The organism is Brevibacillus laterosporus (genome assembly GCF_030489605.1).
GTDB lineage: Bacteria > Bacillota > Bacilli > Brevibacillales > Brevibacillaceae > Brevibacillus_B > Brevibacillus_B laterosporus_E.
Window position 1 is genome coordinate 173,014 of record NZ_JAUKFY010000007.1, and the last position, 57,671, is coordinate 230,684.

General features: G+C 43.1%; 56 protein-coding genes, 1 other RNA gene and 1 riboswitch (1 of these 58 running past the window's edge). Of the genes, 14 read left to right on the forward strand and 43 right to left on the reverse strand.

Annotated elements, in window-relative coordinates; all coding sequences use genetic code 11:
* Positions 1-24, forward strand: the final stretch of a protein-coding gene (gene ppsA / locus QZ995_RS10310) for a phosphoenolpyruvate synthase (RefSeq protein WP_301806312.1). Its footprint begins 2,607 nt before the window's first position; 24 of the gene's 2,631 nt are visible here — the last part of the coding sequence; its start codon lies off the left edge, out of view; its stop codon occupies positions 22-24.
* A 276-nt stretch (positions 25-300) separates the two neighbouring features.
* On the opposite strand, the gene QZ995_RS10315 is transcribed toward ppsA, so the two are convergent.
* From QZ995_RS10315 to QZ995_RS10385, 15 genes are all read right to left on the reverse strand, one after another.
* Complete coding sequence (locus QZ995_RS10315; RefSeq protein ID WP_301806315.1) at positions 301-1,023, reverse strand: amino acid ABC transporter ATP-binding protein; 723 nt, start codon at positions 1,021-1,023, stop codon at positions 301-303.
* On the reverse strand, positions 1,016-1,675 hold the full coding sequence (locus QZ995_RS10320) for an amino acid ABC transporter permease (protein ID WP_301806472.1): 660 nt from the start codon (positions 1,673-1,675) through the stop codon (positions 1,016-1,018). Before QZ995_RS10320 ends, QZ995_RS10315 begins: the two co-directional genes overlap by 8 nt.
* A 67-nt stretch (positions 1,676-1,742) precedes the next feature.
* Positions 1,743-2,555 (reverse strand): transporter substrate-binding domain-containing protein, encoded by an 813-nt coding sequence (locus QZ995_RS10325; protein ID WP_301806318.1) that lies wholly within the window; start codon positions 2,553-2,555, stop codon positions 1,743-1,745.
* A gap of 642 nt (positions 2,556-3,197) precedes the next feature.
* Positions 3,198-3,611, reverse strand: coding sequence for a YjdF family protein (locus tag QZ995_RS10330; RefSeq protein ID WP_301806321.1), 414 nt, complete (start codon positions 3,609-3,611; stop codon positions 3,198-3,200).
* A gap of 235 nt (positions 3,612-3,846) precedes the next feature.
* A complete protein-coding gene (gene rpe, locus QZ995_RS10335) occupies positions 3,847-4,494 on the reverse strand; it encodes a ribulose-phosphate 3-epimerase (RefSeq protein ID WP_301806324.1) in 648 nt (215 codons plus the stop codon).
* Positions 4,488-5,387: a ribosome small subunit-dependent GTPase A gene (rsgA, locus tag QZ995_RS10340; protein ID WP_301806326.1), complete on the reverse strand. Its 900-nt coding sequence runs from the start codon at positions 5,385-5,387 to the stop codon at positions 4,488-4,490. The genes rpe and rsgA overlap by 7 nt, the downstream gene beginning before the upstream one ends.
* An 18-nt stretch (positions 5,388-5,405) precedes the next feature.
* Positions 5,406-7,418 (reverse strand): Stk1 family PASTA domain-containing Ser/Thr kinase, encoded by a 2,013-nt coding sequence (gene pknB, locus QZ995_RS10345; RefSeq protein WP_301806329.1) that lies wholly within the window; start codon positions 7,416-7,418, stop codon positions 5,406-5,408.
* Positions 7,400-8,188, reverse strand: coding sequence for a Stp1/IreP family PP2C-type Ser/Thr phosphatase (locus QZ995_RS10350; protein ID WP_064018694.1), 789 nt, complete (start codon positions 8,186-8,188; stop codon positions 7,400-7,402). Before QZ995_RS10350 ends, pknB begins: the two co-directional genes overlap by 19 nt.
* Before the next feature lie 6 nt (positions 8,189-8,194).
* Positions 8,195-9,265, reverse strand: coding sequence for a 23S rRNA (adenine(2503)-C(2))-methyltransferase RlmN (rlmN, locus tag QZ995_RS10355; RefSeq protein WP_301806333.1), 1,071 nt, complete (start codon positions 9,263-9,265; stop codon positions 8,195-8,197).
* A gap of 194 nt (positions 9,266-9,459) precedes the next feature.
* Positions 9,460-10,821 (reverse strand): 16S rRNA (cytosine(967)-C(5))-methyltransferase RsmB, encoded by a 1,362-nt coding sequence (gene rsmB, locus QZ995_RS10360; protein ID WP_301806336.1) that lies wholly within the window; start codon positions 10,819-10,821, stop codon positions 9,460-9,462.
* Between the two features lie 4 nt (positions 10,822-10,825).
* Entirely contained in the window at positions 10,826-11,779 is a 954-nt protein-coding gene (gene fmt / locus QZ995_RS10365) for a methionyl-tRNA formyltransferase (RefSeq protein ID WP_301806338.1), read from the reverse strand.
* A 4-nt stretch (positions 11,780-11,783) separates the two neighbouring features.
* Positions 11,784-12,263 (reverse strand): peptide deformylase, encoded by a 480-nt coding sequence (def, locus tag QZ995_RS10370; protein WP_031413549.1) that lies wholly within the window; start codon positions 12,261-12,263, stop codon positions 11,784-11,786.
* Between the two features lie 49 nt (positions 12,264-12,312).
* Positions 12,313-14,793, reverse strand: a complete 2,481-nt coding sequence (gene priA / locus QZ995_RS10375; RefSeq protein WP_301806344.1) for a primosomal protein N' — start codon at positions 14,791-14,793, stop codon at positions 12,313-12,315.
* Positions 14,794-14,799: 6 nt separating this feature from the next.
* Positions 14,800-16,056: a bifunctional phosphopantothenoylcysteine decarboxylase/phosphopantothenate--cysteine ligase CoaBC gene (gene coaBC, locus QZ995_RS10380; protein WP_301806347.1), complete on the reverse strand. Its 1,257-nt coding sequence runs from the start codon at positions 16,054-16,056 to the stop codon at positions 14,800-14,802.
* 308 nt (positions 16,057-16,364) lie between these two features.
* Positions 16,365-17,528 carry a hypothetical protein gene (locus QZ995_RS10385; RefSeq protein WP_301806349.1) on the reverse strand — a complete coding sequence of 388 codons (1,164 nt, stop codon included), beginning with the start codon at positions 17,526-17,528 and terminating at the stop codon, positions 16,365-16,367.
* Between the two features lie 199 nt (positions 17,529-17,727).
* On the opposite strand from QZ995_RS10385, the gene QZ995_RS10390 reads away from it, so the two are divergent.
* Complete coding sequence (locus QZ995_RS10390; protein WP_301806350.1) at positions 17,728-18,144, forward strand: jacalin-like lectin; 417 nt, start codon at positions 17,728-17,730, stop codon at positions 18,142-18,144.
* 163 nt (positions 18,145-18,307) lie between these two features.
* Here the strand turns inward: QZ995_RS10390 and rpoZ are convergent, their stop codons facing one another.
* From rpoZ to QZ995_RS10410, 4 genes are read right to left on the reverse strand one after another with little or no spacing between them, the layout of a single operon-like run.
* On the reverse strand, positions 18,308-18,511 hold the full coding sequence (rpoZ, locus tag QZ995_RS10395; RefSeq protein WP_031413545.1) for a DNA-directed RNA polymerase subunit omega: 204 nt from the start codon (positions 18,509-18,511) through the stop codon (positions 18,308-18,310).
* 3 nt (positions 18,512-18,514) lie between these two features.
* Positions 18,515-19,159: a guanylate kinase gene (gmk, locus tag QZ995_RS10400; protein WP_301806355.1), complete on the reverse strand. Its 645-nt coding sequence runs from the start codon at positions 19,157-19,159 to the stop codon at positions 18,515-18,517.
* Entirely contained in the window at positions 19,152-19,412 is a 261-nt protein-coding gene (remA, locus tag QZ995_RS10405) for an extracellular matrix/biofilm regulator RemA (protein ID WP_003336768.1), read from the reverse strand. The genes gmk and remA overlap by 8 nt, the downstream gene beginning before the upstream one ends.
* Before the next feature lie 18 nt (positions 19,413-19,430).
* Entirely contained in the window at positions 19,431-20,309 is an 879-nt protein-coding gene (locus QZ995_RS10410; protein ID WP_301806359.1) for a YicC/YloC family endoribonuclease, read from the reverse strand.
* A 171-nt stretch (positions 20,310-20,480) separates the two neighbouring features.
* On the opposite strand from QZ995_RS10410, the gene QZ995_RS10415 reads away from it, so the two are divergent.
* Positions 20,481-22,211, forward strand: coding sequence for an Rqc2 family fibronectin-binding protein (locus QZ995_RS10415; RefSeq protein WP_301806475.1), 1,731 nt, complete (start codon positions 20,481-20,483; stop codon positions 22,209-22,211).
* Between the two features lie 118 nt (positions 22,212-22,329).
* On the forward strand, positions 22,330-22,809 hold the full coding sequence (locus QZ995_RS10420) for a hypothetical protein (protein WP_301806362.1): 480 nt from the start codon (positions 22,330-22,332) through the stop codon (positions 22,807-22,809).
* A 63-nt stretch (positions 22,810-22,872) separates the two neighbouring features.
* Here the strand turns inward: QZ995_RS10420 and ssrS are convergent.
* Together ssrS and QZ995_RS10430 are read right to left on the reverse strand one after the other, a co-directional pair.
* A non-coding RNA gene (gene ssrS / locus QZ995_RS10425) (6S RNA) lies at positions 22,873-23,064 on the reverse strand.
* A 252-nt stretch (positions 23,065-23,316) separates the two neighbouring features.
* Positions 23,317-23,577 carry a hypothetical protein gene (locus QZ995_RS10430; protein ID WP_301806364.1) on the reverse strand — a complete coding sequence of 87 codons (261 nt, stop codon included), beginning with the start codon at positions 23,575-23,577 and terminating at the stop codon, positions 23,317-23,319.
* A 191-nt stretch (positions 23,578-23,768) separates the two neighbouring features.
* Between QZ995_RS10430 and QZ995_RS10435 the strand changes: the two genes are divergently transcribed.
* The gene (locus tag QZ995_RS10435; protein WP_064505009.1) at positions 23,769-23,939 is read left to right on the forward strand and encodes a YjzC family protein; all 171 of its coding nucleotides are present in this window, start codon (positions 23,769-23,771) and stop codon (positions 23,937-23,939) included.
* Positions 23,940-24,026: 87 nt separating this feature from the next.
* Here QZ995_RS10435 and QZ995_RS10440 read toward each other — a convergent pair whose 3' ends face one another.
* A complete protein-coding gene (locus QZ995_RS10440) occupies positions 24,027-24,269 on the reverse strand; it encodes a hypothetical protein (protein WP_064018683.1) in 243 nt (80 codons plus the stop codon).
* Between the two features lie 101 nt (positions 24,270-24,370).
* On the opposite strand from QZ995_RS10440, the gene QZ995_RS10445 reads away from it, so the two are divergent.
* Complete coding sequence (locus QZ995_RS10445; RefSeq protein WP_301806370.1) at positions 24,371-24,895, forward strand: DUF309 domain-containing protein; 525 nt, start codon at positions 24,371-24,373, stop codon at positions 24,893-24,895.
* Between the two features lie 74 nt (positions 24,896-24,969).
* On the opposite strand, the gene QZ995_RS10450 is transcribed toward QZ995_RS10445, so the two are convergent.
* Entirely contained in the window at positions 24,970-25,686 is a 717-nt protein-coding gene (locus QZ995_RS10450; protein WP_301806371.1) for a CPBP family intramembrane glutamic endopeptidase, read from the reverse strand.
* Between the two features lie 186 nt (positions 25,687-25,872).
* On the opposite strand from QZ995_RS10450, the gene QZ995_RS10455 reads away from it, so the two are divergent.
* From QZ995_RS10455 to QZ995_RS10480, 6 genes are all read left to right on the forward strand, one after another.
* A complete protein-coding gene (locus QZ995_RS10455; protein ID WP_301806373.1) occupies positions 25,873-27,102 on the forward strand; it encodes an MFS transporter in 1,230 nt (409 codons plus the stop codon).
* Between the two features lie 140 nt (positions 27,103-27,242).
* Entirely contained in the window at positions 27,243-27,716 is a 474-nt protein-coding gene (locus tag QZ995_RS10460) for a CcdC family protein (protein WP_301806375.1), read from the forward strand.
* Positions 27,717-28,016: 300 nt separating this feature from the next.
* The gene (locus QZ995_RS10465) at positions 28,017-28,928 is read left to right on the forward strand and encodes a decaprenyl-phosphate phosphoribosyltransferase (RefSeq protein ID WP_301806376.1); all 912 of its coding nucleotides are present in this window, start codon (positions 28,017-28,019) and stop codon (positions 28,926-28,928) included.
* 27 nt (positions 28,929-28,955) lie between these two features.
* Positions 28,956-29,312, forward strand: a complete 357-nt coding sequence (locus tag QZ995_RS10470) for an EamA family transporter (RefSeq protein ID WP_301806378.1) — start codon at positions 28,956-28,958, stop codon at positions 29,310-29,312.
* Positions 29,313-29,334: 22 nt separating this feature from the next.
* The gene (locus QZ995_RS10475; protein WP_301806380.1) at positions 29,335-29,787 is read left to right on the forward strand and encodes a divergent PAP2 family protein; all 453 of its coding nucleotides are present in this window, start codon (positions 29,335-29,337) and stop codon (positions 29,785-29,787) included.
* Between the two features lie 7 nt (positions 29,788-29,794).
* Complete coding sequence (locus QZ995_RS10480; RefSeq protein ID WP_301806382.1) at positions 29,795-31,477, forward strand: hypothetical protein; 1,683 nt, start codon at positions 29,795-29,797, stop codon at positions 31,475-31,477.
* Positions 31,478-31,624: 147 nt separating this feature from the next.
* Here the strand turns inward: QZ995_RS10480 and pyrE are convergent, their stop codons facing one another.
* From pyrE to QZ995_RS10560, 16 genes are all read right to left on the reverse strand, one after another.
* Positions 31,625-32,281 carry an orotate phosphoribosyltransferase gene (gene pyrE, locus QZ995_RS10485; RefSeq protein WP_301806385.1) on the reverse strand — a complete coding sequence of 219 codons (657 nt, stop codon included), beginning with the start codon at positions 32,279-32,281 and terminating at the stop codon, positions 31,625-31,627.
* Positions 32,282-33,034 (reverse strand): orotidine-5'-phosphate decarboxylase, encoded by a 753-nt coding sequence (pyrF, locus tag QZ995_RS10490; protein ID WP_301806387.1) that lies wholly within the window; start codon positions 33,032-33,034, stop codon positions 32,282-32,284.
* Positions 33,035-33,131: 97 nt separating this feature from the next.
* Positions 33,132-36,344 (reverse strand): carbamoyl-phosphate synthase large subunit, encoded by a 3,213-nt coding sequence (carB, locus tag QZ995_RS10495; RefSeq protein ID WP_301806390.1) that lies wholly within the window; start codon positions 36,342-36,344, stop codon positions 33,132-33,134.
* Positions 36,328-37,425 carry a carbamoyl phosphate synthase small subunit gene (locus QZ995_RS10500; protein WP_301806393.1) on the reverse strand — a complete coding sequence of 366 codons (1,098 nt, stop codon included), beginning with the start codon at positions 37,423-37,425 and terminating at the stop codon, positions 36,328-36,330. The genes carB and QZ995_RS10500 overlap by 17 nt, the downstream gene beginning before the upstream one ends.
* 19 nt (positions 37,426-37,444) lie before the next feature.
* Positions 37,445-38,725, reverse strand: coding sequence for a dihydroorotase (locus QZ995_RS10505; RefSeq protein ID WP_301806395.1), 1,281 nt, complete (start codon positions 38,723-38,725; stop codon positions 37,445-37,447).
* Entirely contained in the window at positions 38,692-39,636 is a 945-nt protein-coding gene (locus QZ995_RS10510) for an aspartate carbamoyltransferase catalytic subunit (RefSeq protein WP_301806399.1), read from the reverse strand. The genes QZ995_RS10505 and QZ995_RS10510 overlap by 34 nt, the downstream gene beginning before the upstream one ends.
* Positions 39,637-39,675: 39 nt before the next feature.
* Positions 39,676-41,040 (reverse strand): solute carrier family 23 protein, encoded by a 1,365-nt coding sequence (locus QZ995_RS10515; RefSeq protein WP_301806478.1) that lies wholly within the window; start codon positions 41,038-41,040, stop codon positions 39,676-39,678.
* Between the two features lie 161 nt (positions 41,041-41,201).
* Complete coding sequence (gene pyrR, locus QZ995_RS10520) at positions 41,202-41,741, reverse strand: bifunctional pyr operon transcriptional regulator/uracil phosphoribosyltransferase PyrR (RefSeq protein ID WP_031413519.1); 540 nt, start codon at positions 41,739-41,741, stop codon at positions 41,202-41,204.
* A 271-nt stretch (positions 41,742-42,012) separates the two neighbouring features.
* Entirely contained in the window at positions 42,013-42,945 is a 933-nt protein-coding gene (locus QZ995_RS10525; protein WP_301806405.1) for an RluA family pseudouridine synthase, read from the reverse strand.
* Positions 42,946-42,987: 42 nt separating this feature from the next.
* On the reverse strand, positions 42,988-43,455 hold the full coding sequence (gene lspA / locus QZ995_RS10530; protein WP_031413516.1) for a signal peptidase II: 468 nt from the start codon (positions 43,453-43,455) through the stop codon (positions 42,988-42,990).
* A 98-nt stretch (positions 43,456-43,553) separates the two neighbouring features.
* Positions 43,554-44,243 (reverse strand): serine/threonine protein kinase, encoded by a 690-nt coding sequence (locus tag QZ995_RS10535; protein ID WP_301806409.1) that lies wholly within the window; start codon positions 44,241-44,243, stop codon positions 43,554-43,556.
* A 228-nt stretch (positions 44,244-44,471) separates the two neighbouring features.
* Complete coding sequence (locus tag QZ995_RS10540; protein WP_301806412.1) at positions 44,472-45,899, reverse strand: phosphoglucomutase/phosphomannomutase family protein; 1,428 nt, start codon at positions 45,897-45,899, stop codon at positions 44,472-44,474.
* Positions 45,900-46,089: 190 nt separating this feature from the next.
* The gene (locus QZ995_RS10545) at positions 46,090-46,749 is read right to left on the reverse strand and encodes a DUF4912 domain-containing protein (RefSeq protein ID WP_301806413.1); all 660 of its coding nucleotides are present in this window, start codon (positions 46,747-46,749) and stop codon (positions 46,090-46,092) included.
* 324 nt (positions 46,750-47,073) lie between these two features.
* Positions 47,074-48,582, reverse strand: coding sequence for an amino acid permease (locus QZ995_RS10550; protein WP_301806415.1), 1,509 nt, complete (start codon positions 48,580-48,582; stop codon positions 47,074-47,076).
* Between the two features lie 112 nt (positions 48,583-48,694).
* Positions 48,695-48,883: riboswitch (Lysine riboswitch) on the reverse strand.
* 95 nt (positions 48,884-48,978) lie between these two features.
* Complete coding sequence (locus QZ995_RS10555) at positions 48,979-50,157, reverse strand: DUF418 domain-containing protein (RefSeq protein WP_301806417.1); 1,179 nt, start codon at positions 50,155-50,157, stop codon at positions 48,979-48,981.
* A gap of 52 nt (positions 50,158-50,209) precedes the next feature.
* Positions 50,210-52,471 (reverse strand): DNA topoisomerase III, encoded by a 2,262-nt coding sequence (locus tag QZ995_RS10560; RefSeq protein ID WP_301806420.1) that lies wholly within the window; start codon positions 52,469-52,471, stop codon positions 50,210-50,212.
* Positions 52,472-52,679: 208 nt separating this feature from the next.
* Between QZ995_RS10560 and QZ995_RS10565 the strand changes: the two genes are divergently transcribed.
* Together QZ995_RS10565 and QZ995_RS10570 are read left to right on the forward strand one after the other, a co-directional pair.
* Entirely contained in the window at positions 52,680-53,600 is a 921-nt protein-coding gene (locus tag QZ995_RS10565; RefSeq protein ID WP_301806422.1) for an NAD(P)/FAD-dependent oxidoreductase, read from the forward strand.
* Position 53,601: 1 nt separating this feature from the next.
* Entirely contained in the window at positions 53,602-54,078 is a 477-nt protein-coding gene (locus QZ995_RS10570; RefSeq protein WP_301806425.1) for an NUDIX domain-containing protein, read from the forward strand.
* 203 nt (positions 54,079-54,281) lie between these two features.
* On the opposite strand, the gene QZ995_RS23830 is transcribed toward QZ995_RS10570, so the two are convergent.
* The 4 genes from QZ995_RS23830 to QZ995_RS10590 form a co-directional block, all read right to left on the reverse strand.
* The gene (locus QZ995_RS23830; protein ID WP_366919693.1) at positions 54,282-54,365 is read right to left on the reverse strand and encodes a putative holin-like toxin; all 84 of its coding nucleotides are present in this window, start codon (positions 54,363-54,365) and stop codon (positions 54,282-54,284) included.
* A 373-nt stretch (positions 54,366-54,738) separates the two neighbouring features.
* Positions 54,739-55,989, reverse strand: a complete 1,251-nt coding sequence (locus tag QZ995_RS10580) for a M20 family metallopeptidase (RefSeq protein ID WP_301806428.1) — start codon at positions 55,987-55,989, stop codon at positions 54,739-54,741.
* A 24-nt stretch (positions 55,990-56,013) separates the two neighbouring features.
* Positions 56,014-57,207, reverse strand: a complete 1,194-nt coding sequence (locus QZ995_RS10585; protein ID WP_301806431.1) for an amidohydrolase — start codon at positions 57,205-57,207, stop codon at positions 56,014-56,016.
* Between the two features lie 54 nt (positions 57,208-57,261).
* Positions 57,262-57,561 (reverse strand): DUF3899 domain-containing protein, encoded by a 300-nt coding sequence (locus QZ995_RS10590; RefSeq protein WP_301806434.1) that lies wholly within the window; start codon positions 57,559-57,561, stop codon positions 57,262-57,264.
* Positions 57,562-57,671 lie beyond the last annotated feature (110 nt).

The following is a 57,671-nucleotide window of genomic DNA, read 5'->3' on the forward strand; positions in this document are numbered from 1 at the left end:
GAAGGTTATATAGAAATACTATAATTCATTACACCTAAACCATTGAATTTTTGTAGAATCTTAAACACTACGATTTCATGCTCTTTTTCCTCGACCGCTAATTCCTCTTCATTCTATTTGTTCCTAATCATACGCATACTGACGATATCTCGGAATACAAAAAACTTTCCATCAAAAATCACTACTCTCAATACTGCCATTGCCTCAACACAGAATTGAATAAAAATGAGTTCGGACATGTAAAAAGGTGCTGTCCAATAGGGACGACACCTTTTTTACACTGCTCTTATTTTCGAATTTCTATAATACTTTTTCCAAAAACTGTCGTGCACGTTCACTTGTTGGATTTGTGAAAAACTCCTGCGGGGAGGCGTCCTCAATTAACAACCCGCCATCCAAAAACAGTACACGATCTGCCACTTCACGAGCAAAGCCCATTTCATGTGTAACAATCGCCATTGTCATACCAGAGTGCGCCAGACTTTTCATGACTTCTAATACCTCTTTGACCATTTCTGGATCAAGAGCAGACGTAGGCTCATCAAAGAGCATAATCTCTGGTTCCATTGCTAAGGCTCGCGCAATCGCAACACGTTGCTTTTGCCCACCTGATAAGCTGCTCGGATAGACACCTGCCTTATCAGCCAGCCCAACGCGTTCCAAAAGCTCCATGCCCTTTTTTTCCGCAACCGCCTTCGTTAGTTTTTTTACCTTTATTGGTGCGTAGGTCAGGTTTTGCAGCACCGTCATATGCGGGAACAAATGAAAATGCTGGAACACCATTCCCACTTTCTGCCGAATCTCTTGAATGTTTCCCTTCGAGTTGGTAATATCCATCCCGTTGATCATTACCTGTCCCTTTGTAGGCTCCTCCAGCAAATTCATGCAACGCAAGAATGTAGATTTCCCTGAACCTGATGGCCCAATAATGGCAACTACATCTCCTTTTTTAATGCTCGTACTGATTCCTTTCAGAACCTCCAGTTTCCCGTATGCTTTATGCAAATTTTCAATTTTAACCATTACGACGCAGCCTCCGTTCTAGCCATGTAGACAGTAGCGTTAAAATCATAACCAAAATATAGTACTGTAAGCCTGCAAACACTAAAGGCTCAAAATAAATATACAATTGACCCTTGACGACATCTGCACGGCGCAAAATTTCCGCCACTCCAATAACGGATACTAGGGATGAATCCTTAAGTAAGGTAATAAATTCATTCATAATGGCAGGTAAAATGTTGCGAATCGCCTGAGGAAAAATAATATCCTTCATCATTCGAGCGTAGGGAACCCCTAATGCCTTAGCTGCTTCCCACTGCCCCTTGTCTACAGCCAAAATTCCAGCGCGCATGGTCTCTGACAAATAGGCAGCAGAATTCAAGCTAAAAGCGAGAACCCCAGCAAATAGAGCTGGAATCTGATAATCCGTTAATTGCGGGATTGCATAATAAATCAGTAAGAGCTGAACCAGCAATGGTGTACCACGAAAAATGCTTGTATAAAAAGCAGCAAATACCTGTAAGAATTTGCTATTGGATATTTTGCATAGGGTTAAGATTGTGCCCAGTATAAATCCGAAAAAAACCGATAAAACCGTAAATTGTAAGGTAATCCCCATACCCTCCAGCATGTAGGGTATATGTGGTGTAAGCAATGAAAAATCGATTGGTATGCTTGTATTCATGTTTTATGTTCACCTCTGCTTCATCATCTTGCCCTGTAAAAAAAGCAGACTGGGATTATTGTCCCAGCCACTTTTTAATCAGTTTGTCCATTTCACCGTTTTCTTCCATCTTTTTCAAGATTTCATTAAACTTTTCCACATGTTCTGATCCTTTCGGGAAAGCAATTGCGTAACCTTCTGTATTATTTGTTGTCATAACCGTTGATTGCAAACCAGGGTTTTTCTCCAAGAAGCCTTGTGCGATGGTATTTTCTACAACAGCCGCCGCAGATCGGCCCGTAACTACCTCTTGAATGATTTCCCCCATTTTATTTAAGGAAACCACCTCAACCCCATTAATCTCTTTCGCAATCACTTGAGCAGCCTTTTCTTGCATTGAGCCAATTTGAACGGCTAGCCGTTTGCCTGATAGCTGTTCTGGCTTGGTAATAGGCGAGTCTTTTTTGCTCACTAATGTATTTTTTGCTTCATAATAATTATTGGAGAAATCTACATTCTTCTTACGCTCAGGTGAAGTGGACATCCCCGCCATGACGAAGTCTGCTCGTTTTGATTGAAGAGCAGGAACCAGACCATTAAAGTCTGTATCGACTACTTTTAATTCATAGCCAAGTTCCTTTGCAATATAAGTAGCAATATCGATGTCCATACCTACAATTTGATCATTGCCATCCTTTGTTTCATGGAATTCATACGGATAGTAATCCGCTGACGTGAACATCGTTAAGGTTTTAGCTGCTGCTTGATCTGTGTTTTTGTTAGCTGCATTTCCACTGTCCTGACTAGCAGAACCACAGCCTGTTAATAAGGAAACAGATAATAAAGTAGATAAGGCAAGAGCTGCAAATGATTTTGTAGATTTTCTCATAATAATACCCTCCTGTATGAAACACCGATGATCTACGATGTATGTAATCCAATTATTTACGAAACACTGAAAACTTATATTTATAATACCATACGTATAAAAATAAGAAAGTAAAATTTAATAATATTTTTTAAAACTTAATAAAAATGCAATGTGTATCTAAGCATAATCCTTGTCCTACCAGCTCGGCTTCAAACAAAATCTTTGTATAGTGTGCATCAAAACTGATCGTCTATTCACATATATTCACCTTTATAACCTGCTGAACATCAGTATTTATACATTTTTTCGGCTTTTATGCACTTTTTATGCATGAATATCTGTTCTTTATTAGGTCGCCAAAGACAAATATGATGTAAAGATAAAAATGCGCACCTTTAATCTTCAAGGTACGCATTACTAATATTGATTCACACTGTAATCAATCTTTAACTATAATTAGTATTCCGATTGAGATACTATTTAGTCTGATCCCTTATTCAGGATAAAAAAAGACCCTGTCCAAAAACAGTTCCAATTTGTATCTTGAATCCATAATTTTTTTAACTTCTTTTTCATAATAAATTGTATATACAACTATAATGCCCTTGTGCCCCTAACTCTCCTTTCACCTTTAGAATGAGTATGTTATCCTACCTTGAGTCAGTGTCCGCGATGCTTCGCTTTAGCCTTCCGTCTTGCCACCTCTCTTTTATAAGCAGCAATTTCTTCTTTTCGTTCCTTGGAGAGAACCTTTTTTTCTTTTTTCCGTTTTTCTAAATCTTGCTGAATAGCTTGTGCTGCTTTTGTTGAGACTCCTCGACTATTCATTTCTTTTCTGGCATTTCGAATTATGCGCTTTGGATTTATCCTACGTTCTTTCTTATCAAGTGCTGAAACGGAGGAAACTGAGCCTCTGTCCAATAAATCCAGTAAATTGCTTTGTACAAATTCCAATATTTCTGCATCCTTTGGTTCTGACCCAAACACATTTCTCGCTGCTTTCAATTTGCTTTTCTCTTCATACTCGGTGATACCTATCCAAAATTGGCCATCATACAATACCGTAAGCTTCATAAACAAGCCTCCTAAAAATAATGCGGATCCTCATCGGTTCGTTACTCTCATTCCTTAACCTCACTTTCCTAAAACTATAAGACGATAATCATTTATTATATAGTAATTTCATGTAATTTACATACTCTTTTCATTCTTTTTTACCTATAGTCTTAAACGAATCCAAGAACTCACAGAGATAGTCATAAAAAAAGGATGCTCTCTTTGAATTAAATGAGAGAGTCATCCTTTTTTGTTAGCCGCGAATCTCAGCAATCGCCTTTGCTCGATCTGTTTGATTATAAACAGCAGAACCTGCGACAAGTACAGTCGCTCCAGCATCTTCACACAGGCGAGCTGTTTGAGCATTTACCCCGCCATCAATTTCAATATCAATATGGGATAGGCCACGTTTATTTAATAAATCACGTAGATCACGTATTTTAGGTAATACGCTATGTATAAATTTTTGACCGCCAAAGCCTGGGTTTACCGTCATCAATAACACCAGATCCAAATCCTTAAGCACATGCTCGATCGTGCTAATTGGAGTAGCTGGATTTAAAACAACCCCTGCCTTTACACCTTGTTCTTTAATGTGATGAATAGTCCGATGTAAATGGCGGCAAGCTTCCTGATGAACCGTGATGTAATCTGCGCCACTTTTAGCAAATTGAGCGATATAGCGATCCGGTTCTTCAATCATCAGATGTACGTCCAAAGGAAGTTGCGTGACTGGACGGATTGCATCGACGATCAAGGGACCTATTGTAATATTGGGGACAAAATGGCCATCCATTACGTCTACATGAATCCAGTCAGCGCCTCCACGTTCTACATCTTTAATTTCTTCTCCTAAGCGAGCAAAATCAGCTGATAGAATAGATGGTGCGATTTTTACCATTGTTTGTTCCTCCTCAGGTATTCTCTCAACTCTTCCATGAACTGCAGATAATGTTTATAACGATGTTCAACGATTTCACCAGCTTGCAAAGCAGCTTGAACTGCACAGCTTGGTTCCGTTATATGCAAACATCCCCGGAACTTACACTCATCGCTTCGCTGCTCAAAATCACGGAATGCTTGTGCCAAATCTAGCTCGGTCATATTTATAAAATCTAATGAACTAAATCCAGGTGTATCGGCGACATAGCCACCTTCCTTCAATGGAAGCAGCTCTACGTGGCGAGTAGTGTGCCGACCACGTCCTAGCTTTTGGCTGACTTCTCCCGTTTGTAGGCTGATTCCTGGAAAAATAGCATTCAGCAGAGATGATTTCCCTACTCCTGATTGTCCGGCAAAGACCGCTAGCTTTCCAATCAGCTCTTCACGTACTTGTTCTACACCGCGCTGATCAAGAATGGAGGTGGGAATCACTCGATATCCCACCTTTTCATATTCCGCTACAAGCCTGCTGCATTCTTCCTCTTCCAATAAATCTGCCTTCGTAATTACAATAATCGCATCAATGCCAGCATGCTCCGTATGTACAAGGAATTTATCCAACAATAACGGACTCATATCAGGCTCCTTAGCAGAGAACACTAAGACAGCTAAATCAACATTGGCAATAGAAGGGCGAACCAGCTCGCTTGTTCGCTCTTCTATCTCCATCACATATCCATCTCGATCATTTGGCGCCTCAAATACGACCCAATCACCAACTAAAGGGGTAATCTTGGCCCCTTTCTTTTTAAACAAGCCACGAGCTCGACATTGGACGATTCGTTCTGGATTCGCTTGGTCGGCCACGTAATAAAATCCACTTAATGCTTTTACAATTCGCCCTTCTGGCATGCATGTACCTCCAGCGTTTTACGGATACGATTGATAATCAACATCTATGGTATTGATTGTTTCGCCATTCTTTTTAACCTCGATTTTTCCATTCGTCTCTGGCGATAAGATTACTTCCACGTTGAAATCAGCGCTTTCTGATATAGATTGATGGATGGGCTTTTGTTCCGTTTTACGAGCATCATTTACAACGATTTCAATGGTTGCGGAAGGTACTTCGACAGGATCATGCTCAACATGAACAGGAACACTTACAATCTTGGCATCAGAAGGCCATTTTCCATTGCTTATTACCATGTTAACCTTTGTACCTTCTTCGACTACAGTATTAGCAGGAGGATTTGTGGAAAGGACAATACCTCTTTCACGGTATTCATAAGAACCTTGCTGTATTAATTCTCCTTCTTTTAGCTTTACATTGTTGAGAGAAGCTTTAGCTAAATCCCAGTGATTACCTACTAAATCATTTGGTACTTTTGTCCGTTTTTTTCCTTCACTAACCGTTAAGGTCATAACAGTATCTACAAAAGCAAGATTAACATTTGGCACTGGATCTTGATTCATGACCTGTCCGGCTGGAACATCATTGCTTTCTTGTTTAACAATCTTTACTTCCTTAAAGTTAGCTAAACGGGCTTTTTGCTCTGCTTCCTGTTGAGACATACCAATGTAATCTGGAGTCGGTAGTAATTGTTTTCCTTTACTGATCATTACAATTACCGTGCTATTTTCTTTAACCCGCCTTGTTGCCGCTGGATCTTGTTCAAAAACCTTACCCTTGTCTTCGGCATTAAAGGCCTCTTCAAACGTAGCACTTAATCCTGCATTTTTCAGGGCCGTATCTGCTTGCTCTCTCGTCATTCCAATCACATTAGGTACATCTGTTTCTGGAACAGTGAGCAACTTCATAGCAAGGTTAAAACCAAAAATAGCCAAAACAACGAATAAAACAGCGATACCAGACCAAAGAAGGCTTCTCTTCCACCAGATCCCCTTTTTCTTGTTAGCCAAGTTCTCCTCCTCCTCTTCCTCCTCGTCTCTATATTGCTCCTCTGTGCTTGCCGCCTTTTGAGGAGTGCGGGTAGGATAGGTTCTCGGTTGATAGCTATCTTGTTTATTTTTCTCCAGCATATCTGGCGTGATTGCTGAAATGACCCGTGTTTCTTCATCATCTATATCACTTGCAAACGTAAGCTTTGGTTCATGACGTCTTTCTGTTGACAAGCACGTTTCCAAGTCCTCATACATTTCCCGTGCAGACTTGTAGCGCTGGAATGGATCCTTAGCCAAAGCACGAATAATAACATTCTCCAAGCTTTGTGGGATAGCTGGATTTAATTTACGCGGCTCAGGCAATGGGTCCTGTAAATGCTTAAGCGCTACAGTAATGGGAGAATCTCCTGAAAATGGCAACGTGCCAGTAACCATCTCATACAGTACAATTCCGAGAGAATAAATGTCGGATTTCTCTGCCGTGATTCCCCCGCGAGCTTGTTCAGGAGAAAAATAATGGACTGAGCCAAGTACCGAACCCGTCTGTGTAATCGTCTGTGACGTAACCGCACGGGCAATCCCAAAATCCGTTACCTTCACACGACCATTCGTTCCAATCATGATATTGTGCGGCTTAATATCCCGATGAATGATCTGGTTTTGATGGGCGTGATCTAGTGCGTCACACACCTGCATCGCGATTCGAACCGCCTCACTCATCAGCATGCCGCCTTGAGCTGTAATAATCTCCTTTAAGGTTGAGCCTTCGATATATTCCATCACCATATAATGAATATCATCGTCTTGCCCAACATCATAAACATTGACGATATTATGATGCGAAAGACTTGCTACCGCTTGCGCTTCTCTGCGAAATCTCTCTACAAAGTCTTCGTCCGTGCCAAATTGGGGTCTTAGCAATTTGACGGCAACGATTCGATTTAATACAAGATCTCTGGCTTTGTAAACAATAGCCATTCCGCCGCCACCAATCACTTCCTCAAGTTGATAGCGCCCACCTAGTCGTTGACCTTGCATTCTCCTCCCCCCTCTTTCTCACAGACTTGCGAAGGCTTCTTTTTATTACGTATGGCCACACAAGTAATATTATCTTCTCCCCCTGCATCAAGTGCATATTGAACGAGTGCGTCCACGCTTTGCTGCAAAGGTATTGGTTTAGCTAACCATTCCTCTATGATATCTTCTGGTACTTTGTTGGATAATCCGTCTGAGCAAAGCAGCACAACCTCGCCATCTGACCACTCAAACTGTCCCAGATCAATTCGAACATGATCCTCCGTACCTAGAGCTCTCATCAGGACATTGCGCTGCGGATGCAGGGACGCCTCCATTTGATTGATTTGTCCGCTTTTTAACAATTCCTGTACAAGCGAATGGTCCTCTGTATGCTGAATTAGCTCATTTTCCTTATAAATATACAAGCGACTATCACCAATGTGTGCTGTGACGCCGGCATCATTTCCTACTAGTGTAGCAACGACTGTGGTTCCCATCCCGTTACACTCTGGATGTGCCTCGGCATACTCATATACCTCTTGATTAGCAAGAAGTAAAGCATCCATCAATAATTCTCGCTCTTCTAAAGGAGCCATGTTATGTTCAACTTTTTTCATTTCTTTTAAAATGCGTTCAACCGCCATTTTGCTCGCAACATCGCCAGCTTGATGACCGCCCATGCCATCTGCGACAACTGCAAGTACACGTCCAGCCAGGTCAACTGCGCAGGCATAAAAATCCTCGTTAACTTGTCGGACGCATCCCACATGCGATTTCATCGCTATTTCCATACTTTATCACCCTGCCGTTTCTTTCGCGTGTTGCGCACGCAATTGACCGCAAGCAGCCGCAATATCACTGCCGTGCTCTCGTCGAATTGTGACGTTTATACCGCGATCGTCTAAAATGCGTTTAAAGGTGAAAATATCATTTCTAGCCGTGCGAACATAATCGCGCTCTGGCACGTAGTTCACAGGTATTAGGTTAACGTGGCAAAGCATATCACCAATTAACTCGGCTAATTCTTCCGCATGATGCGGCTGGTCGTTCTGTCCACCAAACAAACCGTACTCAAAGGAGATACGACGCCCCGTTTTAGCTATATAATGACGGCAAGCCTCCATTAATTTTTCCAATGGGAAGCCGCGATTGATCGGCATTAGCTTGGTTCTTAGCTCTGTGTTAGGGGCATGAAGGGAAATAGCCAGATTCACCTGACCTCCGCGCTCAGCAAATTCATAAATCTTAGGTACGATTCCGCTGGTGGAAACCGTAATATGTCGTTGACCAATATTTAATCCACGGTTGTCATTAATGATGTTCAAGAAGGATAATAGTGGTTCAAAATTCTCAAATGGTTCGCCAATCCCCATTACAACCACATGACTTACACGTCCTTCATCTGCATCTAGGGCACGTTGGGCCTGCAATACCTGAGCCACAATTTCACCGGCATCCAGATTTCGCTTTAAGCCACCCAGTGTCGATGCGCAGAACGTACAGCCAATGCGACAGCCTACCTGTGTTGTAACACACACGCTATTTCCGTAATTGTGGCGCATGATTACTGTTTCAATGGCGTGTCCATCTATCAATTGGAATAAAAACTTGATTGTTCCATCCGCTGATTCCTGGCGTGTAATTTCGGTTAAGGCGTTGATACGAAACTCCTCATTTAATTTATCACGCAAGGCCTTCGACAGGTTGCTCATCTCTTCAAATGCTGTTACACGTTTCACATATAACCAATCAAAAATCTGTGCAGCTCGAAATGCTTTTTCCCCGTTCTCTTCCAGCCATTGTTTCATTTCATCAAGACGCAAGCTATAGATTAAGGGTTTATTGTCTGTAAATGACGTAATGTTCATTGTAAGATTCACCTTTTTACTAGTCGTAACTACATTGGATTTGGGAGTGAGAAACAAACCCCATTCACTCATTGTACCCTTTGTGACGGAAAAGGAAAAGTGGAAAGCCGCAATTGCAGATTTCCACTTGACTTTTTTTTCACAAAGAGATCTGATTTCTGCCACCTGATACAGCCTGGTAAACCAGTTCGTTATTATTTACATACACGCTTTATTCTGGCAATAAAGAACCCATCGCTAGCAAAGTGGTGTGGCAAAATCTGCACATAGCCCTTTGAAGCATCAACCTTTTCAGTCAGGCCTATAGGCAAGTCTTCTGTCAATGATTTATCCAGCTCAAACTCTGGGTGCTGAGCAATAAAACGCTCCACAATCTCTTGATTTTCCTGAGAATCGATAGTGCATGTACTATAAACAAGGTACCCATCTGGCTTTAGTAAAGGAGCAACGCGCTCCAGCAAATCATATTGAATCTCAGAGATCGCTTTTATATCCTCTGCTGTTTTATTCCATTTCAGGTCAGGCTTACGGCGAATGACACCAAATCCGCTGCAAGGAGCATCTAGTAAAATTCGATCAAATTGACCCACGTTACGGTCTAATAAATCAGCCGCATCCGCAACCATTGTTACGATAATCGTAATGCCTAGACGTTTCGCATTTTGTTCAATCAGCTCGCGTTTATGAGGATGCACATCGCAAGCAAGAATCTCCCCCTGATTGCCCATCAACTCTGCCATATGCGTTGTTTTCCCTCCTGGTGCCGCACAAGCATCCAGAACGCGTAGGTTTGGAGTAAGGTGCAGGGCAGGGGCCACTAGCATAGAGCTTTCGTCCTGAATGGTGCAAAATCCTTCCTGAAACCAAGAAGAGCCTGCTGCATGTCCACTTTGCAGCAAAAGAGCATCTGGCGTTAGCTCAGATTTTGCAGCCTCTGGGAATGCTTCCTTCATTTGTTGCAACAACGCATCAGCAGTTGTTCGCAAACGATTTACTCGAATGCTTGGCATAGGAGGCTGATTATTGCTGTGACAGATCGCCCTGGTGGTTTCCTCACCATATTGTTTAATCCAGCGTTTGACCAGCCACTCTGGATGTGACTCTGTGACCGCAATTTGCTTTGTTATGCCTTTAGGTAGTTTGTCCCATGCCTCTGGTTGGCGAAGAATATTGCGCAAAACACCGTTGACCAATGAGGAAATCCCCTTGTGTCCGCGCTTTTTGGCAATTTCAACTGCTTCATGTACGGCTGCTCGATCGGGGACACGGTCCAAGAAACGAACCTGATACAGGCTCATCCGTAATAATTGCAGAACCCAGCCCTGAAGTTTTTTTGTACCACCCTTTACAAATTGACCAATGACTTCATCTAACGTCATTTTACGTTGAATTGTTCCATAAACAAGCTCCGTCACCAATCCTACATCTGCTTTGGAAAGCCCTGCTTCATCTAAAGCGTATTTCAATTCTAGGTTGCTGTAGGACTGATTTTCTTCTACTCGCACCAGAACATCTAGGGCTACTTCCCGCGCTGTTGTACTTCTCGTTTTTGACACGAATTTATTCTCCTACTTTCGAACCTGAAGCAATTGAAGCGCCTGCACCGCGTAAGTAATCGTACACGCTCATACGCTTTTTGCCCTCTGGTTGGATTTCTTTCAAGATAATACTTCCTGTTCCACAAGCAATGATGAGACCATCCTCGGTTCGGTCGATGATAGTTCCAGGTGCAGCCAGTTGGCCACCTAGCTCGACTACTTCGGCCCACCAAATTTTCCACACTTTGCCTTCAAAAGTAGTAAAGGCAACAGGCCATGAGTTCATACCACGCACCTGATTATATATGTCCCGAGCTGATTTATTCCAATCTAGTCGCTCATTCTCACGTTTAATATTAGGCGCAAAGGTAGCTTCCTCATGGTTTTGAGGCTCCGGTGTGATCTCGCCCTTCAATAGTTTTGGCAACGTTTCAATCAATAAGTCTGCTCCGGCTGTCGCTAACTTTTCAAACATGCTAGCCGCTGTATCGCGTTCTTCAATCGGTACAATCACCTTCGAGATCATGTCACCTGCATCCAGCGCTTGTACCATATACATAATGGTAACCCCTGTCTCTTTCTCGCCATTAATAATGCTGGCGTGAATGGGAGCGCCGCCGCGATATTTTGGCAATAAGGATGCATGTATATTAATGCACCCATGTTTAGGGGCTTCTAATAAAGAGACAGGTAAAATTTGACCGTAAGCTGCTGTTACAATCAAATCGGGACGAGTAGCATCCAACACGCTCTGAACAGCTTCACTCTCCCTAATTTTTTCCGGCTGATAAACAGGCAACTCGTAACGAAGCGCCAGCTCTTTCACCGGAGGAGGGGTCAGCACGCGTTTGCGGCCGACCGGACGATCCGGTTGTGTGACAACGCCTACAACCTGATAACCATTCGTGATCAGGGCTTCCAAGCTTTGTGTCGCAAAATCAGGGGTTCCCATAAAAAGAATACGAGTATCTTTCAAGACTCTAAACCCCTTCCTTGCCCTCTGTTGCAGGATATACTTTTTCAGCGATGTCAATAAATAAAACACCGTTCAAATGATCCAGTTCATGCTGAATGCAACGAGCTTCCAAGTCGTCTACTTCCAGCTCATAGAAATTACCGTCACGGTCTTGTGCACGCATTTTAACCACCATATGACGGCGAACATCACCATGTAGACCTGGAATACTTAGGCACCCTTCTGGATAATTGTCAAATTGCTCGCCACTAAACTCAATGATTTCAGGGTTGATCGCTTCTACATAGAAATCGCCGCAATCCATCACGAATACGCGTTTCGAAATCCCTACCTGCGGAGCCGCAATCCCCACCCCGTTTGCTGCATACATTGTATCTTTCATATCATCAAGCAATTTGTGCAGATTACTGTTAAATTTGGTTACCTGTATTGCTTTTTCTCTTAAAATAGGATCAGGATGGTTTACGATGTTGCGAATTGCCATAAAAAAGGCCTCCTTTATCTATATCCAGCATAAATTGCATTTGATCTGATTAGAGTAGCATCTGTGGGTCGACATCTATCGTGGACAACACTTTGTTTTGTTTCATCCAATCATCAAAATGTAGCGTAGTTTGCGCCAACAGATCAAATATTTTCGGTTCATCACGATATTTTAACATGATCTGAAACCTAAATCTATCTTTGATCCGGGCAATCGGTGAGGCCACAGGCCCCAGAACTACGGTTGTCTGCGCCAGCCGCGGCCGTAAATAAGCAGCATACTGTTCCGCAGCCCGAATTACCATAGGAACATCCTCATGGGAAAATGTGATCAATACTAAGCGATAAAATGGGGGATAACCCTTCTTTTTACGGTGAATCATCTCAGCTTCATAAAAGGCTTCATAATCGTGACGAGTTGCATGCTGGATGCTGTAATGCTCAGGTGTATAGGTTTGTACGACTACATTACCAGAAAGCTCATGCCGACCGGCTCGCCCCCCTACCTGGGTGAGAAGCTGAAAGGTTTTTTCTGCTGCCCGAAAATCCGGCAGATGTAAGGATGTATCGGCAGCAATTACTCCTACAAGCGTAACACGTGGAAAATCAAGACCCTTTGCTATCATTTGTGTGCCTAATAAAATATCACCCTGACCAGTCCGAAATTTGGTCAAAAGCGCCTCGTGCGCTCCTTTTTTGGAGGTAGTATCCACATCCATCCGAATAACGCGAACACCGGGAAATAATTTAGCCAACTCTTCCTCGACCTTCTGTGTCCCTGTGCCAAAAAAACGAATGTGATCACTTTGGCATTCAGGACAATGCCTTGGCTGGGAAATGGTATAACCACAATAATGACAGCGAGCCGTATGATTTGTTCGATGATAAGTAAGTGAGATATCGCAATGCGGGCAAGCTAACGTATAGCCACAGGAGCGGCACATGACAAAAGTAGAGAAGCCTCTACGATTCAAAAAAATAACAATCTGCTCCTGTTTTTGAAGCCGATCCGCAATCATTTGATGTAGGCTCCTGCTAAACATGGATCGATTTTGCTCGCGCATCTCTTCTCGCATATCCACCACATGCACTTTAGGAAGCGGTCTGTTCCCTACCCGAGACTTCATTGATAACAAATCATAACGTCCACGCGTTGCCAGCGCATAAGTTTCCAAAGCGGGTGTGGCACTACCCATGATAAACACACCTTTATTCATCTGTGCTCGCCATAACGCCACATCCCTAGCATGGTATCTTGGAGTCTCCTCCTGTTTATAAGAGCCCTCATGCTCCTCATCCATGATGATCAGGCCCAGATTACGAAACGGAGCAAAGATAGCCGAACGGGCTCCGACTACTACCTGTACCTGCTGCCGCAAAATTTTGCGCCACTCATCATAGCGCTCGCCTTGTGACAACGCACTATGTAATACAGCTACATTATCACCAAAACGCCCCTTAATCCTCTCTACCATCTGAGGCGTCAGTGAAATTTCAGGCACTAAAAAGATAGCTTCTCGGCCCTTCGCTAACGTATGTTCAATTGCTTCCATATACACTTCTGTCTTACCGCTACCCGTGACGCCATGTAGCAGGAAGGAATGATATTCTTCTTGCTCAATGGAACGCAAAATAGCCGCTAAATTATGTTGTTGCTCCCGTGTCAATATATGCTTTGGCGGAGGGGAAAAAGTACGATTGGCGTAAGGATCTCTCCCTACTTCTTTCTGCTCTATCTCTATCCAGCCTTTTTGTTGCATCGTTGTAAGTGTGGAACGAGTAATAGATAGCTTTTCGATTACATCCTTGACTGGGTATGATGCCTGCTGTCCTTGTCCCTTCTGCTGGTTCAACAAAAACTCAAGTACATGCCGCATGCGATAGGAGCGCTTTGGCATGTTCTCTATAAGCTCCCATGCTCGTACCTCATCTATTGCAAGCTGTATATGTGCTAGCTTTTTATGGGTAAGCCGATTTTTCACCTGATATTCACTAACAATTAATCCATTTTTAATCCATTTGGGTATTTGTTTGCTATCCGCAGGGAATTGCTTGTCCGCTTCTGTTTGCAGCAGGCTTCCTTGATGCAGCAAATAGCGCAGCAACGGATGTTTTTCTGCCATGTCTTCATCCACTTCATCTGCAAGCATGTACCATTTTTCTGTTTTACCTTTTAAAACAGCAGGTAACATCGCTGCAATGGACATAGTAAGCGGGGATAAATAACGATGACTCATCCATTCCGCCAATTGAATTAATTCAAGGGAGAGTGGAGGAACATCGTCTAATACCTTTTCTATTTCTTTTATTTTGATCATGCCAGGGCCATCAGGGTCATGATCGGCCTCTTGTCCTTGTATCAATCCGATGACATACCCTTGAACCTTACGAGGTCCAAACGGTACAACAACACGACTTCCTACCGCTACCAACGGCTGTAACCACAGGGGAACAGCATAGTCATACGGTCGATTGGTCCGAGTTGCTGGGACATCTACAATGACTTTTGCTCTGATTTGATGATTATTCATGCGGCATCACGCCTCTTGAACCGCTACTTGCAGATTCTGCTTAATTACATCTATAAGTCGCTCTGCTACGTCCCGCTTACTCATTTTATCGAGACGAATCGGTGCTAGATCCTGTTGATAGATGGTTACAATATTCGTATCAACACCCATACCTGCCCCTTCCTGCAACACATCATTCGCTACAATGATATCCAAATTTTTACGGCGCATTTTATCTAGTGCGTGCTTCTCAACCTCCTGCGTTTCCGCTGCGAAGCCGACTAGCATCTGGTGGGTTTTCTGTTCTCCTAACGTCCGAAGAATATCTGGAGCTTTTACTAACGAAAGCGAAAAGTCCTCACTCTGTGTTTTCTTGACCTTATGGGCATTCACTTGTTCCGGGCGATAATCAGATACAGCAGCTGACTTGATCACAACATCGGCCTGCGGATAAACCTCAAGGACTGCATCCAGCATCTCTTGGACAGACTCGACTGGTACAAAAGTCACTCCAGCAGGGATGGAAAGCGCTGTAGGTCCGCTGATTAACGTAACATCCGCTCCACGGTCACGCGCTGCTTCTGCAATCGCATAGCCCATCTTCCCGCTCGAATAATTTGAAATATAACGTACTGGATCAATTTTTTCACGAGTAGGTCCTGCTGTCACAACGATTTTTTTGCCTTGCAGGTCCTGTTGTGGTGCTGAATGTAATGATTTCGCAGCAGTCTCTTTCTGTTCAAAAAAGCGAATAGCCGCTTCTACAATTTCTTCAGGCTCGGCTAAGCGTCCTTTGCCAACCCAACCACAAGCCAGCATGCCTTCATTCGGCTCTACCATGGTTACTCCATAGGAGAGTAAACGCTGCATGTTGGCTTGTACAGCAGGATGATTATACATATTTACATTCATAGCCGGTGCTACCATTACAGGAGCAGTCGTAGCCAATAACATGGTAGATAACATATCATCAGCTATTCCGTTTGCATATTTCCCGATAATGTTAGCTGTGGCAGGGGCGAGTATGACCAAGTCAGCTCGATCCGCGACATCTATATGAGAGATGACTCCTGGGACGGGTTCTTTGAACGTGTCTGTATAAACAGGTCGATGCGATAATGCCTCAAACGTAATTGGTTGTACAAACTTACAAGCATTAGCCGTCAACACGACGTTTACTCTGGCTCCTGCCTGTGTCAATTTACTTGTTAAGGCTGCTGCTTTATAGGCGGCAATTCCACCGGACACACCCAGAACAATCTCTTTATGTTGTAAGATACTCATGGTACAGCTCCTTTCACGCCAACCTACGCAAAAAAACAACCTTCAAAAAGTGGTTGAGCGTTTTGCATTCATTGCAGTTATCATATAAATTTTATTGTTATATTGGCTTTCTCTGCTTTCGAGTATATATTTTTTATAGCTTTTTGTAACCTCTTTTGCCTATTTTGGTCTCAAAATTGCCCCATTTGGTACAATCCCTTCTCCACCATCATGGAGCCATTTCATTCCCTATCATTAACCTGCTCCTCCAAGATTAATCACAAAAAGCCCCTGCATGGCAGCAAGGGCTTTTCATTTGTTTATCTATATTATTTAGTACCTTCATTCACATAAATTGTAAAAATGTCACCGTTACCATTAACCCCTATTTGTATCGCATCTTGCTTATCTGGAAGAGAGAATTGAATCATACTTCCTTTTTGATTATCGTAATTCTTACCGCTGTAGGTCCAGTCCATAATCTCTTGGATTTTATACGCTTGCGCCTTCTCTTTGTAAAAGCTTTGGAGAAATTGAATCGCTTTTTGCTTAGCGATATCTGGAGCAGGGATTTTATCGGATAACGTCGGATAATTTAACAATTTCAATTGACCATTCTTTTTGATAGCAATGGTAGCAACGTTAAGTGAACCCCAACCTTGATCTTGTGCATGTTTTAGAGTCACGTTAAAAGTTTGGTTATGATATTCATACGTAACATTCTTAAGTGGAAATTTTTTAAAATGAGACAAAGTAGCTATTACTTTATCATAGGTAACCTGGGCAGGCTGAGAAAGGATATCATCCTGCATTTCACGTGTATTCAGTTCTGCACCGTACCACTTATCAAAGGTTGTTGGTTTCGTTTCAATCCGATATGCACCGATACCTCCATCGTCCGCAAAGGTAATAGACGCGTACGTAGCCATTTTCCCATTACCCTCGATAGGGGATTTCACATTAACAATAGGTGGACGCGTTTTACCCGGAGCATCGTGATCAGGTTCGCGCCAAATTGAAATGATCTGATAGTTTTTCGCTTTCGCTCCGTACAAATTCTGCAGCAATGTAGTTGTTTTCTCTTTTGCTTGCTCATCTGTAATAACCTTTTTGTCTCCAGCAGATGTTTTATATCGATAATCTCCTTCCCTATCCACTCCAGCAGGTTCCATAAGCCTAAATCTATAAAGTTGATTCGTTTCCTTATTGATTTCTATCGAGAGAGAGGGCGTGCCCGGACCATTTTTACTCAGCGTCACCGTTATCAAATCACTCCACTCATAATTTTGCAGGTTCACCTTGTGATAGTCCTTTACCTTTGGAAACATAAGTGCTATTTTTTCCTGCCATTGACTTGCGATCTTGGTGTACTTGTCCATTCCCACCTTCTGCGTGACGACATTTTCCTTTGCATCAACAGCCTCTAGCGGCGGCATCGCTGATAATAGACTAATTATTGCTACCGTGGCTGTAAACCTATGAAAAGTATTCATTTTGTATCCTCCTGATTTCTGTTGCGAATTTTTGTATCTTAGATTAGTCACAGAAAAAGCAAAAAGGTTACAGATCGCTTGTAAAAATAACAGTAAAATAGTCCGTAATTCATAAAGACGGAAATTTTATGAATAAATTACATTTATTGGATTATATTAAAATTGAACAAAAGTTCATTTTCCAAAGGAGTGATTAGGTATGTCGTGGAGAAAATCTACACAATTCGGCGGCGATGGCGGCAGTCCCTTCAGTGATGATCTCACTAACGTGAAAAGACTAGCAGGCTTCTATATCCGTCATGGCAGTAGAATCGATGCTATTCAGGGGGTTTATGAGTATTCAGACGGAAGAAGAACCCCACAAGGTTTCCATGGAGGATACGGAGGCTCTCATAATATTGTTTTCTTTGAAAATGATGAGTATATCATCCAAATTACCGGGCGTACTGACAGGCGGGTAGATCAACTTACCTTTACGACAAATAAACGTACGTACGGTCCTTACGGCGGGGATGGGGGCAGTCCCTTTGAGATTGACGCCGCACATATAAGTGGCTTCTTTGGAAGATCTGCTAGTGAACTTGATGCGATAGGCTTTTTTATACCTACAGTCTAACATACATTTTTTAACGTTATCATTCGCTTGATAACGTTTTTTTTCATACTAACCAATTCTTATGGTTACAAGTCGTCAAAAACAATAAGCTCCCTTTATGAAACGAACATAAAGAGAGCTTGTCGGTCTAAAACGCGCCTGTACCTATTCCTTTTTCTTCGGATTATTTTACTGCTGGAGTCTCGTACGGTAATTTGTCTGAGATGATTTCCTCTAACGATTGCCCAACAAATTTTTTCGAGAAAGGTTTTTCTACCTGCATATCATTGTCTTCACGAAGCTGACGTGCACGCTTGGAAGCGAGTGTCACCAATGTATATTTACTACCTACTTTGTCTACAAGTTTATCAATCGATGGATATAACATGTATTATACCTCCTTAAGCCATTTCAAAAATTTATGAACCTGACGATCTTTTTTCAAATGCTCGGCTGTTACAATGGATTTAATCTTTTCACATGCATGTGAGATTTCATCATTAACGACAACATAATCATAATGATCCATCATCTCAATCTCAGTACGCGCCATCGCCATCCGATTCTTAATGGATTCTTCCGTTTCCGTACCACGTCCAACAATGCGGTTTTGTAACTCTTCCAGATCAGGCGGTGCTAAGAATAAGAAAATGCCTTGCGGGAATTTTTCTTTTACCTGCATGGCTCCTTGCACTTCAATTTCCAGAATGACATCTCGTCCGGTAGCGAGTGTGTCCTCTACAAAACGTCTGGGCGTTCCATAGTAGTTACCAACATACTCTGCCCATTCGAGAAGCTCATCTTCTTTAATCATACGCTTAAACTCTTCTTTTTCTTTAAAGAAATAGTTTACCCCATCCACTTCGTTCACACGCGGTTGTCTGGTTGTCGCAGATACGGAGTAGATAAGTTGCGGCATGTATTCTCTAAGCGCTTTACAAACCGTTCCTTTACCCACTCCAGATGGCCCCGACAAAACTAACAGAAGGCCGTGGTCCTTATCCATAATCTTTGTTTCAACTCCTACCTTATTCATCAGACTCGTCATCTTTATTGGTTAGACGTTGGGCAACCGTTTCTGGTTGTACCGCTGATAAAATGACATGGTCACTATCTGTGATAATCACAGCACGCGTTCTACGTCCGTACGTAGCATCAACAAGCATGTTGCGATCCCTTGCTTCTTGGATAATTCGTTTAATTGGTGCGGATTCAGGACTTACAATCGAAATAATGCGGCTTGCATTCACGATATTTCCAAACCCGATATTTATCAACTTAATCCCCATAGAGATTGGCACCCTTCCTCACTCAACGTTCTGCACTTGTTCTCTCATTTTTTCCAGTTCGGTCTTCACTTCAACTGCCAAGCGCTGAATCTGTAAATGATTCGCTTTTGACGCGATTGTATTAGCCTCTCTGTTCATTTCCTGCAATAGAAAGTCCAATTTGCGTCCAATTATCTCCGAGCTATGTATATGTTCCAAAAATTGCTCACAATGACTTAACAAACGCGTAATTTCTTCGGAGATATCAGCCTTTTCAGCAAACAATGCCACCTCTTGAAAGATTTTAGATTCATCTAGCATGTGATCTTCCATAATTTCATCAAGGCGATTTTTCAAGCGATTGCGATACTGCTCTCTTACTTCAGGAGCCATATCCTGCAAAGTGTGGGTCGTTGACTTAATGTATTCGAGGCGTCGGATCAGATCAAGCTGCAAGAGATTCCCCTCGGTACTCTTCATAACATAGAGCTCTGCTAAAGCAGCATCTGTAGCCTCATCTAACAGTTGTTCTACCTCTTCGTCAGAAAGCTCGGGTACACTGGCTTCAATCAATACACCAGGCATACGCATCAGATCTTTCACATGAAGGGTCTCGGGCAAACCGAAGCGCTCCACTAACTGATTGGCCGCCGTAACATAAAATTGCGCTGTACTCCAATCAACCTGAACCTCGGAAGACTCGTCCCGAACGGCTTCTAGCGAGACGGTGACATCCACTCGCCCACGGCGCACTTTCGTTGCAATCCGCTTTTTCACTCGTTCCTCATACATGGTCCAGATTTTTGGCAACCGAACAATAATCTCACAAAAACGATGATTAACCGCACGCATTTCCACGGTTAAACGCATAGATCCACGTTCTATTTCTTTTCGGCCGTAGCCTGTCATAGAAATCATCTGGTTCCACCCACAGACATAAAATCGTTAATTTATTATAGGAGAGAATACAGTCTAGTGTCAACTTGACTCCCCGTTACAAAATTCCTGTTCCTACTTGGGTTGAGCTTCCCTGTATGCTACACTGAGGAAATAGCTACTGCTAGGTAGAGGAAGCAAGAGGTGAAGAATGTGGCTTTTGACGGATTAGTAACTAGAGCGGTCGTCCATGAGCTATCCATGCTTGTAGGAGCCCGCATTACGCGTATACATCAACCGCATCCAAGCGATATCGTTATGCAGGTGCGGTCAACCCAGGGAACGTTAAAATTATTAATTTCAGCAAATCCAACCTATCCCCGCATTCATTTGACAACAGAGGAATTTATGAATCCAAAGGAAGCTCCAATGTTTTGTATGTTATTGCGGAAGCATTGCGAAAATGGGGTAATTGAGGCCATCACGCAGGATGGAATGGAACGTGTAATTTACATTGATCTGAAGTCTCGTGATGAGCTAGGAGATACAACCAGAAAACGAATTGTGGTTGAGATCATGGGCCGTCATAGTAATATTATTTTGTTAGATGTGAAAACTGACATGATTCTGGATGGCATCCATCATGTTTCTCACGGCGTCAGCCAGTATCGTCAGGTATTGCCAGGTCGAGCTTATACAGCTCCTCCTGCCCAAAATAAGCTGAATCCATTAACTGCAAGTGAGCAGGATTTTGTGATGGCTCTTCAATGGAATGAAGGAAAGCTGGACAAACAGCTTGTCGAGCGTTTCAGCGGTCTTAGTCCCTTGGTAGCTAGAGAGCTTGTTTCTCGAGCAGCACTGCCTACCCGTGATGAAATTTGGCATCAGTTCTCCAGCTTGATGGAACAAATGAATCTTCACCGCTATGAGCCGGTGATTGAGACAACCAACGACAAAACTGCCTTCTCTATAACCTCTCTTTCACATCTGGGTGTCAGGGAAAGCGAGACCTTCGCGTCAATCAGCGAATGCTTACAACGATTTTATGAGCATAAAGCCATGCGAGACGTGGTTAAGCAAAAGGTACAGGATTTATTGCGATTGGTAACGAATGAAAAGCACAAAAACGAGAAAAAAATAGAAAAGCTACACCATTCTATCGAGGATGCCCATGAGGCCGAACGCTATCGCCTCTACGGTGAACTGATTCTTTCTCATATGCATCAGGTCAAAAAAGGAGATACTGAGCTCATCGCCACCAACTGGTACAGTGAAAATGCGGAAACAATTGTCATACCGCTGGATTCGTTAAAAACACCGTCGGAAAACATGCAAGCTTACTATAAAAAATATAACAAAGCAAAAGCAAGTCTGACATTCATAGCAGAGCAAATCAGCTTGGCCGAACAGGAAGTCATCTATTTGGACGGCATTCTCGTACAATTGGCTCACGCTAGCTTAGCAGAAGCAGAAGAGATTCGGGAAGAGTTAGTGGAGCAAGGATATTTGCGCAATCGAAATAAACGCGGTTCTAAAAAGAAAAAAGAGACTGCGCCTGAGCTCGATACGTACTATTCCTCAGATGGTGTCGCGCTGTTAGTCGGAAAAAATAATAAACAAAATGAATATTTGACTAATAAATTAGCGGCTAGCTATGAGACATGGTTGCATACCAAAGACATCCCTGGTTCCCATGTGGTCATTAGATCACGCACAGTAAGCGATCAAACCTTATTTGAAGCAGCCATGCTTGCTGCCTATTTCAGTAAAGCTCAACAAGGCAGTAAAGTGCCAGTCGATTACACCTTGATTCGACATGTAAAAAAACCAAGTGGTGCTAAACCCGGCTATGTAGTCTATGACCAGCAAAAAACGTTATTTGTTACTCCAGATGCGACCTTAGTCGCTGCGTTAAAAAACAATTCGGCAGCAGAACAAAAATAATACTAGGTCCACGCATTCACCTTTGTTCTTTACACAGACTGCATATCTATACTGCTTCCGTTTCATACTACATATATGACAGAAGCGGTAGATTATTGTAGTGAACGAGGGTGAAAATGTGGAAGTAATTGGAATCGTCCAAACAGACCTGAATGAATTCAGCATTCTGTTCGAACCGGATAAAAAAAAGAAGCAAGACCAACAGGGAAAGCAAAATGGAGACGAACAGAATTATCAGGATCAGGATCATCATCGCGATGACGACAGTAATTTTCTCAGTTTTCTTGGCGGGGATATTTTACAGGAAACTGGCAAATCAAGAGATAAATCACAGCAACAACAGGAACCACAAGAGATGGTTGTCCGAATCAAAGGAATTCCTGAGGGGCAAAAGGCGACATTTTTGCAAATGTATCAGATCGTAACAGACGCTCAGAAACAAGCAGATTTGGAGCAGCAGCTCACAATCGTAAGTATTGAAAATCCGAATGGTCAGCAAAGCCAGCAAGGAAATCAACAACAGGATAAATCAAAAAAGGCCTCGTCCAAAGATCAAAAGAACAACCAAAAGGACAAAAACAAACAGCAATATCAGTGAGAATAACACTTACTTATACAAAAAGCCTGAAGCAATTGCTTCAGGCTTTTTGTTTCGTATGTATAACGCCCCGCTCTGCCGTCTTGCTATACATGTTTCTTTTAACCTGAAAGACCAGGTGGGTGACTCAGCCGCCCTTCTGCCTTCCCATCGTCCCGTAGAGGAGGTGGGCTTGACATTAGGTAACAGCGTTCTGTCTCCCTAGAAACACTTAAGGTTAAAAACATATTAGCTCAACGCACATCGCAGGAATATGCTACACATCATATGTATTTGAAATCCTATCACAAATACCGAGTGGAATCAACTTTTTATACAAATGTTACTAAAGAATTATATAGGTCTATCATATCACTTCTGTTTATACCGGACAAGGCTTCTGTTACTGATATTTCAGATGCGTATTAGGCGGGAGACAGGGGGTTTATTTTATAAGGGTATCTCTCTGTCATCATCTCTACCGAAAAAAGCAAGAGAAGCGCCTTAAAGCGCCTCTCCCCTTAAGCATTAACTAGCATTTTTTATGACAGTGGTGGTGATGATGGCGGCGTCCGCAGTGGTGTCCGTAGCCGTAACCGTCGCCATACCCGTCATAAGCAGGTGCTTCACATATTGTTTTATAGTAAGGTACACATTTGCAAACTTTTTTCCAATGCTTCTTTGTGTAACAATTTCCGTAGCCGCCATAGCCATCGTAATCACGATACCCTCCACAACGACCACAATGGGATCTTCTTCTTCTGCAACCACAACCCATAAACTCATCATCCTTTCTTTTTCTGATACGTTACCAAATTATGTACAAATCAATGTTTGTGATTGGTACAGGTGTCTAGTGCAATGAAAATCAGCTAATATACCGGAGACAATCGTCTATTTTTTGGCGTTTTTTGATGTACATGAGCCTATTTGTATGAGGAGATACTAGTGATAACATACGAAGAAGGAGTGACGGAAGCATGGGTGAACATAGCCGGTTTCGTGAAGGAGAAAAATCACCGAAAAATCAGGTCTATATTGAAATTGGAGAAACAGGGTCAGGTGTAGAGGATCCCATGATAATTTCCTTAAAAAAGGGAGAGAAATTCCCTGCTACCCGAAATAAAAATCGTGTGTGGACACAAAAGTAAGCCTAGCTTCTTGTATAAAAATGAAAAAGACACAGCCTGATACCGGCATGTGCCTTTTTCATTTTCTTCTTTTTTCACACTTTCGGCTTAAACCTCGTCGTCTTCGTCCTCTTCCTCATCTTCTTCATCACCGCTTAAATAGATGATCGTTACCCCAAGCTCCTCTAACAAACGGATTACTTCTTTATTTAATGTTTCATCTGCTAATAGCCCGAGGCTCTCCACCAGCTCTAATTCCTCTAGATCGCCTGATTTTGCATCCTCAATAAGCTCAAGAATTTCCGTCATTCGTCTTTCTTTTAGTGTATCTACTATTTCTTGTTGAGTCATTTTTTATCCACCTTTATCTAAACGAATTGTATTCCCGCTCTACATTAGGGGAGTCCATCTATTATAATAAAGAAAAACATGGATTAACAGGAGCGAATCGAATGTATCCTTCTGCTTATGTAGCATTTCTACTGCATTTTCATACTGATCGAGATTATTTTGAATGTCATGAGATTTTAGAGGAATATTGGAAATCACTTCCTCCAGACAAACGCACCTCTACCTGGGTATGTCTCATTCAGGTTGCCGTTGCTCTCTATCATCATCGCCGGGGCAATTTTAATGGAGCAACTAAATTACTGCAAAATGCCTCCTCCTTAGCGATTTCAAATAAGGCTGAGCTACATCATTTAGGATTAGACGTAAATTTGTTTACACAGCTTCTGCAAGAACGTCTGCAATCTGTATTAGCGAAGGAACCTTATGTCAGCTTGAATCTTCCCTTAGCTGACAAAGGCCTGCTGAAGCAGTGCCGGGAGCTGGCCAATCATCGCGGATTAACCTTTGGCAGTGTTGATATCCCTGCTGATGAATATCTTGTACACAAGCATACCCTGCGTGACCGTAACGAGGTTATCATGGAGCGCCAGCTTAGCCTCACTCAAAAGAAAAGACAGAACAAATAAATGCGTGAGAACTGCTATTATAGGAATATCGTTCCCCTAGCTGGAGAGTTTCCACATCTGGCTAGGGGATTTTTTTACAGGACATTTCGTAGCACCATGTACATCAAAGCCCAATCAGCAAATAAATGACTGATCCATGTGGGATAAATGCTTTGATACCTTCTCCTTAACCATCCCCAAAACACACCAGTCATAAAAACCAGAAACGTAGCAACCAGCCCAGCCTTTATACCGAACAAAGTTACTCCAATGATGCAATGATACAGGGAATAAAAAAAACTGCTAAGTAAAATGGCATGAAATAGCTGCATATTATAAAGTAGGCGTTCGAGCAGAAAGCCCCTCCACAGCATTTCTTCAAAAAGAGAGTTGCCAATAGTCATATATAGGGCAAACCACCACTTTGTTTCTTCGGTTAATCCCCAAGAAAATAGCTTGTTTCTCATCCACTCTGCGGATACCCCTGTCCATAGCAATAGATAAAATCCAAGGCAAATCAGGATAAACAATAAAACACCCGAGATAATGCCCCAGCAAATTCCTTTTAGCTTTCTTTTCTGATGTCTATGCAAGCCCCATGCTTCTCGCCACTTTAACGCCAGATCTCCTTCCCAATAGGCATGAAAAATAGGGATGATTAGACAGGTTACAAGATGAAAGCCAATAAAGGTAATAAGTAAGCTATGCCTTTCAACTAATCCATAAAATATAGTGAGGGTAGCAAAGCAGCTATAGCATATAAGCATTAATAAAGGCTGTCTTCTTTGTTTGTCAGTTTTGTTTGTATGCATGCAAACACTCACTCCCCCCAGATTTCTACTCTAGTGTGTGACGTTTATTCTCTTTCTATTTGTAATGAATGAAAAATAACTAATGCGCATAGATAAGAAAAAAGCCATAAATAAGATATGCCTATTTATGTAAATATTGGTATAATAATAACACTGAACATTTTAACTACACATTCAAGGTAAGGGGTGGTCATTATTTTATCACGGAATAAATCTTACTTATGCTTGGTTATAGGTGAGGTTATAGCTGGTACAGGGATGTGGATTGGAATCATCGGGAACCTAAAATTTTTGCAACATTTATTCGATTCCGATTTTTTGAAGGGATTACTATTGATGGTTGGGCTTTTTGTCAGTCTGTTCTTTTCTCCTAAAGCAGGAGAATGGATTGATCGTTTTTCCAAAAAGAACGTGTTATTTTATGCAACTTTGATACGATGTTTAGCTCCCGTTTGTATGCTATTTGCGATTCATTACGACTCTGTAGGCTGGATGATCGCCTCGTCGATCTTTATCCAATTGGCCGCCACTTTTTATCAACCAGCCGCTCAAGCATCTATTCCGTTAATCGTCCCCTCAGAAGAATTGCTTCGTGCCAACGGATTTTATGTAAATGCTTCCACACTCGCAAGAATCGGCGGAACGGCGATCGGTGGGATCCTAATTGGTTTTATGCAGCTCTGGACGCTTTATAGCATTACACTAGCTTGCTATTTTGTCCTTATTCTTTTTATTCTTCCTGTTCATATCCCTGTAATCAACTCATTAAAAACGGCTGGAAGGGTTATTAAAATGCCTTTTCGAGAGGTTTTTTCCCTGCTTAAATCAGATCGAACATTAAGCCTTGGTCTTACAAATGCATTGGTTGTCTCGTATTTTGTAGGTGGCTCCAATCTATTAGTTATCAATTTCAGTGAAATGCTTGCAGTACCCGGGCTGATGGGCTGGATTTATACAACTGAAGGACTCACAGCGCTCATTGCAGGTGTATTGGTTAAGCGCTTTTTTGGAAAAACCAATCTAGTCATGTCATCAACTCTTTTTCTATTTTTGCTGGCTCTGTCTCAAATCGGGATGGCTCTGTCGTATGGCTTGGTTCCATTGCTTTTATCCTATACGCTATTCGGGTTCTGTTTTGGGACGGTTGTGCCGCTTACTGCCACCCTGTTCCAAAAGCAATTGCCTGCCGAATCACGCGGACGCTTCTTCTCCTTTAAAACCATGCTGGATCGGACCTGGTTCCTGCTAGCATTGGCTGGTACAGGTTTGTGCCTAGATTTAATGGGTATTCACGCGTACCTTTTCGTAATGGGCTTTGCTTCCCTTATTGTCGGTGCTCTGTCCTATTACTATGGAAAGCGGCATGCTCTGGATGTCAGACAGGTTACAGAAGCACCACCTGTTAAAATGGCATAACCATATCTGCTCTTATATTTTGTGCTTTCCAGAACGTAGGAAGAGGGGTGTATTTACACCGCCTCTTCTTTTTTTGTAGTATAGACATAAGTTAAAAGGTAAATATTTAGGGTGAATCGAGAAGGGAGCCGTACAAAACAATGAATACAATTCTTGGCATCTCCCCTACAGTCGTTAGCATACTGATTGGTCTATTCATGGCGACCACTGTCATTCTTGTTCGGTTGCGTTCAGCAAAAAAACCTATATCTACACGTAAGATCATTATCCCACCCGTAGCTATGTCTACAGGGTTTGCTATGTTTCATTATCCGGGTGTACCAACACCCATCAGCTATGATTTTATCGCTTTCTTTATTGGGTGTTTGTTCTCTATTCCGCTCATTTTGTCTTCCCGCTTTGAACAAGTAGGGAATCATATCTTTTTGCGTCGTTCCAATGCGTTTATCGTGATTTTGTTTGTTCTGCTAGTAATTCGACTTGGGATTAAAATCTGGGTCGGTGATACATTTACTCCGATGCAGACAGCAGGTTTATTCTTTGTCCTAGCTTACGGCATGATTCTGCCGTGGCGAGTTGCCATGCTCTATATGTATAAAAGACTGATCAAATAACCTATGCTTCCCAATTTGAAATTACACAAAAGCGAGCTATCCAAAGCATGTTTTCTCCTGCTTGGTAGCCCGCTTTTTGATTTTATTTATGGATGCAATTTTAGGCAAAAAATGCGTTTTTTATCTTCATTATGCGTGGTTTTTGATGCAGAATGTGGTTTAATAGAGAGATGCACGGGTAAGAAACACTTTCACATTTACTCTTACTCTGACGATTTCAAAACCCGAATTATGTAACGGTTTTTTGACAATTTTCGTCAATTATAAGAGGTATATTACTAGTAGACAGGGGATTTATACGTGTTATCTAATTCAATTAAACTAAAAGAAAGAATAGCTTCAAAACAAAATATTTTCCTTTTACTCCTTCTCCAGTTACGTCCTCATCAATGGACAAAAAATTTGCTTGTGTTTGCTGCCCTCTTATTTTCTCTACATAAAGTCAGTATTCACCTGCTTGGCAAATCACTGATAGCCTTTTTTCTATTTTGCATGGTTTCAGGTTGTGTCTACATCATAAATGATTTTGCTGATATCAAAAACGATCGCAAACATCCCGAAAAACGATATCGTCCTATGGCTTCAGGAGCATTAAACCCCTTTCTGGGACTAGCATTCGGGTGTGGCCTGCTGATAACTTCCTTGTTTTCTGCATTTCACTTCGATTTGTGGTTTGGCAGTGTTTTATTATTTTATTTTTTGATTAATGTTGCCTACTCCTTTGCATTAAAGCATGTGGTTATTCTGGATGTTATGATTATTTCTGCTGGTTTTGTGCTCAGAGCAATCGGTGGCAGCCTAATGATCGGCACTCCATTTACTCCGTGGTTTTTGCTGTGTACAATGTTGCTTTCCCTATTTTTAGCGATTAGTAAACGTCGCCATGAGCTCTATTTGCTACAAGAGGAAAAGGGAAGTCATCGCAAAGTATTGGAAAAATATTCAATAGATCTATTAAATCAATTAAATACGATTGTAACCTCAGCAACGATTATCAGCTACTCCTTGTTTACTTTTACTTCAGGACGAACCATTCAGCTTATGTGGACAATTCCGTTTGTGGTCTTTGGTATTTTCCGCTATCTTTACTTGATTATGATGGGCAACAAAGGAGGAACCCCTGAAAAAGTGCTGGTAGAGGACAAACCGATTCTGATTACGGTCCTACTATATGTGATTGCAGTAGCTAGTATTATCCTAATTTTTGAATAAACGAGATAAAAGGTTGTGTAAACATTTATGCCATCGCAAGTTCTTATCCTTATTTCAGTCATTCTTAGTGCATGCGGGCAGGTCGCTATGAAAATGGGAGCCTCTGGTCTTTCAGGAAAAAGCGATGTGTTTTTGATGAAAATACTGCAATATCTAACCAATATTCCAATTATGGTGGGGCTTGGCCTTTATGGAATTTCAGCGTTTGTCTGGATTGCAGCCATTGAAAAGGTGCAGCTCTCCTACGCTTATCCTATGGCTGCATTGGGTTATGTTCTGGTAGCCCTGCTTTCTATGTGGATTTTTCAGGAACCCCTCTCAGGTGTCCGCTTAATCGGTTTAGCTATTATTGTTATTGGCGTCATTGTCATTTCACGTTCTTAGTATCGATTCGGAGGAAATGTTTATGTTATACGCTTTAGCACCATTTATCGGCTGGTTAGTATCCGGTACGATTAAATTTATGATTAATTATTTACGATATGGGAAAGAAGCAAGGAATAAAATCGGAAATGGCGGCTTTCCTAGTACACACACAACTGTAATGGTAACAACGGTCAGCTTAATTGGACTTCACGAAGGCTTTGCCACCCCTATTTTTGGTCTAGGGGTGGCTGTTACCTTTATCATTATTATTGATGCTACCGGATTGCGAAGAGCTGTCGGCAAGCATGCTACCGCTATTAACCTATTGGTAAAAGAGCATGCCACTGCTGAAGAAAAAGAAATTCTGCGCGAAAGCATGGGACATACAAAATGGGAAATCCTCGGCGGTATTATTCTAGGTGCGCTAGTAGGACTGCTGTTGTATCTGATGTCACCAATCGTTTCAGAACTACTCAGCTTAGGGGGGGACTAGAATACATATGAAGAGCCGAACATCTAACGTCTCTCTTGTGATAGGAATTGTCTTACTCCTATTTTTAATAGGAGTCGTACTTTCTGCATCGATTTTATTTTTACTTGGTGTGTCCATCTCAACAGCTAGCTTCTGGGCGGCTGTATGTGCAAGCATGGTCTGCCTCCTGGCTATGACATATACATTTTTTACCACGCGCAGGGCAACCATGTTTTTGTCTTTATTAATGGGATTGGGATTGATTTTTGGAATAAGCTGGTATGTTAGTACCGCTGCCTATGATCTATCATGGGATGGACAAACGTACCATCAAGAGGCAATCATTTTATTAAAGAATGGCTGGAATCCTGTTCATGACCAGCCTTTGCTGAACATCGCAGATATCCAAAAGATCGACAATCCAAGCGAGGAAGGCCTGCGAACTCCCTTTTATCTTTGGATTAATCATTACACAAAAGGCCCGTGGATGCTTGATGCCGTCATGTACAAATTGACGGATGACATAGAAGGCAGCAAAATGTTTAACTTTATTCTTTTGTTTGCTTCATTTTTTCTTTGTGTAGCGGCAATTCTTGAAGCCTATCCAGAGAAAAAAAGGCGAGCTGTCTTGTTCTCCCTGCTCTTGGCCTGCAATCCAGTCGTTATAGCACAGCTTGTCACCTTTTACATTGATGGGCAATTGGCATCGCTTGTACTCATCATTTGTTCCTTGGGGTATCTCTTATTTAAGCGATTTAACGCATGGATTTTAGCAGGGCTATGCTCGGCCATCATCCTGCTAACGGCTATTAAATTTACCGCTCTGGTATACGCCGTTCTTTTATGCGGTGGATTGCTCGTTCTATTTTTCCTGTACGATAAGCACAGACATTGGAAAAAGCTTTTGCTTTCGCTTGTAGCGTGCGGTCTTGTAGCGGTAGCAATCGTTGGTTACAATCCTTACGTTACTAACTTCTTAGCGAAGGGCCATCCATTTTATCCGTTAGCTGGTGAACATGCTGTCGATATTATGACAGCTAACAGTCCAGCCGACTTCAAAGGAAAAAATCCATTCGAAAAGTTTTTTGTATCTTTATTTGCTAAGTCGGAAAATATTACAAGACCGAATGAAAGTACAATGAAGTGGCCATTTACCGTATCCTTTGACGAATTTCAAGCTTTTATTGGGGCTGATGCGCGTGTAGCGGGGTTTGGACCTTTGTTTGGAGGAGCTGTGTTAATAACCTGTGTTGTCTCACTTGCTCTCTTTCTTCGAAGCAGGAAATTAGCGAAGCCTGTGTTTATACTAAGCGGGATCATTCTGTTGACAGTATTTATAAATCCAGAAAGCTGGTGGGCGCGATATGTTCCGCAATTGTGGTTTGTCCCCGTACTCATCGCAATGGCAGGCTTCGAATCCGAGAAACCGTTTACGAAGCACGCAAGCTGGCTTTTAATTTGTACGCTTTCCATAAACCTGTTGCTAGTAGGGGCTACTCAAGCTATTACTCAAACCTTCTTCAACGTCCAAGTAAACCTTCAACTTCACGAAATGAAGAAAAGTAAGCAGCCTGTCTTAGTTGATTTCCATGATTTTCATTCTAATCGAATTCGATTAGAAAAAGCAGGGATAGAATTTATTGAAGCAAAGATTGATGATAAAAACGCGAAAAAGCTTGGTTCATCACATGCAAAGTATTTATTGAGATAAGTGGATTTTCCATTACACCGCTCATTCGGGCATAAGCCCGCTTTATAATCAACTGAATAGTCTGTTCGTTAGGACGCTTGCTGACCCCACGCTTTAATTGGGGTCAGTTTTTTCATTTACGCTACAGTCGTCCCACCCATCAACATTTTATTCCTTTTCTAAAGCCTGCTCCTGATAAAATGTGTGCGGCTTTTCTTTCCACTGGGACAAAACTTTTTCTTGTTCGGCATTGATTGTTCCATTATCTTTTGCTTGCTCTAAGAGTGCCGTGTAGTTGGATAGCGTGTACAATGGATAATTTGCTTCGGCAAAAGCACGTTCTGCATCGTTAAATTGGTAGCTAAAAATAGCGACTACTCCTAGTATTTCAGCCCCTTCCAGCTCAACAGCCTTTGCTGCCTTGATGGAGCTGCCCCCTGTGGAAATTAAATCTTCAATCACGACCACCTTCTGACCGGCAGCAATACGCCCCTCGATTTGGTTTTGGCGGCCATGACCTTTTGCCTTATCGCGTACATATATCATTGGCAATCCCAGACGATCAGCAATCCAGGCTGCATGAGGAATTCCCGCTGTCGCTGTTCCAGCAATGACTTCTGCTTCAGGAAACCTTTCACGAATGATCTGAACAAAAGTATCTGCTAAAAAGCTACGAACCTCTGGATACGTCATCGTGATACGATTATCGCAATAAATCGGTGAAGCAATGCCGGATGTCCAGATAAATGGTTCTTCAGGACGAAGATGTACAGCTCCAATTCGTAAGAGATGCTGTGCCACTTGTTTTGCAATAGTTGTACTCATCTATTTTCCCTCCCGTATGCTTTTCATCATATCAGCCCATGCTTTAGCAGGTTCTTCTGCCTGCGTAATGGACCTACCGATTACGATATAATCTGTACCTAACTCAAATGCTTTTACTGGCGTAGTTACGCGGGTTTGATCTCCAAAGGCGGAACCAACAGTACGAATGCCTGGTGTTACGGTCAAAAAATCTGTTCGAGTGACTTGTTTAATGATTGGTACTTCCAAGGGAGAAGCAACAACACCATCCAGCCCAGCTTGACTAGCCAAGGATGCATAATGAGCAACCGTCTCTTCCAATCTGCCATGAATGAGAATCTGCTCATTCATCATCTGCTGACTGCTGCTCGTCAGCATGGTTACACCGATCAGCAATGGCGATGCACTGCCGGCGGAGGTACCTTGTTCCAAGCCTTCTCGTGCCGCTTCCATCATAGCTAATCCACCAGCTACATGCACATTCACCATATCAGCCCCATGCTTAGCTAAGCTTTTCATTGAGCCTTTGGCTGTATTGGGAATATCATGGATTTTCAAATCAACAAACACTTTCAATCCCTGTTCCTTTAACAGCGATACAATTGCTGATCCTTCTGCATAAAACAGCTCCATGCCAACTTTCACGTAACGCACTTGATTTTCTAGGCTAGCAAGACAGTTTACTACCTCGTCTTTTGTTTGAAAATCCAGCGCTAGGATAATCCGTTCATCGACTTTATCTAACGAATGATCTTGTATTAAGGATAATTCCATGTGTGAACGCTCCTCTCCGTTGTTTTCCCTCATTGTCCACATATAGGAGGGGAGTGCTCCTGATGAGCACGCCCCCGTTTTAATCAACTCTACTTTGTTACTGTTTTACCAGTACCTTTCCCACCTGTTGTTTGGGCATTGCCTCTGTAGAGAATGTGATTGTCTCTAAAACATGCAGGATAGCGCTCGCTGTATCTAAAGATGTCAAGCAGACTGCTCCGTTCTCTACGGCCTCACGACGAATGCGGAATCCATCGCGCTGTGGTGTTTTACCTTTCGTTAAGGTGTTAAGCACAAGATTTACTTGACCTGTACGGATTTCATCCAGTAAGTTCGGTGTGCCTTCAGATAGCTTTTGTACACGACGGACGGACAAGCCTGCCTGCTCTAAATAATCAGCAGTTCCATCCGTAGCTAGCAGATGGAAACCAAGCTGTTGGAAACGCTTCGTAATCGACAACGCTTCCTCCTTATCCTTGTCAGCTACCGTCACCAAAAGTGTTCCTTTGGTTGGAATATTCATGCCAGCTGCCAGCAATCCCTTGTAAAGAGCTTTAGCTAGAGTAGTCTCACGTCCCATTACCTCCCCGGTGGATTTCATTTCAGGACCTAAAGTGATGTCCACACGGTGTAGTTTTGTGAAGGAGAAGACAGGAACCTTTACAGAAACCGTCTTTTCCTCAGGATGATAGCCTGTAGCAAATCCTTGGTCGAGAATGCTGCAACCAAGAATTGCTTTCGTTGCAATGTTCGCCATTGGAATTCCGGTTACCTTAGACAGGAATGGAACGGTACGGGAGCTGCGCGGGTTTACCTCGATGACGTAAGGTTTGCCTTTATAGATGACAAATTGGATATTGAGCAAGCCCTTGATGCAGAGAGCGCGTGCTAGCTTCGTAGTCATGTCGATGATCTCCGTTTTCACTGTCTCTGATAAAGATTGCGGCGGATATACAGCGATAGAGTCGCCTGAGTGAACCCCTGCACGCTCGATGTGCTCCATGATACCTGGAATCAGCACATTCTCCCCATCACAAATCGCATCTACTTCTGCTTCAATCCCTAGCATATAGCGATCAATCAGTACAGGATGCTCTGGATTTACTTTTACTGCTTTTTTCATATAAGAGATTAGCTCTTCTTCGTTATAAACAATTTCCATCGCTCGTCCTCCCAAGACATAGGAAGGGCGAACCAACACAGGGAAGCCTAATAAGTCAGCAGCAACCACAGCTTCCTCTGCAGAGGTCACCGTTTTACCCGGCGGTTGAGCGATATCCAGCTTTCGCAACAGGGCCTCAAACTTCTCACGGTTCTCAGCTGCATCGATATTTTCTAAGCTGGTTCCTAGAATTTTGACACCGCGTCTAGCAAGCTTATCAGCAAGATTGATCGCTGTTTGTCCTCCAAATTGAACAATAACACCTTCTGGCTGCTCTTGCCCGATGATGTGCATGACATCCTCTATATACAGCGGTTCAAAGTAAAGACGATCGGAGGTATTAAAATCGGTTGATACCGTTTCTGGGTTATTGTTGACAATAATGGCTTCGTACCCAGCCTCCTTCAAAGCCCAGACCGCATGGACTGTTGAGTAGTCAAATTCAATTCCTTGGCCAATGCGGATCGGACCAGAGCCTAGTACGATGACACGTTTTTTCCCTGTATCAATAAATTCGTTTTCTTGCTCGTAGGTCGAGTAATAGTACGGTGTTTGCGCTTCGAATTCGGCAGCGCAAGTATCAACCATTTTATATACAGGCTTCATTCTCCATTGTGTACGTAGGTTATAAATCTCTTCTTCCTTTTGTCCTGTACATTCTGCGATTTTTCGATCGGTAAAGCCAAGGCGTTTTGCTTCATGCAAAGCTTCCTGAGTCAATCCAGATTCGGCTAATGTTGTTTCATAAGCGACAATATTCCAGAACTTTTGCAGGAAGAAGAGGTCGATCTTTGTTAATTGATGAATCCGAGAGATATGATAGCCGCGGCGCATTGCTTCTGCCAGCAAGAACAGGCGTTCATCATCTGCGATTACCAAACGCTGCTCCAATTCCTCATCAGTAAGCTCTCTCGCCTCTGGCAGTTCCAAATGGTAGCTTCCAATCTCTAAGGAGCGGATCGCTTTCATCATGGATTCTTCAAAGCTACGTCCAATCGCCATTACCTCGCCCGTTGCTTTCATTTGTGTACCAAGACGGCGATTTGCGGATTGAAATTTATCGAAAGGCCAGCGAGGAATTTTGCTAACCACATAATCTAAGGTTGGTTCAAAGCAAGCGTAGGTTTGACCGGTCACCGGATTCTTTAACTCATCCAGTGTATAGCCAATAGCGATTTTTGCCGCCATCTTAGCAATCGGATACCCTGTGGCCTTTGACGCTAAGGCTGAAGAACGGCTGACGCGAGGATTTACCTCGATGACATAATATTGGAAGCTAACGGGATCAAGCGCGTACTGAACATTGCATCCGCCTTCAATTTTTAACGCGCGGATAATATTTAATGCAGAGGAGCGCAGCATTTGATATTCACGATCAGATAGCGTCTGACTCGGAGCGACAACGACTGAGTCACCTGTGTGCACGCCAACTGGGTCAATATTTTCCATGTTGCAGACCACGATACAGTTGTCGTTAGCATCACGCATTACTTCATACTCTACTTCTTTCATTCCTGCAATACTTCTTTCCACTAAGCATTGCGTAATCGGGGAATATTTCAGGCCGCTTGTGACAATTTCAATTAACGAGGCCTGATCTTCACAGATACCCCCACCGGTTCCTCCGAGTGTGTAAGCCGGGCGAACAATGATTGGATAGCCAATCTCATTAGCGAAATCAAGCGCCTCTTCTACCGAGCTTACAATTGCAGAATCTGGTACCGGTTCGCCCAACTCCTGCATGAGAGAGCGGAACAAATCGCGATCCTCTGCTTGTTTAATCGAGCTTAGATTTGTTCCGAGCAGCTTAACATTCTCTTCTTCCAGTACACCCATATCTGCTAAAGCTACTGCCATATTCAATCCTGTTTGTCCACCCAAGGTTGGTAACAATCCATCCGGTTTTTCCTGACGAATGACTCGGGCTACGAACTCAGGAGTAATTGGTTCAATGTATACTTTGTCAGCCATATTCGTATCTGTCATGATCGTAGCTGGGTTGGAGTTGATTAGAACCACCTCCATCCCCTCTTCTTTTAATGCTTCGCAAGCCTGTGTTCCTGCATAGTCAAACTCTGCCGCTTGTCCAATCACGATAGGACCAGAGCCAATCACCAGAATTTTTTTCAGATTATCTATTTTTGGCATACCATTTCTCCTCCTTGGATTGTTTCATCATGTCTAGGAATTGGTCGAATAAATAGCCTGAATCATACGGTCCAGGTGCTGCTTCTGGATGGTATTGAACAGAGAATGCTTGCTTATTCACATTGCGCAATCCTTCAATCGTCCCGTCATTTAGAGCAAGATGGGTCACTTCTAATTCTGTTCCAATAATGGAAGCTTCGTTTACAGCATAGCCGTGGTTTTGGGACGTGATATATGTACGTCCAGTTAGCAATTCTTTTACGGGATGATTCCCGCCACGGTGACCAAACTTCAATTTCTCCGTGTCAGCTCCGCTTGCCAGAGCAAACAACTGATGACCTAAGCATATTCCGAATAATGGGTATTCTCCGAGAATTTCTTTCACCATCTGAATAGCTTGCGGTACATCTTTAGGGTCGCCTGGACCGTTAGACAGCAAGATGCCATCTGGTTGCAGTCGGCGAATTTCATCTGCGGTGACGTTATGCGGAACCACTACAATGTCGCATCCTCGCTCGGACATTTTCCGCATAATGCCATGCTTGCAGCCAAAGTCTACTAAGACGACACGATCACCGTTACCTGGACTGGAGTAAATACTTTTTGTTGATACCTGAGCAACCTGATTGGTCATGACATCCGCACTTTTCAACTGCGCAAGCAATTCCTCGGCTGGACGATCACTGGTTGTAATTAATCCTCTCAGGGTTCCAAAATGACGAATTTTACGTGTTAACATTCGCGTATCCACGCCGGAAATACCCGGAATTTCATATGCCTGCAAGAGCTCGTGCAGGGTTTGTGTCGAGCGCCAATTGCTTGGCATATCGCAATGTTCTCGTACAACAAAGCCATGGATAAACGGATGAACCGCCTCGAAATCATCGCGATTAATCCCATAGTTACCAATCAAGGGATACGTCATGACGACGATCTGTCCACAATAAGAGGGATCGGATAATACCTCTTGATAGCCTGTCAATCCTGTGTTGAATACTACCTCACCAATGCTTTCATTGGTGGCCCCCATCGCTTTTCCTACACAAATCGTTCCGTCTTCTAATATCAAACGCGCTTTCATGCCGTTATCCCCCTTCTCCCTACTTGTTGTTGTATACGATTTTTCCATCTACCATAGTGAGTACAGTCCATCCCTTACATACCCAACCTGCAAATGGTGTATTTTTTCCTTTACTTTTAAAATGATCGGGATTAATGCTTTTCTCAGTCGTAAGATCAAACACTGCCAAGTCAGCAATTGCTCCTACTTCTATTTTTCCATAGGGCAGCCCAAACAGTTCCGCTGGTTTTGCAGCCATTTTGTCTACCAGCTCGGCAAGGGTGAGTACTCCTTTTTCTACAAGATGCGTATAAAGGAGTGGGAATGCTGTTTCTAGTCCAACTATTCCAAATGGAGCCCGCTTTAATCCCTTTGCTTTTTCTTCCGAGGTATGCGGTGCATGATCGGTAGCAATAATGTCAATGCTTCCTTCCTTTAATCCGGCGATCAATGCGTCACGATCCTCACGAGAGCGAAGCGGTGGATTCATTTTCCAATTAGGATCTAGGCTGTCCGGGATATCCTCGTCGCATAACAGTAGGTGATGCGGGGTTACCTCCGTGGTAACGTTGATACCTGCACGTTTCCCGTCACGTACAAGTCGCACGGATTCTTTTGCGCTGATATGGCATACATGATAGTGAACCCCCGTTGCTTCTGCTAGTAGAATATCTCGGCCGACATGCACAGCTTCTGAAGCAGACGGGATGCCTGGCAGCCCATGCTTAGCTGCTGTCACTCCATCATGTAATGCTGCACCGGGAGGCAACAAATCGTTATCTTCACAATGAGCAACTACAGACATTCCTAACGCTTTCGCCTTTTGCATTGCTTCCACCATCATTTTCGTGGATTGCACTCCTACCCCATCATCAGTTAGTGCGAAGGCTCCAGCTTGCTTTAGAGCCGCAAAGTCTGTGTGCTCCACCCCAAGCTGACGTACGGTAATAGCAGCGTAGGGTAAAACCCGCGCCAGGTTTGCTTGTTTTGCTTTATGAATCACGAATTCTACTGTTTCTACATTATCGATCACTGGGCGTGTATTTGGCATGCAGGCTACCGTAGTGTAACCGCCTGCCACTGCTGCATGAGCGCCTGTTACGATGGTTTCTTTCGCTTCAAATCCTGGCTCGCGGAAATGCACATGTACATCCACTAGACCTGGGGCTACGAAGTGTCCGTTCAAATCCACCACTTCATGATCTGCTTCTTCAATGTTGCTCTCGATCTTAGCAATGCGATTTTCTTCAATTAACAGATCCTTAATCGAAAGTTCACCTTGTTCGTTTAGCAGTTTGCCATTTTTAAGGATGATTCCCATGTCCTTATTCCTCCTGTCATCAATTTCGCGATTACAGCCATTCGAACAGCTACTCCATTTGTAACTTGCGGGAAAATAACTGATTGCTTGCCCTCCACCAGTTGCCCATCAATCTCCACCCCTCTGTTAAAAGGAGCCGGATGCATAATGATGGCATTTGGCTTCATCATGGCTGCGCGTTCTCTAGTTAATCCATAAGCCTGATGGTACGTTTCTTTAGAAGCAAAGAGCTGGCCGGTATGACGTTCTAGCTGCACTCGCAGCATCATCACCACATCCGCCGTTGCTATCGCTTCCTCCATCCCTACCACTCGTACACCTTCTGGCAAGGTTGCCTGATCCCGCATCAACTGATCTGGTCCTGTAATCATAAGTTTGGCCCCGAGCTTCGGCAGTGCATCTAGATGAGAGCCGAGCACTCTGCTATGGCGTAAATCGCCAATTATCGCTACCTGTAACCCTTGAATGCCCCCATGATGTTGCTTCATTGTAAGCAAATCCAGCAAGCATTGCGTTGGATGCTCCATCGTGCCTTCCCCTGCATTTACAAGGTGCAGATTTAAATTTGGTTCGTTCGCAAGCTCATTAAATAATCCATTTTGTCCGGTGCGAATAACGGCTGTTTCTACTCCCATGGATTCAAGCGTTCGCAAAGTATCATAAATCGTCTCACCTTTGGTAGTAGAAGAGCTGCTATCGCTGAAATTCAGTACATGAGCTCCCAAACGTTTTTCCGCTACTTCAAAGGAAAAGCGGGTACGCGTACTTGCTTCGAAGAATAAGTTTGCTACAAATCGTCCCTGTAAGAGGTTGATATGTTCATTTGGCCTAGCTGCAAAATATTCGGCCTCTCGCAAGATTGCTTCGATCTCATCTGTACCAAGGTGTTTGATTCCCAGCAGATTTTTCATTATTCCCCACTCCTTTGCCCGTATGGTTTGTCATAATGCTTATGCTGCTGACTCTATCTGATCCTTGTGCGCCTCGCCCATCGCAGATTCCTTTCCAGGCAAGATCGCATGCAGAAAAATTCCTATGAAGGTTGAGAATGCTACATTATCAATCGTTAGGTTCGTTAGGAAGCTTTGCCAGAAGGTAACTCCCTCGAAGCTAATTTTGTACCCGCCGATTCCCGTTACAAGTATGGAAGCAGCGATAATCATGTTGCGTTTATTCGCAAAATCAACTTTATTTTCAACATACATCCTAAAGCCTTGGGAAGCGATAATCCCGAACAGTACGATGGAGACGCCACCCAGTACCGGCGTTGGGATGGTCAGAAGAAACGCGCTGATTTTTCCGCAGAAGGAGAATAAGATCGCGAATACTGCGGCTAGGGCAATAACTGCTCGACTATAAACTCTTGTGATTGCTAAAACACCCATGTTCTCACCATAAGTCGTACTAGGTGGTCCACCGATAAAGGCGGCAACCGCGGTAGCTACACCATCACCTAGCAAGCTTCGATGCAAACCAGGCTCCTTCATTAAGTCACGATTCATAATTTTACTTGTTACCAATAAATGGCCTAGATGTTCGGTTAAGGAGACAAACGCGATCGGTGCAATAATCAGAGCTGATAACCATGCTCCTTTATCCATCATGGCAGTTGTCAGCAGGCCTACATGCAAGTGTTGCGAAAACATTTCTGGCAGGCTGATCAAAAGTGGAGCATTTGTAATGGAAGCCCAGTCAATTAAATCCGCATGTCGCAGAGCTGTATAGCCGTACCCGCCAATGATTCCAAGCAGGATGGGAATCAGTGACAAGAAGCCGCGCAGCATAACTGCAGCGATAATGGTTACCAGCAATGTGACTAAGGAGATTTCAATTGAAGTCAGCGAGATTACTGATTTTCCTTCTACCGTTACTTTAGTAGCCATATCTACAGCCACACCTGCTAAGCTCAAACCGATAACCACGATGATTGAAGCTATCACAACGGGAGGGAGTAAGCGATCCAGCCAGCCTACCCCGAATTTTCGTACCATTGCTGCTACCAGGACATAAACAAGTCCGGATAGGAAGCAGCCCAGTAAGGCAACCCCTTGCCCGTATGTTGCTGTCACGGTAATGATGGGGCCGATGAAAGCGAAGGAAGAACCAAGATAGTTGGGAATTTTCCCCTTCGTAATCATCATGAAAATCAGAGTGCCTAATCCACTGGCAATCAGTGCGGCAGATATATCTAAACCTGTTAAGATTGGAACTAGTACTGTGGAGCCAAACATAGCGAATAAGTGTTGAATACTAAGTGGTAATAAACGAGTCAAAGCTGGTGTTTCATGTACGTCTACAAAATCTTGTTTGCTCATTTTCTCCCCTGCTTTCTTAATTTTTTGCACAAAAAAACCTCTTCGCGGGTACACAAAGAGGCAGGTCCAAGCACAGAGGTACGCATACCTCCAGCGTTAGATCGAGTCCCCTTGCTAACCTCACGGGATTAGCCTTAAAGAGGCGATGTATAGTTGTCGATTCATTCTTCTTTTTGCATCAGTGAAACCTTATCCGTTCCATCTACTTCCTGCAATTGTACAGCAATAATTTCAGAACGGGACGTTGGAAGGTTTTTGCCCACATAATCAGGTCGAATAGGTAATTCGCGATGGCCACGATCCACTAATACAGCGAGCTGGATCATCTTCGAGCGTCCCTGATCCACTAAGGCATCCAGAGCAGCTCGGACCGTACGTCCTGTATACAGCACATCATCCACCAAGATGACCTTTTTGCCTGTAATCTCAGGCAGCTTCGCTCCATGAACAACAGCGTCTGAAGACCTGTGGGTCAAATCGTCTCGGTATAAAGTAATGTCTAATTCACCAAAGGGAAGCTTCACATTCTCAATTTGCTCGATTCGTTTGGCTAAGCGTTCTGCCAAATAAATTCCCCGGGTTTTAATGCCGATGATCACACAGTCCTCTACGCCCTTATTGCGTTCAATAATTTCATGAGCAATGCGAGTTAAGGCTCGTCTAATAGCTGCTTCATCCATCATAATGCTTTTTTCGTTCATTGGAGTTGCTCCTTTCAGCAGAAGTAGATGACCTTTACAAGACTCGGGAGGCCACTATCTGCTAGCTTGTGTTGTTCCTGATGGTTTGGCACAAAAAAAGCTTCTTGTCTCACTGACAAGAAGCTTCGTGCGCACATAAAGAAGGGCATAACTATCCCAACTATATCTGCGTTAATCACCGTCGCCCTTGCCAGCCTCACGGGACTGGATTTAAAGGTTACCTTTTGTTACGAATGATTATGTCATACCTTTTTATATCTGTCAACTATGTTTACCCTTTTTGCTCACGTAAGAACTGAATTTCTGCTTGCAGTTCCTGTGGGAGTTCAGCCTCGAATTCCATGTATTCACCTGTACTCGGATGAATGAATCCTAGTGTCTTCGCATGTAAGGCTTGCCCATTAATATCCAGTGTTTTTCGTGGGCCGTATTTGGGATCGCCTGCTAGCGGGTAGCCAATATATTTCATGTGGACACGAATCTGATGAGTTCGTCCTGTCTCAAGCTTTAATTCCACCAGGGTAAAATCCTTCATTCGCTCTAATACGACAAAGTGAGTGACAGCAGGCTTACTGTTGCCAAAGACAACCGCCATCTGTTGACGATTTTTGGGATCGCGTCCGATTGGAGCGTCAATCGTCCCCATCTCATGCGGAATTTCTCCGTGAACCAAAGCCACATATTTACGATTAACGGTATGTTCCTTTAATTGAGCAGCTAGACTCGCATGAGCCTTATCGTTTTTGGCAATCATTAATAAACCAGACGTGTCTTTATCAATGCGATGAACGATACCCGGGCGCATCACGCCATTAATGCCTGATAAATCCTTGCAATGATACATGAGACCATTGACTAATGTTCCTGTATAATGACCGAACGCTGGATGCACGACTAAGCCACGTGGCTTGTTGACAACCACGACATCGGAATCTTCATAGACAATGTCTAAATCCATCGGTTGCGCTTCGATCTTCAACTCTTTTGGAGGTGGCACACGCAAGCTGATCTCGTCATCCATTGCTACCTTGTAATTATTTTTAATCGGAGCATCATTGACCGTAACTCGTCCTTCTTTTACCCATGCTTGCACTTGAGAACGAGACCATTCCCCTTCTTGCATGGTCAAAAATTTATCAATGCGTTCTCCTGCTTCTTCTTTTTCCACTGTCCAATCATAACGTTCGAAAGTTTGCTCTGTCATCTATAAGCTCCTAAATATATTCATTCTAATGGTAGTATGCTCTTACTTGCTGGAAGAATGTGATGGCTTGCGAGATTCCATAAAAATATCAATCAGCATCACGGCTACACCAAACGTAATAGCCATATCGGCTACATTAAAAATTGGGAAGTTGATAATAACCGCGTGTAAAAAGTCCACTACCTGTCCGGTTGAAACTCGATCAATAAAGTTACCGATGGCTCCGCCTAATACAAGCGATAAGGCAAAGGACATACGCGGATTGCTTTTTCCTTGTTTGTAAAGAGTATAGATAATCCCGATTACAACTAAAGTAGTAATAATAATAAAGAACACGCGACGGTTCTGGAGCATGCCAAACGCAGCACCCATATTACGGTGAGAAGTAAGGTGGAACACATTTTCAATCAAAGGAATTGACTCCCCGTATTCCATATACTTCACCACGAGATGCTTGGTCCATTGATCCAAGGCAATAACCGCGAGCGCAATTATGTAGTATAAATACATAACAGCCTCCTTACAAAAATGGCGTAGAGTAACACCGCAAATTGTACCACAGGCAAATTCAGTTGGGCAATTTTTTTCAATAACTTCCTGTTTGTTTATTAGATAGAGCTCTTTTTATGTCTCTTTTTATGTCTCTCTTTATGTTTCAAGGAGGTCAATCCCTTTAGCTTCCGGTAAAAGCGATACCCTTTGCGCACCAGATCAAGCACCCATAACGGAATCTTAATGCGGCGATCTTTAAGATAAGGGTAATAAATCCGATAGTATGCGCTTCTAATATCCTTCCATTTGCGATCTTCTCCCGGATGGATATAGTCGCTCACGTCAATGATATAGGCATGTCCTTGATACATGAGAACATTTTTACCATGTACATCTTGGGGATATAACCCCTTCGCTCTCGCCTCATCCAATGCCTCGTCTACTTCTTTAATTACATTTTCAGGGATCGGGATGCCATAGCGGACGCAATCAAACAGCGAGATTCCTCGCATCCGTTTTATTACCAGATAATTTTCTCCCTTCTCATAACAAATCGGATAATATTTCGATTCGCCTAGACGACGGTATACCTCACTCTCTTCTTCGATTCCCGGTTTTCCTGGGGCGTATAGTTTAACAACAACGTCAGGGTAATCCGGATGACCGAATACACCTGCATAATTACCAGTTCCAACAATCTCCCATGGATGAGGAGCATAAAGGACTTGCACAGGGTCATAGGGAGAAGGTGAGTCCAATACTACTTCTTCTAAAAAACGTTCTAAAAGCTCCTGCTCCAATTTCATCGGTACCCTCTCTTCGTCTTCACATCTTTCTTTTTATTGTAACAAAGAAAGATGCGAGAAACATCGTTCCTTTAGTAGTGTAATTTTTTCTAGAAAGAACTTTTCGCCATGCAATTGATTTGACCTGCATACTTTTACCTGACATGAAAAAAAAACCAACTCACGAGAAGCCGGTTTCTTTCCATTCAGCGTTTTCCTTATGGGGGGGTAACGCTTTTACTTGTTTCATTACATGCTTTCCTCAAACCAATCCTTTACTGCTTCTTTCAGCCTTTCTAACTCTTCTGATCCAGTTGCCTCACAATAAATCCGTAACAAGGGCTCCGTGCCGGATGGGCGTATCAATACCCAGTGTCCACCTTCTAGTAAGAGTTTAAACCCATCCTGTGTATGAATCGATTCAACAGCATATCCAGCGATTGCATGTGGGGGCTTCTCTTTAAAACGGCGTAAAAAAGCTTCCTTTTCTTTCAGGCGAATATCTAATCGGATACTATACATGCGTCCAAATTGGCGGTGGATATCCGCTTTAATCTCGTCTAAACTCTTTCCCTCGATTGCACACATTTCTGCAATTAATAAATTTATTAAAATTCCATCCTTTTCAGGAATATGTCCCAGAATACTTGCTCCCCCGCTCTCCTCGCCGCCAATAAGCACATCACCCTTGAGCATCTGCGCTCCAATATATTTAAATCCGACAGGGGTCTCGATTATATCCAATCCATAATGTTCACAAATCCGGTCTAGCTGATGAGTGGTGGCTACAGTACGAATGACTTTACCCTGACCATTTCGGTTTTTGACCATATGGTAGGTAAGTAACGTAAGCACTTCATTTGGAGACAAATACCGCCCTTGTCGGTCCACGATTCCAAACCGATCTGCATCTCCATCATTGGCTACTCCCAAATCCGCATGCTCGACCAACACTTGACGAGACAATTCCGCTAAATGATGTTCATTGGGCTCTGGCAGGCCTCCGCCAAATAACGGATCTCTTTCTTCTCGGATGCTTTTCACCGCAACGCCAGCCTCCTGCAATAGAGCACTCATATATCCGCTCCCCGCTCCATGCATGGCATCTACGACAACGGTTAAGTTTGCTTGCTGCAATGCATCCATGCGAATAAGTCTGCGAATATGCGCCTCATAGTGAGGCTTTAAGTGAATGGGCTGATACAGCTTACTATGTTTAGCCTCCTCAATGCAGCGCGTCTCTATCTGTTCATTCCTTGCTTCAATCTGTTGAATTAACACCTCTAAGCGCTGGGTTATCTCAGGAGAAGCTGGCCCTGCATATTCGGGAATATATTTGATTCCATTGTATTCTGCGGGATTGTGACTAGCTGTTAGCATCACCGCGCCGCTTACCCCAAAATGCTTTACGCCAAAGGCCACGACAGGGGTCGGGGTCGGCTCACTTACCAAGAAAGAAAGTATACGGTGAGCAGTTAACACTCGTACAACCTCTTGCGCAAACATTCGTCCCATAAAACGAGTATCATAACCAACGATAATCCCCCGTTCGATCCATCCATTCTCCTCTGTATAACAAGCAATTGCTTTTGCCACGGTCCGTACATTTTCCATCGTAAACTGATCGGCCATCACAGCTCTCCAGCCGTCTGTTCCAAAAACAATCTGTTTTTCCATTTGATTCCCTCCATGCTAGACAAGGTAGTCGCGTCAAATACTCCATTTTTACTGTATGAAGGGAAATAGCAGGATAGAAGGTTTGAGAACAGAAACAAATAAAAAAGCGGCACATCGGCCGCCTTACATATCTATTATGAAAATCCCTATTTCTTCACTAGACGCTTCAAGGGGTGTCATTCCTAATTTTTTACCAGGCGGCATACCGATAAGCTGTCAATCTCACTTTCTCAGACCGCATGATAGGACAAAATTGCCCAGAAGCATAAAGACCAAACTCGGCTACGTATTGTTTCCCTGTTTGCAAATGTTCAACGTAGCAGGCTTCTGCTTCTTCGTTCATATACACGTCTTTATACCCCACCTCCCTGTTAGAGGATATACCTTCCTCCACCTCGTAAAGACGAATTCCTTGTGTAATTTTCGCCCACTCTTCCTTTAGATACCCCGCAATCATATGCAGGCGATATTTAGATATAGACCAATGAATATACACAGTGTCAGGTGCTGTTGGAATAACAGCTATAGAAGGGACTCGCTTTTCCTCTAAGATAGCTTGTCCTTGGGTTTGTTCAGCTAAAAAGTCTTTCTCCTGAGTTGTATAGCTCTCCCTTCTGTCCGTTTCCAATGGATAGACAGCAGGATAAAAAGGTGGGCTAACAACCTTTCCCATGAACAAATCAACGAAGGACTCCTCTGCTACGCCTTGGCTGCTCTCCTTGTAAGCCTGCGACTTCAGTCCAAATTTGTGAAGTTGGTATCTCACTTGGCCAATGGTCATCTCGCACCTTGTAGCGATTTCTTGCAGTGATAGGGATTGCGCTCGCATTTGTAGGATTCTTGTAATCATGAAGGTTGTGCTCCTTTCTGCTTAACTCATTGCTTTTAAGTATAAAAGAGCTTGCCTTCAAATCATGTCGAACGCTGAACGCATAACTTTTCTTCTTTTGTCGATACCAGCTAAAACGTTCGGCATAGAGAATGCTAGTTCGACAAAATTTTTATATTTACTAAATTTTTTTAAGAGAAAAATGGATGGACAAGAAGCTTACGCAGACCGAAACCGTTTAAGAAGATAGAAAAAACCACTCACAAGCCTCAGAATTTCTTCCTCCTGCTTGAGAAGTGGTTTTTCCTGTAGTGATTACTATGAGCAATATAAAAGGACTACAGGCTAGTCTCTTACATGTGCACTGCTAAAATCACAATCGTGCAATTTCACAACCTTTGTTTTCTTGATCCATTTGTATCCAAACCATAAAGCAAGGAAGATCGGAATGCCGATATAGGACACCAGCATAGCGTACCAATCAATTTGATCTCCAATAAATGCCTCGTAATTCTGGCCCATAATAACAACGATGCACAGTATAAAAGCAAATAGCGGACCGAATGGGAACCATCTTGCTTTAAATGGCAATTCACTCAAGCTATGCCCCTGCGCTACAAACGCTCGACGGAAGCGATAGTGACTAATTGCAATGCCCAGCCAAGCAATAAAGCCAGACATACCAGAAGCATTAAGCAACCATGCATAAACAACCCCGTCGCCAAAAAGAGAAGCGAAGAAAGCAACCATCCCAACTGATGCTGTCATTAACAAGCAGTAAATCGGAATGCCGCGGCGGTTTAGTTTTGTAAAAAATTTAGGTGCTTTCCCATCCTTCGCCATCGCCCACAGCATGCGTGTTGAAGCATACATGCCAGAGTTACCCGCAGATAATACAGCCGATAAAATAACAGCGTTCATCACAGAGGCAGAAAAGGCCAAGCCTGCTTTCTCAAATACCATTGTAAAAGGGCTCAGAGCAATCGTTTCTATATCTCCACCTACCAGATTCGGACTGGTGTAGGGTACGAGCAAGCCAATAACTAAAATGGCAAAAACATAGAACAACAGAATGCGCCAGAACACCTGCTTGATGGCTTTCGGGATATTTTTACGCGGATCGTCGCTCTCTCCTGCCGCTACCCCGATTAATTCTGTACCCTGAAAGCTAAATCCAGCAATCATAAATACACCAAGGGCTGCCATAAAGCCGCCATGGAATGGGGCATCGCCGATGGTAAAGTTCGTAAAGCCTACAGCCTCTCCACCCATGATGCCAAAAATCATTAAGATACCAACTACCAAGAAAATAATAACAGTTGCTACTTTAATCATCGAGAACCAGAACTCTGACTCCCCATATCCTTTTACAGATAAATAGTTTAATCCAAACATAAAGGCTAAAAACAAGCCGCTCCATAACAAAGATGAACTGTTCGGGAACCAAAATTTCATTAAAAGCGTGGCGGCAGATAACTCGGCTGCAATCGTAATAGCCCAGTTATACCAATAGTTCCATCCTAATGCAAAGCCAAGAGCAGGATCTACAAACTTTGTTGCATAGGTACTAAAAGACCCTGACTCCGGCATATAAGCTGCCATTTCACCCAAGCTGGTCATTAAGAAATACACCATAATACCAATTGCTACATATGCTACAATCGCACCACCAGGGCCTGCTTGAGAGATAGCTCCACCACTCGCCAGGAATAACCCCGTACCAATAGAACCGCCAAGAGCGATCATCGTCAGGTGTCGAGCCTTTAGCCCGCGCTTCAATTCCTGAGGCTGTCCCCCATCCCCAGTTGCCGATATGTTTGTTACACTTTCATTCCCAGTTGTTGCCTGTGACATAAAAAAACACTCCTTATCTTTCAAAGATACGTGCAAGGAAGGAGTGGGAATATAAAAAATCCGTCATTCAACATCTGACGACGGATTTATACGTAACCCGCATCATACCTTCCATGAAGATAGCACAACACGCTTATTCGGCAAATAAACGTGACAGTTCTGTCCCTTTCGGAAACAGCCCCAGCCTGTACATCACAGAGTCTTTGCACAAGCTTCGGCGGTCTTTCCTTTCTGATGGAGTCTACAACATCTCTGGGTCTCGTCCAGCATACTCTTAAATACCGCAACCTCTACCTCACCAGATATGATGAGGATTTATTATTTTATTAAAAAAGATAATGTCATTATAGATGATAAACCATTAGATTTCAACAAGTTTTTTAGCCTTCTATCTATCTATGATCGATCACGGCTTTGCTGCTTCAGCCGCAGCGGCTGCTTTTGCATATAGGTTGCACATCTCCACAGCCATTCCATTGGTCCGTAGGCATACTGAGATAACCACCATTTACTAAACATGATCTGTAATAGATAGATCGTAATACAATATATAAATCCAATCCATAGTGAAATTCCTGCCGTATTAGGAATAAACAGGGAAAACAACAGGACTGTTACCAATGTCTGCAATAAGTAATTGGTTAAAGCCATACGCCCCACATAGGTGAAGCCTTGCATTTTTTCTCGAAAACGTTTGTTTTCCAGAAGCAGAACAATAGATACGAGATAAAAGACGAACAACGTTTTTCCCGTCAATTGAATGTACTTTTGAATTTCTTCAGACACATAGACTTCGTGGCTGAAATAATAACGAAACATCGGAATAAACAATAGAATCGTTACCACTAGACTGACGATCTGAGTGATGCGCAATTCACGTTTCCATTCATGCACGCGTTGAAAAAAGTTGATCTTCCCTGCACACAATCCCAACAAAAAAAGTCCTAGTAATTCAGGAATATAGATGATTACGTTGAGAATCTGGATTCCACTTAGCATTTCATAGCGTTGACTTACTTTTTGTACATAATCCTCTAGCCCATTAAACCAAGGAGCTTCCAATAGTACTGTTTGATCTAAATCAATATCCCCGGAAAAAGCAAACCAGATAAACAACATAAACAGACCCATTAAAAAAATGCTCCAAACAAATAATGCTGATGCCTTCTGACGATAAAAAAATAAAAGTAAAAAGCCCACTAATGCATACATATGTAAAATGTCACCGTACCACAAAAGTAGAAAATGCAGGCATCCCAGAAAAAACAGCACAGCTAGACGCATCGAGAAAAGGGCCCTCATTGCGTATCCTTTCGCTTCTGCTCTACTCATAAACAGATAAAACCCCAATCCAAATAAAAAGGCAAACAAGGAGTAGAATTTTGTTTGGATAAATAAGTCATAGCCGAAGCGAAACATGGCATCAGCCCCTTGGGTATAACCTCTCGTGTCTAGCGGTTGGATTCCTAGCATAGCCGGGAAGTTCACAAGAAATATACCCAAGATCGCAATGCCTCTAACGGTATCAATTGATGTTATTCGATCGTTAACGGAAATCGGTCTTGCTTGATTCATCATCACACCCCCTTTCTTTCTTGTTTGTTACTTTGTCTTCTTTTATTCTTTTCTACTCAGTAGAATATAACGCTTCTGTAATCTTTTTCCCTTTCGGTGCTCTTGCGTTTGGTTTTTTATACTCCTTAGCATTCGAAGAAGCTGTTTTTGCTTCAAATTCAAATTGAAATTGAGCCTTCTCGATATCCCATTTCAAATAGGCATCAAAAGTCTTGTCACCTTTTTTAAAGCCTTTTATTAATCCGCTTTTTCCTTGCTCCATCAGTTTTTTCACATTGGTGGCAGACAAGGATTTGCCAAGTAATTTTTTCGGCAAAGTGATTTTACACCCCGTCTTGTTATACTGATCACAGCCATAGAAATTCCCTTTATCTACAATCGAGCCCCTACATCCAGCACAAACCGCTATCTTTTTCCCTACCGTAAACTTAGATGCTTGCTTAGGCATCGCTTCGATATCCATGCCGGAAAAATCCCATGTAGCGGATTGCTCGGAAGCATCCTGAACAATCTTGTGGGCTAATTTTTTGACTTGCTCCATAAACTCCTGCGCCGAAGCCTGTCCCTGTCCAATTTCCGCCAACCGTTGTTCCCAGCGAGCCGTCATCTCTGGAGAGGCAAGAATCTTATCTCCAATGGCATCAATTAATAAGCTCCCCTTCTCTAGGGCAAATACTTGGTTTTTCTTCACCTCGATGTACTTGCGATCCTTTAACATTGTAATAATACCCGCTCGTGTAGCCTCCGTACCGAGTCCCTCTGTTTTAGACAAAACCTTTTCCCACTCGCTATTCTCTAAATGCTTGCCTGCGGTTTTCATTAGCGTAATTAATTGACCCTCTGTATAGCGTTTCGGCGGTTGTGTTTTGCCTGCTTTGACTTTTACACGGCTTACCTTCCCTGTTTCATTTTTTTCAACAGGCGGCAGTAGCTTTTCTTCATCTTTATCCTTGTCGTCCTCTTCCTGACCTTGAAATAACACGGTTCGCCAGCCTGCTTGCACCTGACATTTTCCCTTACTGATAAAGGTTGCTCGCCCATCCACCAAGGTAGTAATCGTAGTATAGTCAAAAATCGCCGGCTCATAATGAGCAGCGATCAGACGGCGTGCCACCAAATCATAGATATGGCGTTCGTCATTAGAGAGCTTGTCCAAATGAGGCACTTGCTCTGTAGGTATAATAGCGTAGTGGTCTGTTACCTTCTTCTCATTTACATAGCGTTTATTATTTGCTACTGAATGGATTGGTGTAGGAAAGAATGCTTGAAATTCCTTCTTTTTAGCCAGCTTGGACAAAATTTCTGGAAAACTCTTGGCTTCCCCTGGTGTAACAAAGCTGGAATCGGAACGGGGATAAGATAAAAACCCCTTCAAATATAATTGTTGGGCTACATCCAACGTCTTTTTAGGCGAAAACTTAAAAATCTTATTAACGGTTGCCTGTAAGGATGAGAGATTAAATAGGAAGGGTGGTAAAAATTCCTTGCGTTCTTTCTTAACCTCCTGCACACTAGCAGGCTTTTTCTCACAGAATTGAGCTATGCGTGCAGCCATTTGCTCGTCAAACAAGCGGGATTCTCCTTCCTTTTGCCAAATCCCCTCATATTTCTTTCCTTCTATGGTAAAAGAAGCAATCACTTCCCAGAATGGCTCCGATTTGAAATTAGCAATCTCCTTTTCCCTTTTCACAACCAGGGCCAGAGTAGGAGTCTGTACACGTCCTGCAGAAAATACGTCCGAAACACCCTTTTGCTTAAAGAGAATCGTATAGATCCGCGAAGCATTCATACCAATGAGCCAGTCTGCACAGGAGCGACTGTACGCCTCATAATACAGATTACGAGTGTGTGTTTCATCTAATAAATGCTCAAATCCCTCCACGATTGCGCGGTCCGTCAAGGAGGAAATCCATAGCCTTTTCATTGGTTTTTTTACACCAGCAAGCTCGATAGCCGTACGGATAATGAGTTCACCCTCACGCCCTGCGTCACCCGCATGAATGATTTCTGTGACATCTGAGCGTTTTAGCAGTTGTTTAATGATCGTAAACTGCTTGGCCTTTGATCTCATTACCTGATAGCGAAAACGTTCCGGTATCATTGGCAGTGTCTGAATGCTCCACTTTTTCCACGTAGGATTGTATTCTTCTGGTGGAACTAATTCGCAAATATGTCCGACAGCCCAAGTCACCAAAGCTCCCTGTGGAAATAAACGGTGCGGAGCGATTTCAATATATCCTTGTTGTTTTTTATGTGCAAATGGGCTGGAGAGCTTTGAGGCCTGATCAGGTTTTTCAGCAATAATGACTTTCATGTAAACGGCTCCCTTTTATCAATAGCTTTATTCTTCTGATCTAGTAAAAAAACTGTTTTCTAGTTTACCGTGTTTTGCCTGCTTAGACAATCTCATTGTAGGAGGAATCCATGGTGGTTTTAGGGGCATGGTTGCTTAATGTATCCCCCAGAGCAGTGATATTTGTTATAATGAATAGAAGCAACCATCTTAGCAAGAAGCGGGGGAAATGAAATTGAAACATGTTCAAGTGCTGATCGTCGGCGCTGGGATGGCGGGTATTTCCACTGCGATTTGGTGCAAACGGCTTGGGATTTCTTGCCTCGTGATAGAACAAAGCGATACGCTTGGCGGTCAAATTCACTATATTCATAATCGCATTTGGGACCTTCCCCCCAAACTATATGCAAATGGAGAGGAATTGCTGACGGACTTACGTGAAGGTGTGCAGGTGTTGCAAATCCCTATTCGCTATCAAGAATGCGTACGCAGCATTGATTATCAAACCAAAATTATACATACAGATCAAACCTCTTATCAGGCGGATTATGTAGTTGTTGCCACAGGAGTGAGTCCTGTTCACCTGCCACAGCTTGCAGAGGTTCCTGCTCATGTGTTAGGACCAGAGTTTTCCACATCCTCGGGGGCTCATTTATTAGATCAAAAGGATATTCTAGTGATCGGCGGTGGAGATCGTGCCCTAGAAAGTGTTTGTAATCTGTCCGCCTACGCGCATCATATTTGGCTTGCCGTCCGTAAATCTCAATTTCGCGGCAGACAAGAATGGGTACAAAAAGCCACTTCACTGCCTAACGTGACCATTTGGATGGAAACGGAGGTAAAAGGGGCACAATCGGAAGGCAATAGATGCTCTGTCCAAATACAAACGGACAGCCAAAAGACACACCGCTTGCAGGTTGACTGGATTTTACCTCGCGTTGGTATCTCTGCAAATAGTAACCCGGTGGCCGAATTAGTGGATAAAACGGGCGGATTTCTAACGGTTGACGAGCATCTGCGCACTGCTCATGAATGGATATATGCCATTGGAGACATTACAAACGGAAGCGATTATGCTAGTCTTTCACTTGCCATCGGTCAGGCTATGAAAACAGCAAAACACATTGCTTTACATGCCAAGGAGGCCTAACATGGACACTTTTTACGATACGACAGGTGTACCTATGACGTTAAGCTTTGACCCGGCTGAATTTCGGGAGGAGCAGGCTAAGCACGTTCTCGTCTTTCCTTTTTATCAAGGAAAGCTTTTATTCACGATCCATACCAAACGAGGATATGAGCTTCCCGGAGGAAAAGTAGAGCCTGGCGAATCAAGCATTGCCGCTGCCATTCGAGAGACATACGAAGAGACAGGCTATCACTTATCCGCCATCAAAAAAATCGGTCAGTATACGGTCGGAGATTCGATTGTGAAAGATATTTATGTAGCAGAGGCGGAACGACAGGTCGCTACTATTATAGAAGGATCGGTTGGCGGGGCATTTATCAGTGATAAAATTCCAACGGCCGAGGAGTTGCGTTCTGATGAGCGATATAGCGCTTTTGTAAAAGACGATGTCTATGCACTGACCATCGCTCATTTACGTGACTTAGGCTATATCAAATAATCTAAGCGCAACGTCTTTTCAGGACAGGCTTAGTCACCTTGTCCCTTTTGTGTTAAAATGTAGTTACTCGCATATGGTAATATAGAAAAAGCCGTGAGTGTTGCCGCACTCACAGCCTTCTACAATAGTTGATTCTCTTCGGTGAATCAGCTCATCAGCTATAGACAAGAAATGACCTCCTGTGCTTTGTGCAAAGCATGAGGTCATTTCTTTTTCAGGTAGGTTAACAAAGCTATCAGGAACATCCCAAACATAAACATCAGGGACAGCGCTTGATAAACCTCCATGTTCTCACCCCCTCCGGCATCTCTTTTCTAGGGGTGAGCCGACCACTTTTGAGATAGGAAGCTATTGTAGTAGGAAAATTATAACATATCCCCGTCACAACAGGATTACATTTCTTAGTATTTTTTGAGGAAATTTATTTTTGCGAAATTTTCACCTGAATTGGCATCAATGTTAACAGAATCAAATCTTAACAGCCTTGTTTCGTGGTGGAATAGAGAATTGATCTTGCATTAGCGATATACAGCACCATTTTCTTCCCTTCATCTTATCATCCAGCTTTCTAAAAAACAGTACGAAATTGTAAAAATATCCCCTATGCTCTTCCACTTTTAGCGCCACTTGACAAAAAAAGCAGGAGCTTCCCCCAGTCGCTTACGACTGCAGAGCTAGCTCCTGTTTTCGTTGAAAGAATTCCTGTTTAATCTCTGTCAGCACAGCCTCATTCGTCATTAAGGTAAAACCCGTCAAAGCCAATACCTTAGCGCCAACAATCAGCGCCGCGTCACCCTCTGGGGATTTGGCTGCTTCGCGAAACGCATCTGTATGACAGACCAGCTCTTCTGGCCCTATTTTAATATAAGGATGAATGGTTGGGACCACGTAGCTGATGTTACCTGCATCGGTAGAGCCGAGTCCCGCCTGATGACGCGTATCTACCAGATAACCAAAACGTTCCATATGTGCTTGAAACACCCCGTCAAACGTTCGATTAAGCACCATATCATCTACTTCATTTTGAAAAGCAATAATATTGACAGTCGCACCTGTCATACATGCCGCTCCTTGGGCAATCTCCTTGATTCTTTCTGTCACTTTCAGGCATCTGTGACGCGTTGCCGCACGAATATAGAATCTTGCCTTAGCATATTCAGGTACAATATTAGGTGCGTCTCCCCCATGAGTAATAATTCCATGAATGCGAACATCAGCAATCACATGCTGACGAAGAGCATTGATCCCATTGAACAAATGTATAACAGCATCTAGAGCGTTGATCCCTTCTTCTGGTGCAGCCGCTGCATGAGCCGCCTTGCCAATAAACTCGAAATCAAGAGGGATGACAGCAAGGGTTGTCCCCGTAATACGATTGTGGCTAAATGGGTGCACCATCATACATGCGTCGATTCCTTTCAGCAAATCATGTTTAACAAAGCTGCCTTTTGCACTGCCGTTTGGACCGCCCTCCTCGGCCGGCGTTCCTAGTACTACCACCTCTCCACCAGTCTCTTGGAGGGTTTCACCCAATGCAATGGCTGCAAGCACACTTGTTGTGCCAATAATATTATGTCCACACGCATGGCCTAGACCTGGCAGGGCATCATATTCAGCTAAATATCCTATCCTAGGTCCTGTTTTCTCCCCCATCTTTTTACGTGCAAGAAACGCTGTAGGATGACCAGCTACCCCTTTTTCAATCTGAAAGCCCGCCTCTTCTAATAATGCTGTTAACACCCCTTGTGCATACACTTCCTCATTGCCGATCTCTGGATGCTCATGAATTGCATGACTAACAGAAATAAATTGCTGCTTGTTTTGTTCTACGTAGGTAATGATTCTATTTTCCAGCTCTGACGGAGTGAGCTCCGTCCCCATCTGGACGGCCTTTGTCTGATCTGCTCTCATCATAATCCACCTGCTTCATTTTGCTTAGTTTTCTACACGCTCATACACCAGTTCACCATTGATAAAAGTCTTTTCTACTTTATTTTGTATATGAAACGGATGTCCGCTCCAGATAACCACATCAGCATCCTTGCCAACCTCCAAAGAACCGACACGGTCTTCTACGCCTAGATGCTTGGCAGCTTGCAGTGTAATAGCTTGCCATGCTAACGCTTCATCCAAACCATCGCTTACAGCGTGCGCTACACTGGTTACTAAGTACTCGATACCTACTACAGGATGATCTGTGGTAATGCTAAAAGGTACACCTGCTTCTGCCAAGGCAAGATGTGTATGAAAGCCTTTATCTGCTAGCTCAATTTTGGAGCGTGAGGAAAGAGTAGGACCCACGGAAACACGGACCCCTTTTTCTAATAAGAAATCGGCGATTTTATGTCCCTCTGTGCAGTGCTCGATTGTGATTTCAATATTAAATTCCTCTGCTAAGCGAAGTGCTGTTACAATATCATCAGCACGATGAGCATGGGCACGCAAGGGAATCTCTCGCTTCAGCACCTTTACCAGATTTTCAAGGCCTAAATCACGCTTCACGGCCCCTTCTTTTTCTTTAAATTCCAAATATTCTTGCGCCCTTATAAATTCTTGGCGAAACAATGCAGCAGTCCCCATCCGTGTAATAGGTGCCTTGTCCTTAGCGCCAAAGACACGTTTGGGATTTTCACCAAAAGCTGCTTTCATTCCAGAGGGCTCTCGAACAATCATGTGATCGACAATCGTCCCTGCCGTCTTTAGGACAACCATCTCGCCACCGATCACATTAGCGCTGCCCGGCATGGATTGAACAGTTGTTACACCCGCTTTTCGAGCCTCAAGAAAGCCTCGCTCAAAAGGGTTAATTCCATCTAATGCTCTTACATAAGGTGTCACCGGCGAGCTCGTCTCATTGTAATCATGCCCTTCTCTTCCGATCCCCTCCTCATGAACGCCAAGATGGGTATGTACATCAATGAGTCCCGGTGTAACATACTTTCCTTCTGCATGGATTGTAACGGACTCCTTGTATAGCTTTTTTAGCTGATTGATTGGCTCTGCAATCTCTTCTGTTTTACCTACCGCCTTAATTTTTCCTTCTGCCAATAAAATGCTGCCTGAGTCAATTTGTTGCCCATCGCCTAAGATGATTGTAGCGTTTGTAATGATTGTTACTGCTGCTGACATATGTATACTCCCCTTTTCGTTACGTATTTTGCTCTATTCATTGCCGATATGGTGTCATGACAACTGGATGCCAGCCCAAATCAGAGATAGGATGATCAGAAGCATCCCTGCCACTAACAGGAGCGCCATCAGTTGTCTTGCTCGTTTTCGTTTCCATTCTTGCAGGTTTGTATCCCCAGAAAGCTGTTCGTCAATTTGCTGAAGTGCCTTTGACTTTTTAAAGAGAGTGCTGCCCACTAGATAAAATCCCTTCATAAACGTGGCAAAAAAATCGCTTACCCATACATAAATAATCGCTCCTCCCAGCACTAGGAGTAAGCCTGTTAGAAACAGCGCATCCATAATCGTATCCATCGCAATCTCCTTCACTGGTGAAGCATTTATCTTGCTGGTATTTGGCTGAACCTTACATTTGCTATTATATTGCTTCATAGCTTTTTGAGCATACGTTTTCTATAAAAAAA

Coding starts and splice junctions, on each gene's coding strand:
- QZ995_RS10315 (WP_301806315.1), bottom strand. CDS start 1,023: ATGGTTAAAATTGAAAATTTGCATAAAGCATACGGGAAACTGGAGGTT.
- QZ995_RS10325 (WP_301806318.1), bottom strand. CDS start 2,555: ATGAGAAAATCTACAAAATCATTTGCAGCTCTTGCCTTATCTACTTTA.
- QZ995_RS10330 (WP_301806321.1), bottom strand. CDS start 3,611: ATGAAGCTTACGGTATTGTATGATGGCCAATTTTGGATAGGTATCACC.
- rpe (WP_301806324.1), bottom strand. CDS start 4,494: ATGGTAAAAATCGCACCATCTATTCTATCAGCTGATTTTGCTCGCTTA.
- rsgA (WP_301806326.1), bottom strand. CDS start 5,387: ATGCCAGAAGGGCGAATTGTAAAAGCATTAAGTGGATTTTATTACGTG.
- pknB (WP_301806329.1), bottom strand. CDS start 7,418: ATGCAAGGTCAACGACTAGGTGGGCGCTATCAACTTGAGGAAGTGATT.
- QZ995_RS10350 (WP_064018694.1), bottom strand. CDS start 8,188: ATGGAAATAGCGATGAAATCGCATGTGGGATGCGTCCGACAAGTTAAC.
- rlmN (WP_301806333.1), bottom strand. CDS start 9,265: ATGAACATTACGTCATTTACAGACAATAAACCCTTAATCTATAGCTTG.
- def (WP_031413549.1), bottom strand. CDS start 12,263: ATGGCAATTCGCAACATCGTAAACCATCCTGATCCTATTTTAAGAGAA.
- priA (WP_301806344.1), bottom strand. CDS start 14,793: ATGAATAATCATCAAATCAGAGCAAAAGTCATTGTAGATGTCCCAGCA.
- coaBC (WP_301806347.1), bottom strand. CDS start 16,056: ATGAGTATCTTACAACATAAAGAGATTGTTCTGGGTGTGTCCGGTGGA.
- QZ995_RS10385 (WP_301806349.1), bottom strand. CDS start 17,528: ATGAATACTTTTCATAGGTTTACAGCCACGGTAGCAATAATTAGTCTA.
- QZ995_RS10390 (WP_301806350.1), top strand. CDS start 17,728: ATGTCGTGGAGAAAATCTACACAATTCGGCGGCGATGGCGGCAGTCCC.
- rpoZ (WP_031413545.1), bottom strand. CDS start 18,511: ATGTTATATCCATCGATTGATAAACTTGTAGACAAAGTAGGTAGTAAA.
- gmk (WP_301806355.1), bottom strand. CDS start 19,159: ATGAATAAGGTAGGAGTTGAAACAAAGATTATGGATAAGGACCACGGC.
- remA (WP_003336768.1), bottom strand. CDS start 19,412: ATGGGGATTAAGTTGATAAATATCGGGTTTGGAAATATCGTGAATGCA.
- QZ995_RS10410 (WP_301806359.1), bottom strand. CDS start 20,309: ATGATTTCTATGACAGGCTACGGCCGAAAAGAAATAGAACGTGGATCT.
- QZ995_RS10430 (WP_301806364.1), bottom strand. CDS start 23,577: ATGATGAGTTTATGGGTTGTGGTTGCAGAAGAAGAAGATCCCATTGTG.
- QZ995_RS10435 (WP_064505009.1), top strand. CDS start 23,769: ATGGGTGAACATAGCCGGTTTCGTGAAGGAGAAAAATCACCGAAAAAT.
- QZ995_RS10440 (WP_064018683.1), bottom strand. CDS start 24,269: ATGACTCAACAAGAAATAGTAGATACACTAAAAGAAAGACGAATGACG.
- QZ995_RS10445 (WP_301806370.1), top strand. CDS start 24,371: ATGTATCCTTCTGCTTATGTAGCATTTCTACTGCATTTTCATACTGAT.
- QZ995_RS10450 (WP_301806371.1), bottom strand. CDS start 25,686: ATGCATACAAACAAAACTGACAAACAAAGAAGACAGCCTTTATTAATG.
- QZ995_RS10460 (WP_301806375.1), top strand. CDS start 27,243: ATGAATACAATTCTTGGCATCTCCCCTACAGTCGTTAGCATACTGATT.
- QZ995_RS10470 (WP_301806378.1), top strand. CDS start 28,956: ATGCCATCGCAAGTTCTTATCCTTATTTCAGTCATTCTTAGTGCATGC.
- QZ995_RS10475 (WP_301806380.1), top strand. CDS start 29,335: ATGTTATACGCTTTAGCACCATTTATCGGCTGGTTAGTATCCGGTACG.
- QZ995_RS10480 (WP_301806382.1), top strand. CDS start 29,795: ATGAAGAGCCGAACATCTAACGTCTCTCTTGTGATAGGAATTGTCTTA.
- pyrE (WP_301806385.1), bottom strand. CDS start 32,281: ATGAGTACAACTATTGCAAAACAAGTGGCACAGCATCTCTTACGAATT.
- pyrF (WP_301806387.1), bottom strand. CDS start 33,034: ATGGAATTATCCTTAATACAAGATCATTCGTTAGATAAAGTCGATGAA.
- carB (WP_301806390.1), bottom strand. CDS start 36,344: ATGCCAAAAATAGATAATCTGAAAAAAATTCTGGTGATTGGCTCTGGT.
- QZ995_RS10500 (WP_301806393.1), bottom strand. CDS start 37,425: ATGAAAGCGCGTTTGATATTAGAAGACGGAACGATTTGTGTAGGAAAA.
- QZ995_RS10505 (WP_301806395.1), bottom strand. CDS start 38,725: ATGGGAATCATCCTTAAAAATGGCAAACTGCTAAACGAACAAGGTGAA.
- QZ995_RS10510 (WP_301806399.1), bottom strand. CDS start 39,636: ATGAAAAATCTGCTGGGAATCAAACACCTTGGTACAGATGAGATCGAA.
- QZ995_RS10515 (WP_301806478.1), bottom strand. CDS start 41,040: ATGAGCAAACAAGATTTTGTAGACGTACATGAAACACCAGCTTTGACT.
- pyrR (WP_031413519.1), bottom strand. CDS start 41,741: ATGAACGAAAAAAGCATTATGATGGATGAAGCAGCTATTAGACGAGCC.
- QZ995_RS10525 (WP_301806405.1), bottom strand. CDS start 42,945: ATGACAGAGCAAACTTTCGAACGTTATGATTGGACAGTGGAAAAAGAA.
- lspA (WP_031413516.1), bottom strand. CDS start 43,455: ATGTATTTATACTACATAATTGCGCTCGCGGTTATTGCCTTGGATCAA.
- QZ995_RS10535 (WP_301806409.1), bottom strand. CDS start 44,243: ATGAAATTGGAGCAGGAGCTTTTAGAACGTTTTTTAGAAGAAGTAGTA.
- QZ995_RS10540 (WP_301806412.1), bottom strand. CDS start 45,899: ATGGAAAAACAGATTGTTTTTGGAACAGACGGCTGGAGAGCTGTGATG.
- QZ995_RS10545 (WP_301806413.1), bottom strand. CDS start 46,749: ATGATTACAAGAATCCTACAAATGCGAGCGCAATCCCTATCACTGCAA.
- QZ995_RS10550 (WP_301806415.1), bottom strand. CDS start 48,582: ATGTCACAGGCAACAACTGGGAATGAAAGTGTAACAAACATATCGGCA.
- QZ995_RS10555 (WP_301806417.1), bottom strand. CDS start 50,157: ATGAATCAAGCAAGACCGATTTCCGTTAACGATCGAATAACATCAATT.
- QZ995_RS10560 (WP_301806420.1), bottom strand. CDS start 52,471: ATGAAAGTCATTATTGCTGAAAAACCTGATCAGGCCTCAAAGCTCTCC.
- QZ995_RS10565 (WP_301806422.1), top strand. CDS start 52,680: ATGAAATTGAAACATGTTCAAGTGCTGATCGTCGGCGCTGGGATGGCG.
- QZ995_RS10570 (WP_301806425.1), top strand. CDS start 53,602: ATGGACACTTTTTACGATACGACAGGTGTACCTATGACGTTAAGCTTT.
- QZ995_RS23830 (WP_366919693.1), bottom strand. CDS start 54,365: ATGGAGGTTTATCAAGCGCTGTCCCTGATGTTTATGTTTGGGATGTTC.
- QZ995_RS10580 (WP_301806428.1), bottom strand. CDS start 55,989: ATGAGAGCAGATCAGACAAAGGCCGTCCAGATGGGGACGGAGCTCACT.
- QZ995_RS10585 (WP_301806431.1), bottom strand. CDS start 57,207: ATGTCAGCAGCAGTAACAATCATTACAAACGCTACAATCATCTTAGGC.
- QZ995_RS10590 (WP_301806434.1), bottom strand. CDS start 57,561: ATGGATACGATTATGGATGCGCTGTTTCTAACAGGCTTACTCCTAGTG.